This is a genomic window from Sphingobacterium sp. (genome assembly GCF_032065005.1).
In the GTDB taxonomy this organism is placed as follows: Bacteria; Bacteroidota; Bacteroidia; order Sphingobacteriales; family Sphingobacteriaceae; genus Sphingobacterium.
In genome coordinates, this window is sequence record NZ_DAMBMM010000004.1 from 230,686 (window position 1) to 288,356 (window position 57,671).

At 41.0% G+C, this 57,671-nt stretch carries 45 protein-coding genes and 1 tRNA gene (1 of these 46 running past the window's edge); 27 read left to right on the plus strand and 19 right to left on the minus strand.

From position 1 onward, the window contains the following. Positions 1 to 28: 28 nt before the first annotated feature. The 5 genes from RT138_RS08400 to RT138_RS08420 all read right to left on the minus strand — a co-directional run bounded on the left by RT138_RS08400 (position 29) and on the right by RT138_RS08420 (position 9,767). A complete protein-coding gene (locus RT138_RS08400) occupies positions 29 to 649 on the minus strand; it encodes a hypothetical protein (protein WP_313190315.1) in 621 nt (206 codons plus the stop codon). A gap of 914 nt (positions 650 to 1,563) precedes the next feature. After that, positions 1,564 to 1,637: transfer RNA gene (locus tag RT138_RS08405), tRNA-Pro, on the minus strand. A 142-nt stretch (positions 1,638 to 1,779) separates the two neighbouring features. Beyond that, the gene (locus tag RT138_RS08410; RefSeq protein WP_313190316.1) at positions 1,780 to 4,818 is read right to left on the minus strand and encodes a beta-L-arabinofuranosidase domain-containing protein; all 3,039 of its coding nucleotides are present in this window, start codon (positions 4,816 to 4,818) and stop codon (positions 1,780 to 1,782) included. Positions 4,819 to 5,029: 211 nt separating this feature from the next. Further along, complete coding sequence (locus tag RT138_RS08415; RefSeq protein WP_313190317.1) at positions 5,030 to 6,514, minus strand: SusD/RagB family nutrient-binding outer membrane lipoprotein; 1,485 nt, start codon at positions 6,512 to 6,514, stop codon at positions 5,030 to 5,032. Positions 6,515 to 6,527: 13 nt separating this feature from the next. Next, positions 6,528 to 9,767 (minus strand): SusC/RagA family TonB-linked outer membrane protein, encoded by a 3,240-nt coding sequence (locus RT138_RS08420; RefSeq protein ID WP_313190318.1) that lies wholly within the window; start codon positions 9,765 to 9,767, stop codon positions 6,528 to 6,530. Between the two features lie 387 nt (positions 9,768 to 10,154). On the opposite strand from RT138_RS08420, the gene rplS reads away from it, so the two are divergent. After that, a complete protein-coding gene (gene rplS, locus RT138_RS08425; protein WP_093098782.1) occupies positions 10,155 to 10,499 on the plus strand; it encodes a 50S ribosomal protein L19 in 345 nt (114 codons plus the stop codon). Positions 10,500 to 10,577: 78 nt separating this feature from the next. Here the strand turns inward: rplS and RT138_RS08430 are convergent, their stop codons facing one another. After that, a complete protein-coding gene (locus RT138_RS08430) occupies positions 10,578 to 11,567 on the minus strand; it encodes an aldo/keto reductase (RefSeq protein ID WP_313190319.1) in 990 nt (329 codons plus the stop codon). Between the two features lie 240 nt (positions 11,568 to 11,807). On the opposite strand from RT138_RS08430, the gene RT138_RS08435 reads away from it, so the two are divergent. Next, positions 11,808 to 13,418 carry a CTP synthase gene (locus RT138_RS08435; protein ID WP_313190320.1) on the plus strand — a complete coding sequence of 537 codons (1,611 nt, stop codon included), beginning with the start codon at positions 11,808 to 11,810 and terminating at the stop codon, positions 13,416 to 13,418. Positions 13,419 to 13,456: 38 nt separating this feature from the next. After that, positions 13,457 to 15,292: a membrane protein insertase YidC gene (gene yidC / locus RT138_RS08440; RefSeq protein WP_313190321.1), complete on the plus strand. Its 1,836-nt coding sequence runs from the start codon at positions 13,457 to 13,459 to the stop codon at positions 15,290 to 15,292. Between the two features lie 180 nt (positions 15,293 to 15,472). Here the strand turns inward: yidC and RT138_RS08445 are convergent, their stop codons facing one another. Further along, a complete protein-coding gene (locus RT138_RS08445; RefSeq protein ID WP_313190322.1) occupies positions 15,473 to 16,822 on the minus strand; it encodes an acyl-CoA dehydrogenase family protein in 1,350 nt (449 codons plus the stop codon). Positions 16,823 to 17,058: 236 nt separating this feature from the next. Here RT138_RS08445 and RT138_RS08450 point away from each other — a divergent pair, with 236 nt between their 5' ends. The 10 genes from RT138_RS08450 (at position 17,059) to RT138_RS08495 (ending at position 25,872) form a co-directional block, all read left to right on the plus strand. Then, positions 17,059 to 17,277, plus strand: a complete 219-nt coding sequence (locus RT138_RS08450; RefSeq protein WP_185210662.1) for a hypothetical protein — start codon at positions 17,059 to 17,061, stop codon at positions 17,275 to 17,277. A 235-nt stretch (positions 17,278 to 17,512) separates the two neighbouring features. Then, the gene (purB, locus tag RT138_RS08455) at positions 17,513 to 18,862 is read left to right on the plus strand and encodes an adenylosuccinate lyase (RefSeq protein WP_313190323.1); all 1,350 of its coding nucleotides are present in this window, start codon (positions 17,513 to 17,515) and stop codon (positions 18,860 to 18,862) included. 74 nt (positions 18,863 to 18,936) lie between these two features. Then, a complete protein-coding gene (locus tag RT138_RS08460) occupies positions 18,937 to 19,491 on the plus strand; it encodes a NifU family protein (RefSeq protein WP_093098771.1) in 555 nt (184 codons plus the stop codon). A 491-nt stretch (positions 19,492 to 19,982) separates the two neighbouring features. Further along, positions 19,983 to 20,831, plus strand: coding sequence for a transketolase (locus RT138_RS08465; RefSeq protein ID WP_185210666.1), 849 nt, complete (start codon positions 19,983 to 19,985; stop codon positions 20,829 to 20,831). 24 nt (positions 20,832 to 20,855) lie between these two features. Continuing rightward, entirely contained in the window at positions 20,856 to 21,809 is a 954-nt protein-coding gene (locus RT138_RS08470) for a transketolase family protein (protein ID WP_185210668.1), read from the plus strand. 6 nt (positions 21,810 to 21,815) lie between these two features. Next, positions 21,816 to 22,361 carry an RNA polymerase sigma factor gene (locus RT138_RS08475; RefSeq protein WP_185210669.1) on the plus strand — a complete coding sequence of 182 codons (546 nt, stop codon included), beginning with the start codon at positions 21,816 to 21,818 and terminating at the stop codon, positions 22,359 to 22,361. A gap of 34 nt (positions 22,362 to 22,395) precedes the next feature. Then, on the plus strand, positions 22,396 to 23,331 hold the full coding sequence (locus RT138_RS08480; RefSeq protein WP_185216091.1) for a hypothetical protein: 936 nt from the start codon (positions 22,396 to 22,398) through the stop codon (positions 23,329 to 23,331). Further along, the gene (locus tag RT138_RS08485; protein WP_313190324.1) at positions 23,331 to 23,762 is read left to right on the plus strand and encodes a hypothetical protein; all 432 of its coding nucleotides are present in this window, start codon (positions 23,331 to 23,333) and stop codon (positions 23,760 to 23,762) included. The genes RT138_RS08480 and RT138_RS08485 overlap by 1 nt, the downstream gene beginning before the upstream one ends. Before the next feature lie 121 nt (positions 23,763 to 23,883). Then, a complete protein-coding gene (locus RT138_RS08490; RefSeq protein ID WP_313190325.1) occupies positions 23,884 to 25,071 on the plus strand; it encodes an aspartate aminotransferase family protein in 1,188 nt (395 codons plus the stop codon). Between the two features lie 45 nt (positions 25,072 to 25,116). Continuing rightward, entirely contained in the window at positions 25,117 to 25,872 is a 756-nt protein-coding gene (locus tag RT138_RS08495) for an SGNH/GDSL hydrolase family protein (RefSeq protein WP_313190326.1), read from the plus strand. 118 nt (positions 25,873 to 25,990) lie between these two features. Here the strand turns inward: RT138_RS08495 and RT138_RS08500 are convergent, their stop codons facing one another. Beyond that, a complete protein-coding gene (locus tag RT138_RS08500; protein ID WP_313190327.1) occupies positions 25,991 to 27,175 on the minus strand; it encodes a class I SAM-dependent rRNA methyltransferase in 1,185 nt (394 codons plus the stop codon). Between the two features lie 172 nt (positions 27,176 to 27,347). Here RT138_RS08500 and RT138_RS08505 point away from each other — a divergent pair, with 172 nt between their 5' ends. Then, positions 27,348 to 28,493: a TlpA disulfide reductase family protein gene (locus RT138_RS08505; RefSeq protein WP_313190328.1), complete on the plus strand. Its 1,146-nt coding sequence runs from the start codon at positions 27,348 to 27,350 to the stop codon at positions 28,491 to 28,493. A gap of 74 nt (positions 28,494 to 28,567) precedes the next feature. Here RT138_RS08505 and thrC read toward each other — a convergent pair whose 3' ends face one another. The 3 genes from thrC to thrA are packed head-to-tail and all read right to left on the minus strand — an operon-like array spanning position 28,568 to position 33,351. Continuing rightward, on the minus strand, positions 28,568 to 29,875 hold the full coding sequence (gene thrC, locus RT138_RS08510; RefSeq protein ID WP_313190329.1) for a threonine synthase: 1,308 nt from the start codon (positions 29,873 to 29,875) through the stop codon (positions 28,568 to 28,570). Between the two features lie 16 nt (positions 29,876 to 29,891). Next, complete coding sequence (locus RT138_RS08515) at positions 29,892 to 30,884, minus strand: homoserine kinase (RefSeq protein ID WP_313190330.1); 993 nt, start codon at positions 30,882 to 30,884, stop codon at positions 29,892 to 29,894. Positions 30,885 to 30,903: 19 nt separating this feature from the next. Continuing rightward, positions 30,904 to 33,351: a bifunctional aspartate kinase/homoserine dehydrogenase I gene (gene thrA, locus RT138_RS08520; protein ID WP_313190331.1), complete on the minus strand. Its 2,448-nt coding sequence runs from the start codon at positions 33,349 to 33,351 to the stop codon at positions 30,904 to 30,906. Positions 33,352 to 33,831: 480 nt separating this feature from the next. Here thrA and RT138_RS08525 point away from each other — a divergent pair, with 480 nt between their 5' ends. Both RT138_RS08525 and RT138_RS08530 read left to right on the plus strand, forming a co-directional pair. Beyond that, positions 33,832 to 34,407: a C40 family peptidase gene (locus tag RT138_RS08525; RefSeq protein ID WP_185210684.1), complete on the plus strand. Its 576-nt coding sequence runs from the start codon at positions 33,832 to 33,834 to the stop codon at positions 34,405 to 34,407. A gap of 103 nt (positions 34,408 to 34,510) precedes the next feature. Further along, the gene (locus RT138_RS08530) at positions 34,511 to 35,026 is read left to right on the plus strand and encodes a phosphoribosyltransferase family protein (RefSeq protein WP_185210686.1); all 516 of its coding nucleotides are present in this window, start codon (positions 34,511 to 34,513) and stop codon (positions 35,024 to 35,026) included. 45 nt (positions 35,027 to 35,071) lie between these two features. Here RT138_RS08530 and RT138_RS08535 read toward each other — a convergent pair whose 3' ends face one another. The 5 genes from RT138_RS08535 to RT138_RS08555 all read right to left on the minus strand — a co-directional run bounded on the left by RT138_RS08535 (position 35,072) and on the right by RT138_RS08555 (position 40,818). After that, positions 35,072 to 36,523 (minus strand): LysM peptidoglycan-binding domain-containing protein, encoded by a 1,452-nt coding sequence (locus tag RT138_RS08535; RefSeq protein ID WP_313190332.1) that lies wholly within the window; start codon positions 36,521 to 36,523, stop codon positions 35,072 to 35,074. Between the two features lie 150 nt (positions 36,524 to 36,673). Continuing rightward, complete coding sequence (locus tag RT138_RS08540) at positions 36,674 to 36,889, minus strand: twin-arginine translocase TatA/TatE family subunit (protein ID WP_093098747.1); 216 nt, start codon at positions 36,887 to 36,889, stop codon at positions 36,674 to 36,676. A 75-nt stretch (positions 36,890 to 36,964) separates the two neighbouring features. After that, on the minus strand, positions 36,965 to 38,242 hold the full coding sequence (locus RT138_RS08545; protein ID WP_185216081.1) for a murein hydrolase activator EnvC family protein: 1,278 nt from the start codon (positions 38,240 to 38,242) through the stop codon (positions 36,965 to 36,967). A gap of 109 nt (positions 38,243 to 38,351) precedes the next feature. Continuing rightward, a complete protein-coding gene (locus tag RT138_RS08550) occupies positions 38,352 to 39,134 on the minus strand; it encodes a DUF4292 domain-containing protein (RefSeq protein WP_313190333.1) in 783 nt (260 codons plus the stop codon). Further along, positions 39,112 to 40,818: a tetratricopeptide repeat protein gene (locus tag RT138_RS08555; protein ID WP_313190334.1), complete on the minus strand. Its 1,707-nt coding sequence runs from the start codon at positions 40,816 to 40,818 to the stop codon at positions 39,112 to 39,114. The genes RT138_RS08550 and RT138_RS08555 overlap by 23 nt, the downstream gene beginning before the upstream one ends. 1,543 nt (positions 40,819 to 42,361) lie before the next feature. On the opposite strand from RT138_RS08555, the gene rplM reads away from it, so the two are divergent. The 11 genes from rplM to RT138_RS08610 all read left to right on the plus strand — a co-directional run bounded on the left by rplM (position 42,362) and on the right by RT138_RS08610 (position 52,134). Beyond that, positions 42,362 to 42,805: a 50S ribosomal protein L13 gene (gene rplM, locus RT138_RS08560; RefSeq protein WP_094255220.1), complete on the plus strand. Its 444-nt coding sequence runs from the start codon at positions 42,362 to 42,364 to the stop codon at positions 42,803 to 42,805. Between the two features lie 11 nt (positions 42,806 to 42,816). After that, entirely contained in the window at positions 42,817 to 43,203 is a 387-nt protein-coding gene (gene rpsI, locus RT138_RS08565) for a 30S ribosomal protein S9 (protein WP_094255221.1), read from the plus strand. Positions 43,204 to 43,221: 18 nt separating this feature from the next. Continuing rightward, positions 43,222 to 44,028, plus strand: coding sequence for a 30S ribosomal protein S2 (gene rpsB, locus RT138_RS08570; protein WP_093098738.1), 807 nt, complete (start codon positions 43,222 to 43,224; stop codon positions 44,026 to 44,028). A gap of 191 nt (positions 44,029 to 44,219) precedes the next feature. Next, entirely contained in the window at positions 44,220 to 45,056 is an 837-nt protein-coding gene (tsf, locus tag RT138_RS08575; protein WP_093098737.1) for a translation elongation factor Ts, read from the plus strand. A 344-nt stretch (positions 45,057 to 45,400) separates the two neighbouring features. Continuing rightward, positions 45,401 to 46,465: an AI-2E family transporter gene (locus RT138_RS08580; protein WP_313190335.1), complete on the plus strand. Its 1,065-nt coding sequence runs from the start codon at positions 45,401 to 45,403 to the stop codon at positions 46,463 to 46,465. A gap of 170 nt (positions 46,466 to 46,635) precedes the next feature. Continuing rightward, entirely contained in the window at positions 46,636 to 47,379 is a 744-nt protein-coding gene (locus RT138_RS08585) for a glucose 1-dehydrogenase (protein WP_313190336.1), read from the plus strand. Positions 47,380 to 47,634: 255 nt separating this feature from the next. After that, positions 47,635 to 48,501, plus strand: coding sequence for a methylated-DNA--[protein]-cysteine S-methyltransferase (locus RT138_RS08590; protein ID WP_313190337.1), 867 nt, complete (start codon positions 47,635 to 47,637; stop codon positions 48,499 to 48,501). Next, positions 48,488 to 49,090, plus strand: coding sequence for an alpha-ketoglutarate-dependent dioxygenase AlkB (locus tag RT138_RS08595; RefSeq protein WP_313190338.1), 603 nt, complete (start codon positions 48,488 to 48,490; stop codon positions 49,088 to 49,090). The genes RT138_RS08590 and RT138_RS08595 overlap by 14 nt, the downstream gene beginning before the upstream one ends. Positions 49,091 to 49,197: 107 nt before the next feature. Further along, entirely contained in the window at positions 49,198 to 50,835 is a 1,638-nt protein-coding gene (locus RT138_RS08600; RefSeq protein ID WP_313190339.1) for an ABC-F family ATP-binding cassette domain-containing protein, read from the plus strand. A gap of 14 nt (positions 50,836 to 50,849) precedes the next feature. Beyond that, positions 50,850 to 51,389, plus strand: coding sequence for a dihydrofolate reductase family protein (locus tag RT138_RS08605; protein ID WP_313190340.1), 540 nt, complete (start codon positions 50,850 to 50,852; stop codon positions 51,387 to 51,389). Between the two features lie 220 nt (positions 51,390 to 51,609). After that, positions 51,610 to 52,134 (plus strand): hypothetical protein, encoded by a 525-nt coding sequence (locus tag RT138_RS08610; RefSeq protein WP_313190341.1) that lies wholly within the window; start codon positions 51,610 to 51,612, stop codon positions 52,132 to 52,134. A gap of 72 nt (positions 52,135 to 52,206) precedes the next feature. On the opposite strand, the gene RT138_RS08615 is transcribed toward RT138_RS08610, so the two are convergent. The 3 genes from RT138_RS08615 to RT138_RS08625 form a co-directional block, all read right to left on the minus strand. Beyond that, positions 52,207 to 55,371 (minus strand): carboxypeptidase regulatory-like domain-containing protein, encoded by a 3,165-nt coding sequence (locus RT138_RS08615; protein ID WP_313190342.1) that lies wholly within the window; start codon positions 55,369 to 55,371, stop codon positions 52,207 to 52,209. Between the two features lie 469 nt (positions 55,372 to 55,840). Further along, on the minus strand, positions 55,841 to 57,304 hold the full coding sequence (locus RT138_RS08620) for an LptF/LptG family permease (RefSeq protein WP_313190343.1): 1,464 nt from the start codon (positions 57,302 to 57,304) through the stop codon (positions 55,841 to 55,843). 207 nt (positions 57,305 to 57,511) lie between these two features. Continuing rightward, positions 57,512 to 57,671, minus strand: the end of a protein-coding gene (locus RT138_RS08625) for an START-like domain-containing protein (RefSeq protein ID WP_093098723.1). Its footprint extends 218 nt past the window's final position; the window shows 160 of its 378 coding nt (coding positions 219-378); its start codon lies beyond the right edge, outside the window; the stop codon is at positions 57,512 to 57,514.

The window sequence follows — 57,671 nt, forward strand, 5'->3', positions numbered from 1 at the left end:
CGAAAAAAGAGATATTTTAACACAACCCTCATCGGATCGCCTGAATACTTTTGATATTTACACCATTGAAGCAACCATCTTGACAATTACCATCAACATAACCCGCAGTAGATATCATACCGTTATTTTTAGTTTCAAAATATACCTTAGCATTTTCACGCTTGATTATCCAATCCGTTTCTGCTAATCTATAAATTTCATCTAGGGTCCTGATTTGGGATGCATACCCTACCTTAGCACTCAATTTCCCAAGATTATTTTCGTCTTCGGTCCACCGTAGGAATTCAAGAAGTGTAATTCCATCCTTTTTTAATTGTTCTTCAAATTCTTTCCCTTTTTTCTTTAAGATCTCATCAAGTTCTTTTGATGTCCAGCCATTTTTCGGCAATTGCACAGATTCAAACGCAGTAAAATAAAATTCACGTTTTACAACCTTTCCAGACTCGACCGTTAACTTAGTTTCCCAAGAATATCCAAAAAATGAAGTCCCCGTAACAATGTAAAAGTAGCTGTTGTTGCTGCTCGCCTTAAACTTCTGAAAAACATCATAACTGTCCTTAAATTGAGATTCATATTTAAGATCAGACTTCTCACAGGATAAAAATAAAAAAGGAATCAGCAAGGAAATAATAATTGATTTAATTCGCATGGCTTTAAACTTTTAGGTGAATAAATAATAGTTTTAAACTAGAACGAAAGACAGGCCGATTTTGCCACAGGGGATCATAAATACTGTTCAATGTTATGGTGATTTGATTTCTGGATTTTTATTAGGAGGAGAATTGTGGTGAATCACATTACATCGGCATGAAGGAAAATTACTGCATTTCATTTTGACCTTAATTAAGACACTTTCGGAATTTTCGCAAGATGTATAAAGGGTTGGTTGAGGAGTTTTCAGATGATCCTCGAAAAATGATTGGATTTTGGCGAGAGAAGTGCTGGAATAATATGGGAAAATATCGAAAGGATTTCGGGGCATTTCCCGAATATGTCTCGAATGAGACTCGAATGAAAGTAATGTGATCGGGTTAGATTTTTAGAAAGAGATTAGGGTATGATTGGATGGAAGATGTGAAAGATATTTTTACGTTTTTTTAAAGGCCAATGCTTTCTAATTTGCTTTAAATATCTGAATACTTTTTTTAAAGTTCCTAGTCATTGATGGATTCGGAAGGATTAGAAATTGACGATCTTATGAATAAAAATATTTGCGCTTAAGTAAATCTATTTCTATGGCGACCCCAGCCTAGACGGCAGAAAGAATCTAAATACTAAATACTTGATACTAAATACTACGAAACCACGGTTCGAATCTGCCACACCCCGACACAAAAAAAGCTCGACCTAAGTCGAGCGTAAACTCCATCATTATCCTTTGGTAATACAGCAGAAAGTGTCTAAATACTAAATACTTGATACTAAATACTATTCACCGGTGGCAGGATTGCTTCAGCCCACAAACCCCAAACACTCCCCTGAAGCTCCTTCGGATCGAACCACGGTTCGAATCTGCCACACCCGGACACAAAAAAAGCTCGACCTAAGTCGAGCTTTTTTTAGTCGGGGTGGCAGGATTCGAACCTACGACCTCCACATCCCAAATGTGGCGCGATACCGGGCTACGCTACACCCCGAAAAGGTATCACCTTTGATTTTGTGTGGCACAAATATAAGGGGATATTTTTTAAATCCAATACCTTAAATAATTTTTCTGTGTAACCCACTGACTATTTGATGGATATTTTTAAAATACAGCATAAAAACCTGTCAAAATGGCTATTTCAAGGTCACATCCAAGTACACCGAATGACGGCCATAAGTATCATAGAACGGTTTATAAACCACGCCGTCAATCTGGAACTCCAACTTCTCAGGATTGCCACTGATGGATTTACCTAAATCCTTTGCGTTTAAGGTTACCTTCCTCCAGTCCTTTAGAGGTTCGATTTCTTGTGCCGCCAAAAGAATTGGACCATAGAATAAACTTGCAATATTGGGTTGATCCATAACCGGATCTAGATGGAAGTCAAATGGCATAGTCAATTCTATGTTATCTCCATTTTTCCAGTCTCTTTCAATGGCTAAATAGCTTCCAGGTTTAGCATCAACTTTTTGATCTTGGCCGTTAATCTTCACAAAGAAACCTTTTGTTGCCCAGTTAGGTACACGCACATTTACTGCAAACTTGCCATTTCCCTTGATGTCCAAGCGGGTATTGTTTTGCTTTGGATAGCTGGTAGTCTGCGTCAAAGTGATGCCTTTTTCCTTCCAATCTAGTGTAGATGGGATAAACAGGTTCACATAAAGTGCATTATTATCCTTACTTCTAAAATAGATCGTATTCTGCAATTTGGTGCTGCTTTCTATTGCTGTCCCATTACAGCAAGTAAATCCTTTCATATCCGGATTGCCGAATTGCTTGTTTGCTCCCGGTCTTAAGGATACGTGATAGGTATTTGCAGGACTATTTTCAGCTACTGAAGCCAAGATGTGGTTATAGAGACCTCTTTCATAATAATCCATGAGTTCTGCGCGCTGATCAAAGCGGAAAAGGTCACTGGTTAATTTCAACATGTTGTAGGTTGCACAAGTTTCATTCTGCCCTCCGGCTGAAAAACCGTTCTCATAAAGGGTCGCTGGCTGGCTGATGAAGCACTCTGCATTTGCTGGATTACGTGCGCCTGCCACTCCACCTATGCTGTACATATAGTCGTTGACTGCCTTGTACCAAAAGTTATCCGCTATCTTGAAATAATTTGGATCATTTGAAGCCTTGTACATTTCGATACTCCCTACAATCTGCGGAATATGCTGGTTGGCATGCAATCCACGGAAGGTATCTACGTTCTTTGCTAGGCCATGTGAATGTTCAGGATCACCATAGAACATTTTGATATTATCAAACAATTGAGCTGTAGCAAGGAAATGCGGATTCTTCGTGATCTCATATAACCTCGCCATGGATTCATTCATCCCTCCGAACTCACCTGCGATATAGGTATTCCACATTTTGATCAGGTTGTCCTTCGGAATTTTATTCAAGCGTTTATATACCCACTCGCCCATTCCTTCCGCTACCTGAAGTGCTTTTTTATTTCCCGAAACCTGATAGATATCAATAAGTCCAGCCAATATCTTGTGCAGTGTATAATAGGGAGCCCAAACCTGGGTAACCTTGGTGCCATAAGTAGCACCATTCTCCAGCATGATGAATTGATCTGGTGGATAGGCACTGATAAATCCTTCGCCCCAGTTCCAATAATCGGTACGGATACCTGCTTCGGTCAGATCAGAATCAAAAGCGGATTTTCCAGGACCAACGGGAATAGCAATGGGATCTGACACATGTTCGCCTCCATTTTCTTTTGCTTTTCCAGACAACTGAGCTAAATCATACAGGGTATTCACCATGTAGTCCATTTTATTGGCAAAGTTATCCTGTAGATTCTTATCATAGCCGGTACTCGCATACGCCTGAGCAATAGCAGTCAAATAATGACCTGTGGCATGTCCGCGGAGTTTGGTATCCTGACTGTCCCACACCCCTAAAGGAATGGCTCCAGCAGGCTGTTTCTGACCAAAGGCATGGCGAAACATGTACAAGAAAGAGTTTGGATCTGTCTTGGCTAAAGTATTGACGAACTTATCACGGTTCTCTATAAATTTAGTTTTTTCATTATGGCTATCCGCATTCAAGGATACTTGGCTCAGTTCAAAAGGCAATAGTTTCTCGGATGGGGTCTTGCTGTCAGCAAATCCCTTCACCGTTACAAAAGCTTTCGGTTGTAAGTCTGTTCCCGGAATTCGTCCGGTTACCACATATTCCCCAGCTTTCAATACCGCATCGTTATCGATATCTGCTGGCCATAGAACACGAACCTTCGGCCCTTGAAAACCTTCTTTATACTCAGCTTCCACGAAAGAAGGCAATCGCGGAAGCTCACCCAAGGCAGTCTCCAGCTTGACGTCCGAAACTTTAAGCAAATATTGATTATAAAGTTGAGCTTTTGTCAATTCATAGGTAGGAAGATCATCTTCTGCCTTACCCATTGTTTTCTTATCCTCACGAACGGCATTCTGACCGTTGAAATAGATTCCCGAAACCTGTTTTTTAGTCAGTGCAACTCTATAAATTCGAAAATCATGAACTAGAGCGTTTAAAGTAGCCCCCTCATCTAACAAGGATTTTCCAATATTAAACTTCCCTGAGGGATCAAACAACTTAGCAATCTCTTGCGGGATTTTATTGCCTTCAGCGACCTGTTTTCCATCCACATAGGAAACAATATTTTTCGAAAACACATCGACAACTATAGCAACATGGATCCATTTATTCAATGGGAGCACTTGAGCAATTGCTCCGCCTTTATTATCTCCTTGATCGGTGATCAAAGCCTGAAAACCCTTTTGGGCGGAAGTCCCAAAAGGTGCAGCAAAGAAATGTTGGTTATTATCCTTACCAAAATCAAAGATATACTGTCCTGTTCCGTCCGATTTCAAGGAAAGCCATACCGAAATACTTAATGACTCCAAGCCGTTCAAGGTCCCTGCAGGCAAGGTAAGATAATCATCCTTTCCTCCAGAAAGTGAAAGCACATTGCCGAACTTTTCATCTTTAATGAATTTGGGTTCATTGTTTCTGGAATTGGCATGCAATCCATTCCTCGACCAGTCCTTGAGGTTACCGTCAAATACATAACGCGCAATCATACCCGTTTCACCGATCCCATCCAATATCTGATCCCCTGACTCTTGAGCCAGCAAGAGATTAACTCCGCTAATCCAAAATATCAACAACCCAATTACCTTTGCCATTTTATTAGTAAGACCCATAAAAATTATCGAATGCTTTATAAAATAATGTTTTTCCTATTCTAGATTCTCTGATCATAAAGGTCAAAAAAATCTTTTTACATCTTCAATCCCTTTTTAGCCAGTAATTACAGGATTTTAACTTCCATAAAAAAATAAAAGAGCCATCGTAATGATGGCTCTTTCCAGGTCAAGGTTTTTATTTAACAAATAATTAAAATTTCCCAGTTCTTTTATCCCACCACATCTGTTCACCCCAAACAAAATCTTTCAACTTGGCCGCTTCGATATTTACATTTTCAGCATTGTACAAGTATTCATTGTTTGGATATGGCAATCGAAATGGTTGATCATTATGTGCCTTACCATAAATAGAATTCAAGGAAGGGTAATTGGTAGAAGGAATGCCCGTACGGCGATAAAGTGTCCAAGCTTCGAAATTATTCTTGAACAAGGCTACCCACATATCCCAATAGATACGTTCTTTCGTATTGTTCCATTTTCCTTTACCTGCCAAGTATTTCACGACATCGGCTTCTGCAATCTGGTTGTCTTCCATAGAAATCCTGACTGCTTTTTCATAAGCCTGTTGAGCGGTCATTTTCACATTATAACCAAGCATCGCAGCTTCAGCAAGGATGTAAAAAGTCTCAGAAGATTTATAGAATGGCGTAAATCCAACAGGATCATTCATGTATTTATCGCCGATGAATGAAATGGAAGTTAAGGGAGTAGGTCCGCTTTTTGCTCCATTTTGATAGCCACGATAAACTCCATCGGAAGTTTTGTTTGCTACTTTGGCAATCCTTGGATCTTCTGTTTCCAATAAATGATCGATAAAAATATCAGCCATCCCAAAATTGTCTATACGCTTGCCTACGATACCGTTGTTGTACCAAGGTTCGTAATATGGAGCTGCTCCAGGATATTTCAGGTAACAATTCTCGGCATTGGTTTCCAAAACAGGATATTTGGTGGAATTGCCTGCAATCTCTTCAATGGTCGATTTGGCTAATGCTGGAGACACCCCCGAAATACGCATGGCAAGGCGAAGGCGAAGGGAATTACAGAACTTCTGCCATTTTTCCATATCACCCTCGTAGATAAAATCGCCGGCACCCAGCTCATCTGTCCCTAATCCTGCCGCCATTTCATCAGCAATGGTTTTTAAGTCCTGCAAAATCTTAGGATAAATATCCTCTTGCTTATCATAAGCTGCCTTTAGGATATTGCCTTTATCTTCCGCCCCCTTCAAGGCCTCTGAATAGGGAACATTTCGCCACCCGTCGGTCAAATAGGACCACATATAATTTTGCCAAATACGGGACACAAAACGGATGTTTTTAAAACCATCTGGACTTGCATCGGTTAATTTCATCAGTTCCTGCAACTGCGTGTTGTTATAATAACATGCAGCCCATCTATTCCCGAAGGTATTATTGGTAGGGACCAATCCCCCCATGTAATCCATGTATTGGATCTTCACGATATAGCCTGCAAAAGTACCATAGCCATCCACATCACCCCCAAAAGATTCACCGGTATTGCGCAAAACATTGGCTAAGATATTGGTTGGTGGCACTTCAGTCAGCGCATCAGGATCAGTGTTGACTTCTTCAAAAGATTTGGTACAACTTGATGTTGCCAGCCCTATCATCAAAAAGCAGGCAATTGAATATCTATTAAATTTAATTCTCATGATTTCTGTTTTCTTAAAATGTAACCCCCAACTTAAGACCGATACTGCGGGATGAAGGCACTGAAGCTTGTTCAAAACCTACCCCACGGCTATCACTCGATACACCTCCTGTTTCAGGATCTATCCGCATTGTATTGGATTTATGTGTCCAAAGCAATGCTAGATTGGATCCGATCAAAGAAAGGTTGACCCGTTTGATGCCTTTCATGTTCTGCAAGTATCTTGAAGGCACGTTGTAGGATAGATATGCTTCCCTCAATTTCAGGAATGAACCATCAAATACATAAGTCTGGGAAATACCGCCGCTTTCATACCAAGTCTGTGCATCCGTCTCGATGGTATTTTCAACCCAATTGCCATTGGCATCTTGCATAACGAATTTCTCATCGGTCATCACATCTCTACCTGCTACGATAGCCTTTTCACGAATTCCGTTTTCGGCAGTGATGGCTGCTACCCCCGCTGTATAGGCGTGGCTCATGGTTTGTGACCAGATATCTCCTCCAACGCGTAGGTCAAACATAAAGCCCATCGAGAAGTCCTTGTACCTGAAATCATTTCGCCAACTGGCTAAGAACTTAGGAGTAGTATTTCCAATGATCTGGGCATTCTTATTGACTACCAAACCTCGGTTATTGACTTTGATCGCTCCTTTCATCGGTCCGTCTTCAACACGGTCATATCCGCCACCAATCAACGAGCCCCAACGTTCGCCTTTGCGGGCAACATTGGCAATACCCCAAGTCCATCCAATCTGATAAACATTCAAGTCAAGCTCTGGATAGAGTTCGATAACCTTACTGTTATCTTTGGCATAATTGATATAGGTCGTCCAATTAAATCCATCTTCTTTTCTGATCACATCCCCTCTTAATTGCACCTCAATACCTTTATTCTCAATTTCTCCAGCGTTTAACAGCATGGAACTAAATCCAACAACATTGGAAGTGGTTACCGCCAAGATCTGATCTTTGGTTGATTTATAGTAGTATACGACATCGGCATGGATTCTATCATCCAAGAAACCGATCTCGGTACCGATCTCCCAAGTCCTGATTTGCTCTGGTCTAAGATTTTCATTCGGGAAAACCATCGAGCGGAACATCTGTGCTACCCCGCCAAATGCGTTGTTCTGCGGATAATAATATGCCCTATTCTGGTATGCTGTAGTACCCGCACCAATCTCTGCCCATCCTCCTCGGATTTTCCAAAAGTTCAATACACTACTTTTCAGACTCGGGAAACTACTCGTAGGCAACCAGCTCATACTGATGGAAGGATAAAAGAAATCATCCTTGATAGTCGAACTCCAATCATTTCTGGCACTCAAATCCATATAGATCTGGTCTTTCCAGCCTAGATTGGCAGTCGCAAAAACAGAATTCGAACGGACATGGCTATGGTCCATTGTGGTAACTGCATCACCGACCCTATTTGCAATGGTATATACTCCCAGAACCGTCAAAGCATCCGCTCCCATTACGTTGTTTTCCCACATCAGGTTCCTGTAATTCGCTCCAGCAGATGCCAAAACGTTGAAATCACCGAATTGCTTGTTGAAGGTTGCAATGAAATCGAGGTTTAATTCTGTATTGTCTGTCTTGCGGTCACGGAATCCACCATAAGGAAAGGCACTGTTATAATAATTTTGCTCAAAGGCCTTTAAATTGTAATAATCCAAACCTGCCCGTCCTTCGAATTTCAAGAATTCAAATGGCTGGTAATACAAGGAACTCTTTCCGAAAAAACGATCCCTTTTGTAAGAGTTCGTATTCTCATAGATGTTGAAGTAAGGGTTCACATGGTAATTGGTATTCCAGTTGTAATAGGTATAGTTTCCTTGTTCATCCCTTTGGTCCCAATTGTCTTTTAGGCTTTGCATATTGATCTGTCTACCAGACCAAATAAATCCGTTCATTGGGTTGTTTCCATCGTAACCTTGATTCAGGATGTTATCACTCTCTGTACGGGTATAGTTTGTACTTACATCAAAGGAAACCTTTTCTGAGATGCTGGTATTGTTGTTCAACTGTAGACTATATCTTTTTTGGTCCGTATTTGGAACTGTACCATTTTGGTCCCTAAATGATAAAGAAGCACGGGTGCTCGATTTGTCGCTTTGAGCTAAAATGGAAAGGTTATGGTTCATCGAGAATCCAGGTTGGAAGAAGTCTCGGATATTGTCTTTTTGGGAAACCCAAGGTGTAGGAGTCCGAACCCCATTGTTCACCGGACTATCAAATTGCGGTAGTTTCAGGCCAACATCTAAACGCGGTCCCCAGGACTCATCGAATCCATCCCATACCCCTGTTTGCCCTGTTCCATCCACATAGGCGAAACCTTTAGTCTGCGCATAATCTTGATAAGAGATTTTGCCATTTGCTGCTTGAAAGTCATTATAGTGTTTTTCATCACCATTATATCCTTGACCGTATAGGTTTTGAACCTTAGGCAAGTAGGCAGCTTGGTCCACAGAGAAGTTACCATCATAGGATAACTGTATCCCCTTGTCACCTCGCTTACCTGATTTGGTCGTAATCAAGATTACACCATTACCAGCACGCATACCATATAAGGCTGCTGAACCTCCTTTTAGGACGGTGATGGTTTCGATATCCTCAGGATTGATATCGTTGATTCCCGATCCGTAATCCACACCTGAATACGTATTATCTCCGGAACGCTGGGTATCATTGGAAATAGGCACCCCATCGACTACGATCAAGGGTTGCTGATCAGCCTTTACTGAAGAGTTACCCCTTAAACTGATCCGGGATGACGCTCCTACCGTTCCACCGAATTGATTGACCTGCACCCCTGCTACCTTTCCAGATAACGCACTGGTTACATTCAACTGACCAGCTTGGGTCAGCTCTTTCGCCCCTACTTCCTGCACCGTATAACCCAAGGATTTCTTTTCCCTGGAAATACCTAATGCTGTTACTACGACTTCGTCTAGCCCTTCGGTACTGGGATCCAGTATGATTTCTAGAGTGGTCTGATTTGATAAGTTGATAACTTTCCTGCTGTATCCCAAGGCGGAGACGTTCAATTGTCCGGCTTGATCATAAGAGAGAGTAAATTCACCATTGGCACCAGTTTGAGTCGCAGTACCATTTTTCAATGCTAGTGTAACTCCTGGGATTGGTGCTCCGCTTTCGTCGACTACTCGGCCTTTAAGTTGTGTTTGGGCAAACAAAACGGTCGAGAAGAATAGACTAGCTGCCAAAGAGGTAATAAATCTTTTGTTCATCTAGTTAGTGTTTATTGGTTATTCAATTTCTGACCTCCTAATTTCCAAAGATTTAAGACAGCATAGTGACCGTATTATACCCTATTCCAACCGTATTTTAACCTTAACATTTAGATTTTAACCCTTCGGTAAATATTGGTGTAATCAAGAAAAAGCCCACTTAAAAAGCTCATTTATTGTGCTTTAGTCAGAGTAAAAAATAATAATTAAAAAAAGCGGGGGATATTCCGGAATAAATATGGAATTGGTTTATATTTTTTTTACTTTTGCAGGCATTCTACGAAATGTGGAATATTTTTAAAAAAGAATTTTCAAATATCAAAATAAAGCTGTAATATTGCATTCCGATTTTTACAGGTTAAATATCGTTATTAATTACTCAGAATCATGGATTTAGTAAAATTTGTAGAAGAACAAGCGGTAGTAAAAAATGAAAATCCCGCTTTCAAAGCCGGAGATACCATCAGCGTTCATTATAAAATTCGCGAAGGAAATAAAGAGCGTGTACAGGTGTACCAAGGTGTGGTAATTCAATTAAACAGCGAAGGAGCTAATGCTACTTTTACCGTTCGTAAAATCTCTAACGGTATTGGTGTAGAGCGTATTTTTCCTGTAAACTCTCCTAACATTGAGAAAATAGAAGTTAACAGCATTGGTAAAGTACGTCGCGCTAAATTATTTTATTTACGTGGTCTTACCGGAAAAGCTGCTCGTATCAAATCAAAAAGATAATCGAGAGACTTTAAAAATTATATTTAAGGGCTTCGCATTTGCAAAGCCCTTATTTATTTGTCCTTAAACCAAGCGCGCTTAATTCTGTATGACTACAGGCTTGGTTCCCATAATCTCATCAATCTTTTCTTTCACTTCTGCTGTAATCAGAGGAAGTACATCCAATGCTTTTAGGTTTTCGGTCAACTGACTTTCTTTGGTCGCTCCCAAGATTGCTGTTGTTACATTCGGATTGCTGATGCACCATGCAATGCATAAAGTTGGCAATGAAACACCAAGCTCATTAGCAAATGCTCCGAGAGCCTTTACCCTATTCAACTTATCATTAACGACTGCCTTATCCCGCAACCATTCATAGCCTTCCAGGGACATTCTTGAGCCTTCTGGAATGCCATCATTATATTTACCCGTCAAAAGCCCAGAAGCCAAAGGACTCCAGATGGTAGTGCCCATGCCGACATTTCTAAAGATGGGATCATAATCCACTTCAATCTTTCTTCTGTTGAACAGGTTATATTCAGGCTGTTCTACCGATGGACCTTCCAATCCTAGGTCTTTGGCAATCATATGTGCCTCCATGATTTCCGCCGCAGACCATTCCGAGGTCCCCCAATAGAATATCTTTCCTTGTTGGATCAAGGTATTCATCGTTCTGACCACCTCCTCAATAGGGACATTTTGATCAGGTCGGTGACAATAATAAAGATCCAGATATTCAACCTGCATCCTTTCCAAGGCTTCATGACAGGCTTCCATCAAATGTTTCCTACTCAATCCATGTTGGTTCGGCTTTTTGTCTACGCCTTTCCAGCCAAAGTATGCTTTGCTAGACAGGACATAGGACGACCTATCCCAGTTCAGCTTTTTCAATACCCTGCCCATCATTTCCTCAGAAAGACCTGCAGAGTACACTTCTGCATTGTCAAAGAAATTAACGCCGGCCTCATAAGCCTGTGCCATTAGGCGTTCATTGGTGTTATCATCAGTTTGTCTGGCGAAAGTGACCCATGATCCAAATGACAGCGCACTCAGTTGAAGGCCACTCTTTCCCATTCTTCTGTATTCCATATTATTTGATTTTTACCCTAAAGTTAGCAGAATTCCAATTCCACAACCATCTGTGGAAAGTAAAAAAACGACTAAATCAAGGTCCAACTGATTGAGTTTCGTTTCGTTAACCTCACAATTGGTTTCGAACGATTTTTTTTAGACCTTATTTAATAAAAATTCGTACCTTTGTATCCCGTACATAGAGCAGATGAACGATGCTTTTTATCTAGGCATCTAAGTTAGAAATCCATTATTGTTATGACTAAATATATCTTTGTTACGGGCGGCGTAACTTCGTCGTTAGGGAAAGGAATTATTGCAGCTTCCCTTGCCAAGCTTCTCCAAGCACGTGGTTTAAAAGTAACCATCCAGAAATTTGACCCGTACATCAATATTGATCCAGGAACATTAAACCCTTATGAACATGGCGAATGTTATGTTACAGAGGACGGTGCAGAAACGGACCTTGACTTAGGTCACTACGAGCGTTTCCTGAATGTTCCTACCTCCCAAGCAAACAATGTCACTACCGGCCGAATATACAGCCATGTGATCGAACAAGAACGCGCTGGTGCCTACCTTGGCAAAACCGTTCAGGTGGTTCCTCACATTACAGATGAGATCAAACGTCGCATGTTGCTATTGGGGCAATCTGGAGAATATGATATCGTCATCACTGAATTGGGTGGTACCGTTGGTGATATCGAATCCCTACCTTTCATTGAGGCAGTTCGTCAATTACGTTGGGAGTTGGGCAATAACGACTCTTTGGTAATTCACTTGACCTTGGTCCCTTACCTAGCTGCTGCTGGTGAGCTAAAGACCAAACCTACTCAACACTCCGTAAAAACTTTATTGGAATATGGTGTTCAACCAGACATCTTGGTATGTAGAACTGAACATAAACTAAACAATGATATCCGTAAAAAGCTAGCCTTGTTCTGCAATGTAAACATCAATGCCGTAGTGGAATCTATCGATGCTCCTACGATCTATGATGTGCCATTGAATATGTTGAAAGAGCAATTGGACAAAACTGTTTTGGCGAAATTGAAACTTTCAACCAAGAATGAACCAGATCTAGAAAACTGGAAATCATTCCTAGGTAAATTGAAGAACCCTACCGACGAGGTGAACATCGGTCTTGTGGGTAAATATGTAGAGCTGCCAGACGCCTACAAATCTATCGCTGAAGCCTTTATTCATGCAGGTGCTACCAATGAGACCCGCGTGAAAGTAAAATATATCGCCGCAGAAAGTGTCAACCAGGAAAACGTTGCTGAAAAACTGAAAGGTTTGGACGGCGTATTGGTTGCTCCAGGATTTGGGGAACGTGGACTTGACGGAAAATTAGAAACGATCCGTTACGTTCGTGAAAACAAAATTCCTTTCTTCGGAATCTGTTTAGGCATGCAATGTTCGGTTATTGAATTTGGAAGAAACGTATTGGGCCTAAAAGGTGCAAACAGCTTCGAAATGGACGAAAAAACTCCACATCCAGTAATCAACTTGATGGAAGAACAAAAGAACATCAAAAACATGGGCGGAACCATGCGTTTGGGTGCTTATGATTGCGAAATCAAAAAAGGAACGAAGGCATATGGCGTTTATGGCAAGTCAAAAATTACAGAAAGACACCGCCATCGTTACGAATTTAACAATGCGTATCTAAAAGATTACGAAAAGGCCGGAATGATCGCCTCAGGTATCAATCCAAGCACTGGTTTAGTGGAAATCGTGGAACTAAGGGACCATCCTTTCTTTGTTGCTGGACAATTTCATCCAGAATTAAAGTCAACAGTGGTAAATCCTCACCCACTTTTTGTTAGCTTTGTAGCCGCTGCATTAACACATAAAAAATCAAAGTAGAGTTTAGACCTCTATATATTAATAGTAATTAATAAACAATGGATAGAAATAACATTCTAGGTTTCATCTTCATCTTTGCCATCCTGGCTGGATCCTTCTACTTCCTGAAGCCATCCGATGCCGAGATCAAAAAAGAACAACAACATCAAGATTCAATTAAAAGAGCAAAAGAAGGTTTGGCACCGATCAGCGACTCCTTAAAAGCTGCTAGCACTACCACTCCTGCCGTTGCAGATTCTGTGCTGTTGAGCCAACCTTTTGGTTCTGCTTCCGTAGGTTCGGAGCAAATCGTTACCTTGGAAAACGAACTCCTTAAAGTAAACGTAAGCAACAAAGGTGGTCGTGTAAAATCAGTTGAACTTAAGGGTGAGACCAATTTTGACGGATCTAAACTTATCTTATTCGAAGGCGATGACAACCGATTTGGCCTTGAATTCAATATCCCTGGAAAGGCTGTAAAAACGAATGACCTCTACTTCCAAGCCCAAGGAGCTAGCTTCTCGGTCACTGGACAGGACGCCAAGTCATTGACCATGCGCCTTTCATACGCTGCAGACAAATACATTGATTATATCTATACCCTAAAAGGCAATGATTACAACGTTCAGTTTGATATCAAAACCGTGGGAATCGGAAGCTTGGTTGATGTAAGCTCCAATAAAATGTTATTGAACTGGGAAACCACTTTAATGCAAAAAGAGCGTAACGTAAAGTCTGAACGTGAAAAGTCAGGAATCTTCTATAAAGAAGTAGACGGCTCTGTAGACCATCTTTCAGAAACTAGCGATGATGAAGAGAAATTAGAAAAGAAAGTATCTTGGATTGCTTTCAAACAACACTTCTTCTCTAGCATCCTGACCAGCAAAGAAGGTTTCGTGAATGCAGACCTTAAATCTACCTTGATCACTCAAGACAGTGTGGTTAAGCATTACCGTGCTTCCACTGAACTAGCATTAAACAAACAAAATGAAAGCCTTCATGGCTTCAGTTTCTTCTTCGGTCCTAACCAATACAAAACGTTAAAGGCTGAAGGCAATGGTTTCGACAAAATCATCAATATGGGTTGGGGACCAATGGGCTGGATCAATAAATTCATCACCGTTCCTATCTTCGATTTCTTAGATGGTTTCAACATGAACTATGGTATCGTGATCTTGATCCTTACCTTGTTCTTAAAACTCCTGATGTTCCCATTAACCTACAAATCTTACCAATCCATGGGTAAAATGCGTGTGTTAAAACCTCAGTTGGACGAAATCAAAGCAAAAGTTGGTGATGACAATCCGATGTTATTGCAACAGGAGCAAATGAAGCTTTACAAACAAGCAGGAGTAAATCCACTAGGTGGATGTCTTCCTCTGTTGCTTCAGATGCCTTTCACTTTAGCGTTCTTCTTCTTCTTCCCGAACTTGTTCGAATTACGTGGAGAGAGCTTCCTATGGATCAAAGACCTTTCAACATATGATGCGCCGATTACCTTTGCACCTCTTCCTTTATTAGGTGTAGACCACATCTCATTCATGTGTATCTTGATGACCTTGACAACCTTGTTGACCACTTGGTACAACAACTCCACTTCAGGAGCTGTAAACAACCAAATGAAATACATCGGTTACATCATGCCATTGGTATTCTTCTTTGTACTGAATAGCTTCCCAGCAGGTCTGAACTATTACTACTTCCTATCTGCGGTTCTTACCTTCTTAACCCAAGTGATCATCCGTCAATTCGTAAACGACGACAAGATCCTTGCAGGTATCGAAGCAAACAAAAAGAAACCAGCATCTGAAAAGAAACAATCCTCCTTCCAAAAGAAAATGGAAGAAATGATGAGAGCACAACAAGCCGCTCAACAGAATAAGGACAAAAAATAAAACAACAATCCCCGGTCAGAAAAACCGGGGATTGTTGTTTTATAAGTATTGAGATGTGAGTATTGAGATATGAGATATCAACCGTAATAACTATTTTATTAGTATTGAGATGTGATTACTGAAATTTGTGATTCAACACTTTCTATCTCAAATCTCCTATCTCATATCTCACATCCCCCTTTACACAAAAGCACTAAATCCTGTAATACTTCTTCCGACGATCAAGGAATTGATTTCTTTGGTTCCTTCGTAAGAGTAGATGGCTTCGGCGTCTGCAAGGAAGCGAGCTACGTTATATTCCAATAGGATACCGTTTCCGCCCATTACCTCGCGGGCCTTGGATACGATATCGCGCATGCGAAGGGTACAGAAGACCTTGGCCAAGGAAGCATGTTCATCCCTAAGCTTTTCGTCATCCTGTAATTCCGAAAGACGGAAGACCAGCGTCTGCATGGCGGTCAGATTGGACAACATTTCAACCAGGTGGTTTTGGATCAACTGGAAGGAAGCGATCGGTTTTCCGAATTGTTCTCGCTTGATGGTATAGTCCAATGCATTTTCATAGGCCCCACGAGCACATCCAACAGCCATCCATGCCACCCCTGCCCTCGTCATCTGTAGCACCTTGGCCGTATCTTTGAAGGAATTGGCATAAGGCATACGGTCTGATTCCGGAACAACACAATCTGTCAAGGTGATCAGGCCATTCTGCACAATGCGCAAGGCCATCTTATCCTTGATCTTCTCTACCGCAAAGCCAGGGTTCTCCTTGCGGACAATAAACCCTTTCACCTGCTGGTCATCCAGATCCCTTGCCCATATAATGGTGATATCCGAAAAGGTAGAGTTACCTATCCATTTCTTTTGACCGTTCAATATCCAATTGTCTCCATCACGTTTACATGTCGTGGTCAAGCCACCAGCTGTCGCAGAACCCACCAAAGGTTCCGTCAAGCCGAAAGCACCAATCTTGTGCAGCTGTTGCATGGCCGGCAACCATTCATTTTTCTGCTCATCCGATCCGCACATATAGATAGACCCCATGGCCAAACCGCTCTGTACACCCAGGAAGGTAGCGATGGAAGGATCGACGCGGCCAAATTCAGCAGCTATGATACCATCCATGAGGGAAGTACCGCCTGCACAGCCATAACCATCATAAACATAACCACAGACATTGAGCTCCCTTAACTTGGGAAGGATCTCGAAAGGAAATTCATCATGTAACCAATATTTATTGACGATGGGCTGTATTTCAGTTTCCAAGAAGGTCCTGACTTTCATCTGCAGGGCTCTATCCTCTTCGGAAAGTTTTGCCGATATATCGTAAAAGTCAGCGTTGATAGGAGGTGGATCTTTTTTCTTTTTACTTCCAGTCAACATTTTCATGGCCATTTTGAGCTGATTTTCGTCCATTTTCGAGACTGCGCCCAAAACTTCCGCCAAATCCACTTTCTTCGATATCTTCTCCAATTGCTCCAAATCCACTGATTTCATGAGTTTTAGGATATTCTGTAGTCTTTCTAGCATAGTATTCTTTTAAAAATTTAACAGAAATATAACAATTTTTGTTTTTTCTTGTTGCAAATCAGCAAAACAGTAGTATATTTGCGCTGCCTTAAGGAAAATATTTAAAATCAAACGACTGAAAATCAAAAGGTTCAATAAAAATTTTAAAAAAATATCTTTTCTTGGGTTACCTTTTTAGGTATTGGGTATTAAGAATTAAATAAACAAATTTGTTTCAACTAAATAGAAAATTAAAAATGAAAAATTTATTCAAATTCGGATTCTTAGGTTTAGCATTAACTATCGGTGTTGCTTCTTGTAACAACGCAGAAACTAAAACTGAAGCTACTGCTGACTCTTTGTCAAACGTTGTAGATTCAACTACTGAAAACGTAGCTGATTCATTAGAAAATGTTGCTGATTCAGTTCGTGCAACTGGTGATTCTATCGCTGACTCTTTGAAAAACGTTCAATAATCCGAACAGATTTTAAAAATACATCAAGAGCTCGTTTAAGAAACGAGCTTTTGTTGTTTATGGAAGAGATATGAGTATTGAGATATTAACCTACATCTCTACTGTATCAAATCTCACATCTCAAATCCATCCCCAATAACCTACACCCCCACTGTCTCATATCTCACATCTCAAATCCCATTTCCCATATTTCACATCTATTTCTTATTTTTGCATCCGTACTAAAGAAAATAAAATGACTTTATCCCCATTGACTGCAATCACACCCATTGATGGCAGATATTACAATACCACCAAAGATCTATCGAATTACTTCTCAGAGTTCGCATTAATAAAATACCGTGTCTTAGTTGAAGTAGAATACTTTATCGCGCTCAGTGAATCAGGTATTCCGCAATTGAGCCATTTTGATGGTAGCTTAAATGATAAGTTACGTGATATCTACAAAAACTTCAGTTTGGAAGATGCACAATGGATTAAGGATACGGAAAAGGTAACGAACCATGATGTGAAAGCCGTGGAGTACTTCCTGAAAAATGAATTTGAGAAATTAGGTCTGCATGACTCCCTTGAATTCATCCACTTTGGATTGACATCCCAGGACATCAATAATACCGCAATCCCGCATTCCTGGAAGGATGCCCTGAAAGAGGTTTACCAACCTGCCATCAGCGAATTGCTGGAGGAATTGAAAAAATTGAGTGCAGAATGGGAGAATGTTTCCATGTTGGCCCGTACACACGGACAACCTGCCTCTCCTACCCGTTTAGGAAAAGAAATCAAAGTATTTGTTGAACGTATCGAAAAACAGTTGAACCTGTTGAACCAAGTTCCATTCTCAGCTAAGTTCGGCGGAGCAACGGGGAACTTAAACGCACACCATGTTGCCTACCCGAATCATGATTGGGTTGCCTTCGGCAATAAATTCGTTAACGAAACATTGGGCCTTGACCGTTCGCAAACCACTACCCAAATTGAACACTATGATAACTTCGCTGCCAGCTGCGATGGCTTAAAGCGTATCAACAATATCATTATCGACCTTTGTCGTGATGTATGGACCTATATCTCCTTGGATTACTTCAAACAAAAGATTACTGCAGGACAGATTGGTTCTTCAGCGATGCCACATAAGGTAAACCCTATCGATTTTGAAAATGCTGAAGGAAACCTAGGCTTGGCAAATGCGGTATTGGAGCACCTGGCAGCAAAACTTCCAATCTCCAGATTACAGAGAGACCTGACCGACTCCACCGTTCTCAGAAACATCGGCGTTCCATTCTCCTATACCTTGATCGCAATCAAATCTACTTTGAGAGGATTGAGGAAATTGATCTTGAACGAAGCAGCCTTCCAAGCTGACCTTGAAAACAACTGGGCCGTGGTAGCAGAAGCGATCCAAACCATATTGAGACGCGAAGGCTATCCAAAACCTTACGAGGCATTAAAGGACCTGACACGTACCAATACCCACGTGACCAAGGACACGATTGCGGCATTTGTAGATCAATTGAATGTTACAGAAGAGGTGAAAGAAGAGATCAAAGCCATCTCTCCAAGCAACTACACAGGCGTAAAGCTGTAAGCTTTTACGAAGTAATGACGCTTAGCAATAGGTATTAACAGTATATTTGTGTTTTTATTTTACAATTAGAATTCATGGCAACGATTAACGTATATACAGAAAGCACCCCAAATCCAGCAACAATGAAGTTCTTGGTCAACAAACTGTTGATCAACGGAAGCTTGGATTATCCAGATAGAGAAAAAGCACAGGAATCTGCATTTGCAAAGGAACTGTTCAAGTTCAACTTTGTAAACGGCGTCTTCTTTGCCAGCAATTTCGTTACCATTACCAAGACTGAAGATGCAGAATGGGATGATATCGAAGCCTTATTGAAAGAATTCGTTAAGGGAGCTGTAGAATCTGAATTGGCAGTGAAACCTGTTGAACATTCAGAAGACGTGGTCTTTGAAGGAAATGATGTGGAAATAAAAATCCAACAGGTATTGCACGACTATGTTCGCCCAGCGGTAGAGCAGGACGGTGGTGCTATTGCCTACAAATCCTTTGACAATGGAACGGTTACCGTGGAACTACGCGGATCTTGTTCGGGTTGCCCTTCTTCAACCATTACCTTAAAAGCCGGAATCGAAGGTTTATTGAAGCGTATGGTCCCTGAAGTGGAGGAAGTGGTAGCAAATGCAATGTAATATAGAACAAAAAGTATTTAGTAGTTAGTATTTAGACCTTGTTTGAAGGGATTTAGATTTTAAGTATAAATAAACTGAATCAGAAAATATAAGGAAGAGTTGCCTGAAAGGGCGACTCTTTTTTTGTGTTTTTGGGGTTCAAAATGGACTAAAAATATGGCATGGACTTCGGGAATGCTTTTACCCATATTCGAGACATATTCGGAAAATTCAAAACATGTCTCGAATAAGATCAAATTGAGGCTCGGATCCTTTGGTAGATGACAATCGGAATTTTAGGTTTTAGTTATTCTAAACCATTACAAAAATATGTGTATATTCAGAGCAGGTCAACTGACAGCCTAGACTTTAAATTTTCAGATAAATGTGAATTGTGGACAAAATTCCTTTGGAACCGTTGGTTACGGTCTAAATAATTCAGCTTTTTCAAGGGCACTCCATTAAAAATCACTAACTTTATCGGCAAAATAATCGAAACTTTATACTTTAAAATGAGTGCAGATATAAACAAATTAGAACAGATCGCTTCGCAAGTAAGAAGAGACATTGTTCGTATGGTGCATGCATGCCAATCAGGACACCCAGGGGGATCATTGGGTTGTACTGACTACTTTGTGGCCTTGTACTTTCACGCGATGAAAAATGACCCATCTTTCAACATGGATGGCATTGGTGAAGATATATTCTTCTTGTCTAACGGTCACATCTCTCCAGTTTTCTACAGTACATTGGCTAGGGCTGGTTATTTTCCAGTGAGCGAATTAGCTACCTTCAGAAAAATCAACTCTCGTCTTCAGGGACACCCGACTACACATGAGCACCTTCCAGGAATCCGTATCGCTTCTGGTTCTTTGGGTCAAGGTCTTTCAGTGGCTATCGGTGCAGCACAAGCTAAAAAGTTGAACAAAGACAACAATTTGGTATATGTATTGATGGGCGACGGTGAATTGCAAGAAGGTCAGGTTTGGGAAGCTGCTATGTATGCACCTCACAATAAAGTAGACAATTTGATCGCAGCAGTGGATTACAACCGTGCGCAGATCGATGGTTCAACTGATGATGTATTGTCATTAGGAAACCTACGTGCTAAATGGGAAGCTTTTGGATGGGACGTATTGGAAGTGAACAAAGGTAATGACATGGCATCTGTAATTGCTGGATTGGACGAGGCTAAATCTCGTACTGGAAAAGGCAAACCGGTAATCATCTTATTGCACACTGAAATGGGTTCAGGTGTTGATTTCATGATGGGCTCACACAAATGGCATGGAGTTGCTCCAAACGATGAGCAATTAGAATCTGCTTTAAACCAAATCCCTAGAACCATAGGCGATTATTAATCACTGTTTACGATAGTATTTGTAATGAAAAAATATACATACACAGAATCAAAAGATACACGTTCAGGTTTCGGTGCTGGTTTATTGGAAGCTGGCCAGAAAAATGAAAACGTAGTAGCCTTATGTGCTGACTTGATCGGTTCATTGAAAATGAACGACTTTATAAAAGCTTATCCAGAGCGTTTCTTCCAAATTGGTATTGCGGAAGCGAACATGATGGGTATCGCTGCTGGTCTTACCATTGGTGGTAAGATTCCTTTCACTGGTACTTTTGCCAACTTCTCTACTGGTCGTGTTTATGACCAAATCCGTCAATCCATTGCGTACTCGGGCAAGAACGTAAAGATCTGTGCTTCACACGCGGGTTTGACTTTGGGAGAAGATGGCGCTACTCACCAGATCTTAGAAGATATCGGTCTGATGAAAATGTTACCTGGGATGACGGTGATCAATCCATGTGACTACAACCAAACAAAAGCGGCTACAGTTGCGTTAGTAGACCATGAAGGTCCTGTTTACCTTCGTTTCGGACGTCCAGTAGTTCCTAACTTCACTCCTGCTGACCAAAAATTTGAGATCGGCAAAGCGGTGATGCTGAATGAAGGTACCGATGTTACGATCGTGGCAACAGGTCATTTGGTATGGGAAGCGATCCAAGCGGGTGAAGAATTGGAGAAATTAGGCATCAATGCTGAGATCATCAACATCCACACCATTAAACCATTGGATGAAGAAGCGATCCTAAAATCAGTGACCAAAACAGGATGTGTTGTTACCGCTGAAGAGCATAACCGTCTTGGCGGTCTTGGCGACAGCGTGGCGCAATTATTGGCACAGAAATTACCTACTCCACAGGAGTATGTTGCAGTGAACGATAGCTTCGGCGAGTCGGGAACTCCAGCTCAATTGATGGAAAAATACGGTTTAAATGCTGCAAATATTGTTAATGCAGTACGTAAAGTCATTACAAGAAAATAACAATCTATGGAAGATTCCCTGATAATAGCAAAGTTTGCGGATGAAAAAACTCGTGAAGAGGCATTCCGCTTATTGCTTAAAAAATATCAGCAAAAGATTTATTGGCATGTCAGACGTATGGTCATTGATCACGACGATGCCGATGATGTTGTACAAGATATCTTTATCAAAGTATGGCGCAATCTTGAGAAATTCAGGGAAGATTCGCAATTGTATACTTGGTTATACCGCATTGCTACCAATGAGTGTATCACCTTCTTGAACAAGAAAAAGCAAAAGCAGAGTGTTTCATTGGATGATGATAGCTCTGCTTATCTTGCAGACTCCTTGGCAGACGGTGCATATTTCAATGGTGACAAGGCACAAATGAAATTACAGCAAGCTCTTTTGATCTTGCCGGACAAACAAAGACTGGTCTTTAACATGAAATATTTCGAGGACATGAAGTACGAAGAAATATCCGAGGTGTTAGGAACCAGTGTCGGAGCCTTAAAAGCTTCGTACCACTTAGCAGTTAAAAAAATAGAGAACTTTTTTGCCTCAAACGATTAAACCTTTTGCCGCAAAAACTATCTATTATGGTACTATGAAAGAAAATAACACATATTACGAAAACTTAGGAGGCAACCAACTACCTAACTCGTTGCGTGTCAACCCTTTCATTGTACCTGAAAATTACTTTGAAAAGCTAACCGAAAGAAGTCTGTTCTTCGCTAAACTTGATCAAATTTCAGACACAGGAAAAGTAGGATTGAGCACTCCAAATGGATTCTTTGAACAACAAGAGTCCCAACTGTTAGGTCAGATCAAGATCGACCAGTACAGAGATGCTGAAAACTTCAGTGTGCCTGAGCAGTATTTTGATCAATTGAGTGAGCAGATCCTTGGCCAAGTCCACATAGACGGGGTCAGAGAAATGGAAGAAACAGAAGTTCCTGCTGGTTACTTTGATAACTTGACTGCTCGTATTCTAGACAGAATTGAAGAAGAAGAGTTAACGCTAGAGATAGCAGAACCAGGATTTACCGTTCCTGAAGGTTATTTTGAAGAAGCCGATGATCAGATTATGGCTTCAATCTATACCGAAGAATTGAAATCTAAAGTTCAGGCAGATGGGTTTGAAGTACCTGCGGGTTATTTCGATCAGCTGTCTACCGCTATCCTTGACAAAGTTCAGGACAAGAAGGTCATTCAATTGCCTTCACGTAATGAGTCTGAAACTTCAGTTTCTGGGAAGAAAAGAAAAGTGTATGCTTGGTTGAGCTCAGCCGCTGCAGCTTGTGTAGCCGCAGTGATCGGGGTATCTGTTTACAATGCAGAATACAACCAACCCATGCAAGCGGAAAAGGTGTCGTTGAATGAAATTCCAGAAGATGAAATTATCAACTACCTTTCCAATTACAGTGATGCTTCTGACCTAGAGTACTATGCAGAGTACATCTATCAGCCAGAGGAAGCGCTAAATGTGGGGGAGGGAATCGATAAGGAAGTTTTAGAAGATTACTTAAATTATAATTTATAATGATTCGTTTAAAACATATTATTTCAACGCTCTGTTTGATTTGGATAGCTTGTTTTGTTGCGAATGGACAGTCACGCCAAGAAAGATTTGAAGCAATTGAGAAACAGAAGGCGGCTTATATTACCAAACAACTGAGATTAACTCCAACCGAAGCACAGCAATTCTTTCCACTGTACAATCAGTACTCGAAAGAAATCAGAGGTGTCAAGTCAAAGAAATCGCAAGGTCACAGCAACGGTGGCAATCGCGGCAATTCCTTCAGACCCGGCAATGATGTAATAGAATACGATGCACAGGAAGTGGATATCAAGAAAAAATATCGGACAAAGTTCGCCGATGTCCTCGGGCAATCCCGAGCATCTCAGTTCTTTGCCGTAGAACAGGAATTTATAGAGTTGCTGTACAAAGAACTGAACAGCAGAAGACATTAATAAAAAGAAGCCCTAGGGCTTCTTTTTTTATGCACTATATTATAATAAGGCTGTAAATTCACGACCCTTCCCGTCTTAAAGGTTCATGAAAGTTTTTGTTTATGCCTATCTTTGCCACATCATGATAAGTAATAGAGAACTCTTCCTAAAAAACACTGCCCAAACCTCAGATTCACCAAGATTGTTAGAAATCGACCGTGCTGAAGGTATATATCTATATGGGCCAAACGGAGAGAAATATATGGACCTGGTGTCTGGTTTCAATGTCAGCAACATTGGCCATCGACATCCCCAAGTATTAAAAGCAATCCAGGAACAGCTGGACCGTTTCATGCACGTCACGGTTTATGGCGAGTTTGTCCAAGCCCCACAGGTGCTGTTGGCTACGGAACTATTGGATGTCCTGCCAGATTCCTTCGAATCGGTTTACTTTACCAATTCAGGAGCGGAGGCTGTAGAAGGTTCGATGAAAGTGGCCAAGAAATTCACCGGTCGCAGGGAAATCATCGCTGCCAAACAGGCCTACCATGGCAGTACGCAAGGTGCATTGAGCCTTATCGGCAATGATGAATATCGCGAGGCCTATGCCCCACTTCTTCCTGAGATTTCCTTTATTGAATACAATAACCTGCCTGACCTGGATAAGATCAGCGTCAGGACCGCAGCGGTCATCGTGGAAGCCATTCAAGGGGAAGCCGGTGTTCGAGTGCCTAGCAAAGAATATATGCAGGCCCTGCGCAAGAAATGCACGGAAACAGGAGCACTTTTGATATTCGATGAAATACAGACTGGATTCGGTAGGACTGGAAAATTATTTGCCTTTGAACATTTTGGCATCGTCCCGGACATCCTGATGTTGGCTAAAGGTATTGCTGGCGGAATGCCCTTGGGTGCTTTTGTAGCCCCAAAGGAAATGATGGACGTAATCAAATCAAACCCAATGCTGGGACACATAACCACCTTCGGTGGCCATCCGGTGAGCTGTGCTGCAGCAAGGGCCTCCCTGAAGGTGATACAAGATGAAAAGCTTGTTGAATCGGTAGAGCGTAAGGCCAATCTGTTTAGGACGGAGCTCAATATTCCGCAAATCAAGGAAATCCGCGGCTTGGGACTGATGATGTGCCTGCAACTGGACAACTTTGACCAAGTGTACCAAGTGAGCAACTATTGTGCATCCAAAGGCTTGATCATTGACTGGTACCTGCATTGTGAAACGGCATTGCGCATTGCCCCTCCATTGACGATCAGTGAGGAAGAAATCATCCAATCCTGCAAAATAATTAAGGAAGGGATTGAAAAATTCTGTTAGAATAGCTAAATTGCTGTAACACTATCAACCTATTTAATCATAAAAATGGAGAACAGAAGAGACTTTTTAAAGAAAAGCTTGTTGACATTGGGAGCAGCCGGCTTAGGAACATCACTCGCTAACGCCATAGATTTTTCTACGGGTGCTAAGGCTACACTGAGCATCAACCAAGGGGATGTCATCCTCTTTCAAGGTGACTCGATTACCGATGCAGGCAGAAATAAGGAAAACCTGAACCCTAACGATGGCAATGCTTTTGGAAACGGCTATGCTTTTATGGCAGCAAGTACCCTTCTTAATAAATATGCAGACAAGGATATCAAGGTCTATAATCGCGGAATCAGCGGAAACCGTGTTCCTGATCTAATCAATCGCTGGCAAAAGGATGCATTGGACCTAAAACCCAATATCCTGAGCATTATGATCGGTGTAAACGACTTCTGGAGAACCATGGATAGTGGCGCGAAAAACTCGCCTGAGCAATATAAAGCGCAGTATAAAGAGTTGCTGGACAAAACCAAAGCAGCCCTTCCTGATGTAAAATTGATTATCATCGAACCTTTTGGTGTCAAGAACGTAAAGCATGTTACAGACGCCTGGTTCCCTGAGTTTCCAAAATACCTGAACGCAGCCAAAGAAATCGCTCAAGAATACGGCGCCATCTTTTTGCCTTACCAAAGCATCTTTGACCAAGGCCTAAAAAGAAACAGCAACGGCGGCTACTGGACCACCGACGGTGTACATACCACGATGGCCGGCGCCAACCTGATGGCCGAATCTTGGCTCAAATTGATAAAATAAAAAAAACCTCGCCTCAGATAAACTGAGGCGAGGTTTTTTTATTTTAGATATGAGTATTGAGATATTAAATTTGTCAGCCTTTCTATCTCATATCTCCCATCTCATATCTCCTCTCTACCTAAAGCACCCTAACCAACAATCCCTTCAGGTACTCACTTTCTGGAAAGGAAGCACGAACGGGATGGTCTTCGGGTTGGCAATATTGATAGATAAATTGGATTTCTTTACCGGCGTCTAGAGCGGCCCAAGCGATGACCTGTTTGAAGGTATCGATATCCATGGCTCCAGAGCAAGAAAATGTAGCCAAAAGGCCTCCGCTATTTAGGAGCATAAGTCCGCGTCTGTTCAGGTCTTTGTATGCTCGGGAAGCTTTTTCTAAAGCAGACCTTGTAGGTGCATACTTGGGCGGATCTAAAACGATGACATCAAACTTCTCTCCATGCTCCCCCAATTCCCTCAGGTATTTATTGACATCAGACTGAACAGCGGTATGCTTGCTGCTGTCGAATCCATTGAGCTTGATATTGTTCTTTAAAGTTTCGATAGCCAATCCTGAGCTGTCTACGGAGGTGATGGAGCTCGCACCTTCACGAAAGGCATTTAGGGTAAACCCGCCAGAGTAACTAAAGCAATCCAACACCTTCTTATCCTTGACATAACGTGCCGTTATGGCTCTATTCTCGCGTTGGTCGCAATAGAAACCAGACTTCTGCCCTTCTGCTATATTGACTTGATAATGTATACCATTTTCAACGACATCAACAAATTCAGGAGGTACGGCACCATACAGAAGACCATTGGTATCAGGGAGACCTTCATATTCTCTAGATTTCAGGTCACTACGCTCATAGATTCCTTTGGGTTGTAGTAACTGAACGAGCTGATCGACGATAATATCCTTTACCTTTTCAATTCCTGCGGAATGAATCTGTACGGAAATAAAGTCAGCATATTTATCGGCTATCAATCCTGGTAGGAAGTCGGCCTCGGCGAAGATCAATCGAACGGTATTGTTGCTATCGTGCAATAAGCTCAAACGGTTATTGACCGCTTTGCTTACCCGATTGCGCCACCATTCCTCAGTGATCTCCTGACTAGGGTCCCATTCCAATAAGCGGACTGCAACCCTTGAGTTACCATTGTATATACCGTAGGCAATAAATTCATCTTCTATGTTGTAGACAGAAACGATATCTCCATTTTGTGGTTTGCCCAGAGCAGCTGAGATTGCGCCGGAAAAGACCCATGGATGTAATTGCCAAGCGGCTTTATCCTTTCCTTTGTTCAGGATTATTTTATTCATGAATGCAAAAATAAATAGAATTGAAAGAAATTAATTCATCATGTACTAAAAAACTTTGAATTACAGCCTCCTTTTCTTGATTTTTATCCTTTGCTTTTCTTACGGTTGGAACCTTTATTCTCTTTCAACATTTATTTTCATTATATTCATGACAACCACTAATAAACAACTTATGAGAATTATCAGCACTATCTTTCTATTTATTTTCATTTTCTTTCAATCCTTATTTGCCCAAGAGGTAACCATCAAAGGGACCATCAACAACTTTGGCGACAGTATTAAGTATATTCACTTATCCAGTTTTAATGGTTTTCAAGTCCATAAATTGGACAACAATACTTTTGAATTTAAGATTCCTGGAGACTTGCCTAAGGAACAGGTAAACCATTCATTCATGGTATTGAGCAAAAATGAATATCCAACTTACGAAGAGTTACATGATGAATTGTTAAGTAGAAAGGAAATCACCTATGAAAGAGATGCATTGCCTATAATCGTGGATGATAAAAACATGGTAATAACCTTGGACGCAAAAGAGAAAAAAGCATATGTAGAGGATAGTGAATTGAATAAACAACTTGCTGAAATGAATGCCCTCCAAAAACAACAAAGGGAGAAATACAAGGAAAAGACGTCCTCACTAGAAGAGATTACAGAATGGGGATTTAGTGAAAAGATCAAGGCACTAAATAAATACCCGAATTCCTTATTGACAGTTGAATATTTGGGTAATTTTTTAACGAATCCGTTTATGTCTACAGGCTTCCAAGAATTATCGCCTGCGCACTTAGATCGGATTGAGCAAGTAATAGCCAAAGTTAAGGAACAGGACCTCTCTCAGAACAAAATCAATGAGTTGCAGAATCAATATGATATGGCAGATTATAAGAATAAATCGATGACTGACCTATCTTTCCCAGCGTTAAAGTTAAGTAACCTAAAGAATGAAAAACTCAATATCAAAGATTTATACAAGGAAGCAGACTATATCGTTATTGATGTTTGGGCAACATGGTGTGTTCCTTGCCTTCAACAACATCCGGAGTATGAAAGGATTGCAGGCACAAGTAAAAAGAACATCAAATTTATTGGGCTCTCCATTGATCAAAAAGAAGATGTTTGGAAAAACCACCTAGCCAAAGAACCAAAGAAATATGATAATTTTTGGTTGGAAAAGTCGGAAGTAAAGGTTCTGGAAGATTCTTTGTCTGTACAAAGCTACCCTACCTATATGATCATCAATACAAAGACTGGGAAATTGGCGAAAATCAGGTTCCCTTTGGATAAGCTAGAAGAACTATTGGCAACTCTGGAATAACTTGCTTTATTAGAATAAAAAAAGGATCAATCCGATATTCTTGGATTGATCCTTTTTTGCATGTATAGAAGTTATTAATTGTTCTCTATCAAGTAAGCCTTGAAGGCGTCGTAATCTACTTTCAACTCCTCTGCCAGCTTTGGTTTGCCTTGCAGCTTCTCTGCACCCTCTGGTAGTTTCACTTCTTTATAGACCTCTTCCGAAATAGCTTCTGGAAACTTACAAGGATGTGCCGTGGATAGGAACACCGAAGCATATTCGCCAGGATGATCCTTTCGGTAGGCTTTGGACGCTAGATATGCAATTGCTGTATGCGGACAGGCTACATATTTAAATTGCTCATACAGCTCATCCATTCCTTTTTTGGTTTCCTCATTATTGTAGGTGTATGAACTGATCATTCCCTGCAGTTCCGATAGGTTATTATGGAATAGGTCTTGGATACGGACCCAGTTACTTGGGTTTCCAACATCCATGGCATTTGCTAAGGTTTGTACAGATGCTTTCGGCTCGTACTGTCCAGATTGCAAGAAACGTGGCACCGTATCATTGACATTCGTCCCTGCCACAAAATGCGAAACCGGTAATCCCATCTTATAAGCCAATAAGCCGGCACCAATATTACCAAAGTTACCACTGGGAACAGTGAACACTACCTCTTGCATACCCTGAGCCTTCAATTGAGCATAGGCCCAGAAATAATAAAAGGTCTGCGGAATCAATCTGGCAATATTGATAGAATTCGCGGAAGTAAGCCTTAGATTTTGGTTCAGCTCAGGATCATTGAAAGCCTGCTTAACCAAGGCTTGGCAATCATCAAAGGTGCCTTCCACTTCCAATGCCCTGATGTTTTGGCCATTGGTCGTTAATTGTTCTTCCTGTACCTTAGAGACCTTGCCCTTAGGGTATAGTATGGTCACTCGGGTACCTTCGACGCCAAGGAAGCCTAAGGCCACTGCACCACCGGTATCACCTGAGGTTGCAACCAGGACGTCCAGTAACTGTTCTCCTTGATTCGAGAAGTAACCCATTACACGGCTCATAAATCGCGCACCAAAGTCCTTAAAGGCATAGGATGGTCCATGGAAAAGCTCCAATACCGCAGTATCAGCGCTAAGGAAACGCAATGGTGCATCAAAATTGATGGCATCATTGATGATGGCCTTCAAGTCCTTCTCAGGGATGTCATTCCCGATAATCGCATTGGCTATCTGAAAGGCAATCTCCTGAAAGGAGTATTGCTGTATATTTTTAATGAAATAAGGATCTAGGCTTGGGATATTCTCCGGCATATAAAGTCCCTTATCTTGAGGAAGCGAATTAAAAACTGCCTCTTGAAAGGATACGCGCAGATCTTTATTGTTAGTACTATAAAATTGCATTGTAGTAAGTTTAGGTTTAAGAAAGAATTTTTGGGCCTTCCGCATTTACTGCAGAAACAAACTGTAAGCTATCGATACCATTGGCGGTCAAATGCTCTTGAATACGGTCTACCGCCAATTGTGCAGCCTCAGCACCTTTGCTGATAGCAACCACGGAAGGTCCGGAACCCGAGATCCCAAAGCTTAGCACGCCAGCATCCATCGCTATGCGTTTCATTTCATAGAATTCAGGTATCAAGATCGCTCGTGTAGGTTCGATCAGTACATCGTGCATACTTCTGCCGATCAAGTCATAATCGCTTCGGTATAATCCCGCTACAAGGCCTGCTATATTGCCCCATTGATTAACCGCATCTTTTAAGGATACTTTTTCCTTGATCAATTGCCTTGCATCCCTTGTCGGAACATCCACTTGTGGAAACACAATACCAGCAACTAAATCTTCGGGTACAGGTAGATTGATGATATCCAGGGGTTCATAACCTCTGATCAAGGTAATACCACCCATCAATGCTGGTGCAACATTATCGGCATGGCCATGACCACAGGCCAATCTTTCGCCCTCTACACAGAAAGGCATCAGCTCATTTTTGGTCAAAGGGTTCCCCAAAAGGGCATTTATGGCAAACAAACCTGCCACTGTACTCGCCGAACTAGAACCTAGTCCACTACCAATAGGCATGTGCTTGATCAAGTCGATTTCTACACCGACTTCGTCTTCAAGCCCTAAATGGCTCAATAACATCTTGACACAGGCGCTCACGGTATTCTTATCAGGGTCTAATGGCAAACGGCCATCGTCTCCTTGGATGGAGCGAATCCTAACTCCAGACTCTTCCACCCGTTGCATATAAACCTCGTCTCCAGGTTTATCTACGGCAAAACCCAATATATCAAAGCCACAGATCATATTTGCTACTGTTGCAGGAGCAAACACCCGTACTTCTTTTAACCATTTATCTGTACTCAATGTATTTTCCTTTTTTACTATTTGTTCAGGATTTGACATGATTTCTATTGTTTTAAAATTAAGCTCCGACGTTTACTAAATCTGCGAACACTCCTCCAGCTGTAACTTCCGCCCCAGCACCTGGACCTTTCACCACCAATGGACGTTCTTTATATCGTTCCGTCGTAAATGAAATAATATTATCGCTTCCTGATAAGGCATAGAATGGATGGCTCTCATCGACCATCTGCAAACTGATTGCAACTTTACCATTCTCTAATGTACCGATATATCGAATTACCTTACCTTGCTTTTCTGCTTCTACTTTCAAATTATTGAAGTAATCATCAGCTTTTAACAGCTCTGCATAGAACTCATCCACCGAGTCGGCCTTCAAACAGCTTTCAGGAAGAATATTACCTAACTGAACATCTGAAGACTCAATCGGATATCCAGCATCCCTACCCAAGATCAACATCTTACGCATAAAATCAATCCCTCCTAGATCATCGCGGGGATCAGGCTCTGTAAATCCTAACTCCTGGGCTTTTTTAACTACATCGTAGAATGAGGCATCTCCCTTGAAATTATTGAAGATATAGGAGATGGTTCCAGATAGGATAGCCTCTATCTTCAACAAGCGGTCGCCGCTCATCATCAAGTCCTTAAGAACCCTAACAATCGGCAGGCCAGCACCAACATTGGTTTCATAGAAGAAATCTACCCCATGCTTTCTTGCCGTCTCATGCAATAGTTTATATTGAGCATAATCACCTGAGTTTGCGATTTTATTACAGGTCACAATCGAGATGTTCGCCTTAAAGATATTTTCATAATAGGTTGCAGGCAATTTGCTCGCCGTATTATCGATAAACACACAGTTAGGTAGATTCATCTCTTGCATCTTTGCGATAAAGGTTGCTAAATCCGCTACCTCACCGTTAGCATCCATTTCTTCCTTCCAATTACCCAGGTCTATTCCATCGGCATTGAAATACATCCTTCTGGAATTAGAAATACCTACTACTTTAACTTCTATATCATTTTGCTCTTCCAAGAAAGCGTGCTGTTTATGCAACTGGCTGAACAAAGTAGAACCAATATTTCCTGTACCTATATTGAACACATGAAGTGTTTTCTTCAACTCAGCGAAGAAGGCATCATGAACAGCGTTCAGCGCCTTAGAAAGGTCATCCTTATTAATGATGACTGAAATATTGAATTCTGAAGAGCCCTGAGCAATTGCACGCACATTGATACCATTACGTCCAAGCGCATGGAATAACTTACCCGACATGCCAGGCGTACGTTTCATGTTCTCGCCTACGATTGCCAAGATGGATAGATCACTCTCTACAACAGGTAGGGATAACTTATTGGCCAAAAGCTCCAGTTCGAATTCATTCTGGATAAGCTCAACGGCCTTTTGCGAATCACTTGGATTAACAGCAAAAGTGATACTGTGCTCTGAAGAAGATTGCGTAATCAAGATCACGTTGATCTGCTCCCTAGCTAACAGGGTAAACAGGCGACCACTGAATCCAGACTTCCCAACCATCCCACTACCCGTAAGGTTAATAACCGAGACATCGGAAATCGAAGAGATACCTTTGATCGGAAAACCTGACTTTCCAGTCTCAAACTGGATTACCGTTCCAGGGAATTTAGGTTGAAAGGTATTGCGGATGACAATCGGAATCTTCTTCATAAAAGCCGGAACCATCGTTGGAGGATAGATGACTTTCGCTCCAAAATAAGAAAGCTCCATAGCTTCAGTATAAGAAAGCACAGGCAAAGAAAAAGCTTTCTTAACAATTCTAGGGTCTGCGGTCAACATACCGTTCACATCTGTCCAGATCTCAATGGCTGAAGCATTGAGCACCGAACCGAAGATGGCAGCGGTATAATCCGAGCCACCACGCCCCAGGGTCGTAATCCTGCCTTTATCATTAGAACCGATGAATCCAGTTACAAATAGGAGTTTATCGGCATGTGTTTGAGAAAGAGCTTGGATTAATTGTGCGGTAAGCGGTTCGTTGAGGTGGGCATTTCCAAAATTGGAATCTGTTTTAATATAGTGGGAAGCGTTGATGTATTCTGCTTCGGGAACCTCCTGTTCCATGATCTTGGCGACCAAATAATTGCTGCAGCGTTCGCCATAAGAGATGATCAGGTCTTTGCTCTGGTTACTAAGTTCCTTTAAAGCGGTCACCCCTTGCAGCAGGTCTTCCAATTCATTGACCAAGAGTTTCAATCTTGTTAACACGGGATTTTGAAACTTCACGGCGATTAATTTCTTGACCACTTCAAAGTGTTTCTCTTCCAGAAGTTTCAGATCCTCGGCAAAAGGTTTGCCTTCAGCTGCATCTTCAGCCATTTTTGTCAACAGGTTGGTGATACCTGACATCGCTGACAACACGACCAACGGCTTTTCTCCAGCTTCGTAGGATTCCTTTACGATGGCTAATACTGCTTTGATACTTTCTACGGAACCTACGGATGTCCCGCCAAATTTTAGAATTTTCATGCTTTCTTGCTCTGTTTATTTACTGTTTGTTTTATCGGAAATAAAAAAGCCTTCCTCAAAAGAGGAAGGCTTCTAATATCTGTACTAATTACTATACAATAGAATCACTTCCTCCTGGTATTGCCCCCGGTGGTAATGATAATTGTAATAATAATAGATGCGTTTAACATTAATTTTGTTTTTGAATGTCCAAATATATTATTAAATTTTATATAACAATGTAGTTTTATTAAAAAAATTAAAAAAAATTATAAAAAGTAGCCCTATATCAGATTAAGCCAATATTTAAATGTAAATCGACAAATGAAAGGTTAAACAGGTAAAAAATCCAAATGTTAAAAGTGTTAAAACTTTGTTAAATTTCTTTAAGAATGTTTTGAATTCTATACAGTATGTATTAGATTTGCTTCAGCTCGTTTGAAAAATTACAAAAAAATGAAGGTTTTCAGGGAGCTTATGGTTGTATAAATTAGCGATTTAATGAAAACAAAGAAACTAGTGGCAGTGATGCTATTCATAGGCTTATGTCTATTCTCGCAGGCTCAAACCAGCCAAAAATCCTCAGACCCTGATAACCTAGCAAAAGAATACTTCTCTCAAATCATGGGCGTTGCATCAAACGCTACTACCAACACAAAACTTTATCAGTTTGTTTACGAATGGTTAGGAACTCCTTATCGCCTTGGAGGTGATTCTAAAAGAGGGATCGACTGTTCTAAATTCTCGTTGGCAGTCTATGAGAATGTGTTCAACACCACGATCGGTTATAATAGCCGCAATCAATATTCCAATGTAACCCCTATTCGTAAGAATGATTTACAACCTGGAGACTTGGTGTTCTTTAAGATCAGAAGCAGAAGCATTACCCACGTAGGTGTTTATTTAGGAGATGATAAATTTGCACATGCATCGTCTAGTAAAGGTGTCATGGTAAGCAACCTAAATGAAGCTTACTGGAAGAGATACTACTACAACGGTGGCCGTCCTAAATTGGAAGATGGCGAGCGTATCATGACTGCTGATGCCAACCCAAATCAGAAAAGCAATCTTCACTAGATCAAACTAGAATTATAAAATATTAAAATAAAGTCCGAAAGTCATGCTTTCGGACTTTATTTTTTAAATTTTTGCTAAATTTACCCCTATCAAAAAAGCAACAATGTCATCTAAGAAAACACTTATCCTCAATAAAGAGCAGATCCTTCAAAAGTCCAAACGTATTGCCTATCAAATCGTGGAAGATAACTTTGACGAGTCTACAATTGTTCTTGTTGGTCTTGCTGACCGCGGTTATGTATTTGCCGAACGCTTACAGAAGATACTTATGGAAATAGCACCTGACAAAACCTTTGAATTGATCAAGGTGACTGTGCAAAAGACCAAGCGTAAACTGGAAGCGACAACAGATGTTCCGATTGAAACAGCAAAGGATAAAGTAATCATCTTGATAGACGACGTTTTAAACAGCGGTAGGACCTTAGCTTATGGTCTGGGTGTGTTTCTTAACGTTCCATTAAAACGCATGCGCACAGCCGTTCTAATCGACCGTAGCCACCATCAGTTCCCGGTGTTCAGTGATTACTATGGATTAAAGCTTTCAACCATCCTCAAAGAACACGTTGAGGTGGTCCTGGAAGAATTCGATAAAAAAGAAGATGCGGCATATTTATCATAGCCGCATCTTCCTTTTAAAATTCTATTTGTTTAGGTAATCCCTCTATTAACTCTTACCCTTATAAATCTTCAGCTTCTGACCAATGCGAAGGTTAGACCCACGAAGGTTATTATCTGATTTTATCTTGTTTACGGTAGCTCCACGGTGCTTTCCAGCGATCTCTGACATGGTATCCCCTTTACGCACCACATAGGTTACATAAGTAGGGTTACTTTTCACGGCGGTCTTTGCACGGGTTGCTGCCAGCACATTCTTGGACAGTTCCTCATCAATGGCTCTTGAAACCACCAAGGTCCTTCCTGTTATCGAACTTCTTGAAGTCAGGTTGTTCCAAGCCATTAAGTTTTGGACGCTGACGCCATATTTTCTAGAAATAGTCTGCAGGGTCTCCCCTTTTGCCACTTTATGGTCCTTATCTTCCTTTACATCCACTGCTGCAATGGCTTTTTGAATAGCCTCATCTTGCGGATTATGCAGTGCAGCATAGATCAACGAATCGCTCATCGATTCATTAATTGGAATCACCAAACGTCTTTGTTTCTCAGGACTGGCAACCACCACTTCACGCTTATAACCTGGGTTCAATTGCTTCAACAATTCAGGAGAACAGGTCAAGGCAGATGCAAGTTGTTTGATATTGACCGATTTATCCAGCATAAGGACCTTATGGTCTGTCTGCAGATCATTCACTTCCGAATCCAAGCCATACAGCTCTGCATGATTCAGCACATAGGTCATCGCAATGAATTTCGGAATATAGTTTTGGGTTTCTTTAGGAAGGAAAGGTGACAGTTCCCAGTAGTTCGGGCTGTTCAATCCAGAACGGATAATAGCGCGACGCACGCAGCCTCTACCACAGTTATACGAAGCCAGGGCCAACAACCAATCATTGAATTCATCATAAGCCTCCTTTAGATAACTGGAAACCGCATAGGTTGTTGAATATACATCCTTGCGCTCATCAAAATTAGAATCCATGGTCAGGTTATAGACCTTCGCGGTTCCATAGATAAACTGCCATGGGCCAACGGCTCCAGAAGTGGAAACGGTATGCGGGTTTAGGGAAGATTCAATAACGGACAGATACTTTACCTCATCGGGCACACCTTGTTCGGCAAAGATCTGGTCATAGATCGGGAAATAATATTCGCTCAAGCCTAGCAGCTTTTCCATATAAGGCTTGTAATTCCTGGAAATATATTTATCCAGATAGGCCTTGACGCGGACATTATACTCCAAAGGAACCGTTTTCTGAATCCGTTGGATCCGTTGGGCGATATTGACGTCCTCTTCACTGAAGACTACTCCGCCACCTGCCAATTGCTTGACAGAATCCAACATCAGGAATGTCTTTTCCTTATCTTTCTCTAATTGGTCAATAATATTGGCCTGAAAGGTTTCCCCAAAGACTGTTGGGTCCGCCTGCTGTTCCTGTGCGTATCCAAACTTCAGGACACACAAGCCTATTGTAACTAGGAAACTAATTTTTTTGTTCATAAGTAATCGCTACTGTAAAAACTATCTGTGTTAGTTCTTCGCTTATCGTTGGCAATTTGTGCCAATTCTTTTTGGTTAGCTATAAAAAAAAGTTTCACCAGACACATGACGTATCCAGTGAAACTTTATAAAATCTTTTAATGAAAATAATTAACCTTGTTTGTTAACTGTATCATTATTAGCTGTTGTATTTGTGTTGCCTTCAGCATTTGGATCATCTTTTTGGCCTTCTTTGAATTCTTTCACGCCACGTCCTAACCCACGCATCAATTCAGGAATTTTCTTTCCCCCAAATAACAATAACGCCAATACCACGATAATGATAATCTCATTGGTACCGATAAATAATAATCCTGATGTATACATATTCTACTAATTTACTGATTCTTTTCTTTTAGTGTATCTAACAAATATATAGATAAATAATTTAAATCCCTGTAACTATCTTGCTATCCATATTGATGGATTCATCGAAGTTGTACCGCGATAAACGCTCAAGTCAATGTAGGAATATCCTACCTCTGGATCGGAGTCTGCAGCCCCGATTACGGTACCTGTAGAGATCTTCTGACCTTTGCTCACATTCACCGATTTCAGGTTAGAATAAGCCGTCAGATACTCACCATGTTGAACCACCACGGCATACGATCCGATATTGATAACCTGCAATACAGTACCTTCAAATACCGTTTTTACCGGTGCTCCATCCGATGTACGGATACGGATATAATCATAGAAGTCACGAACCCCACGCTCTACCGTAACACTACCGTAGTTACGTACAATATTACCCTGTCCTACAGGCCATGGCAGACGTCCTCTGTTGGATGAGAAACCAGCCGACAGTTTGGTTGCTTCCGGCGAGTTGTTCAATACAGCCGAACCTGTTTTCTTTTCAATTTTTTTCTCGGCTTCTGTAACAGTGGTACCCGTTTTCTTAGCCTCGGCTTCCGCCAATCTTCTTCTGCGTTCTTCCTCAGCTCTACGTGCTGCTTCTACCTCACGAGCAATGGCAGTCTTGATCGCTGCATCCAGACGTTTCTTCTCCTGTTGTTTTTTCGTCAACTGACCGCGGAACGTACGCTCCTCACGAGCCAACTGGTTCAACTCCTGTGAGTGGGCCGCCTTATCCTTAGCTATGGTATTGCGCTCAGCTTCCTGTTCTTTCAACAGGGACTGTTGCGTCTTTTTATCTCTTTCCAATTGCGCAATCTTCAGCTCGATCTGTTTCTTGGTCCCCTCGATCTCTGCAACCTTGACCTTTCGGGCATCAGTAAATTGCTGTAGGTATTTTACCCGTTTAAAGGCTTGGTTAAAGTCCTTCGAAGCGAAGATAAACATCATCTTATTGTAGGAGTTCTTGTTTCTAAATGCAAATAGGATCATCTTTTCATAATCCTGTCTCATTTTTTCCAATTCCGCCTTAAGTTTATCTACGATGGCATTATTTGATGAAATGTTTTTGTTGATAATGCGCAACTCCGAATTGATGGTACTGATTTTATTCTCCCTCAGGTCCAACTGCTTGCTCAGCGCAGCAACTTCCTGTTGGGATAGGATCTTCTCCTGGGTCTTGGCACTTAATATTTTTTGGAGCTCAGCAATTTCTCTATCTATTCTTTCCCTTTGTTTCTTTAATTCCAAACTACTTTGTCCATAGCTCAAGCCAACAAATAGCAATAAGGAAAATATACTGAGTACAATCTTTTTAAAATCCATGAAATGTTAAATTCTTTCGTCTCTATTTTACAGAACTTCCAAAAATAAGGATATACTTAATACGAAAATAATAAAAACACAATTTCTTTACATTCAATCAGCCTAGCAATTAATTGATTGCCTTATATCTGGACGGAATACTGAAGTTAAGTTCCACGCCTTTATTGAATTCCGACTTGTTGTAAAGCATGTCTGAAGACACTTTCGCACCACTACCTTCAATGTTTAACGTGAATCTCTGTGGAAAATTATGTCCGTCAATCACAGCAAACTCACTGTACTGAGCTTCCAATTTATTGGATTTGCCCAGCTCCATCAAATTGAACAGTGTCGGTCTGTTACTTTTGTTCACACCGTAATGAAAGGTCAATCCATCCTTTACCCCGATAACCTGCACATCATCTTCACTGGTCGCGATCTGCAATTGATCGGTACGCAACATCTCTGTTGAGATATTGCCCACCAGGATATCCTGCAACATCCTAAAGGAAATACCAGGATTGGTATACCTATATATATAGGAAAAAGGTTTTGCGATATACTCGCTCTGCAATCTATTGATGATCTTTACACTGTCTGGGGTAATCAAGACCCGGGCAGCTTCAATCCCCAAGAGGGCAGTTACCGAAATCCAAATGGCCTTATCCCGTTCCATACGCACATTCAAGGTTACATTCTGGGTCTCTTCACCGAACTGAACCCTTGCCTTTGCCCGACCTGAGAAGGTGATAAAGTTCAAATTGTTCAATTCATAGGTGCTCAAGAGGTCCTTGCCCTTTGCTGTAGCAGCGGCATCCTCCTTCTTAACGGAAGCCTTTTTACTGGCACAGGCTGATGCAAGCATCAATACCGCCAAGACCAGACTGATTTTACTCAATATATTTCTTCTCACTGATTTTCTGTTTTAACTTTTCCTTATCCAATGTACTTCCTTCCGAATAGGTCATCGCCTTCTCCCATTGCTTCAATGCTTCCTTGGTCTTTCCTAATTTGATCAGGATATCACCATAATGATCATACAACACGCCCGATGGTTCCGAATTTTTGATCGCTTTCTCGATCCATACCAAGGCTTCCTGATATTTCCCTTGTTGGAACAGCACCCATGCATAGGTATCTTGGAAGGTTCCAGAATTTGGTTCTAATTCATTTGCCTTCTTGGCGTATGCAGCAGCTTTATCCAGATCTTTCTTCTGTAGGGAAAGATAATAGGCCGCATTGTTCATCACCGTTACATTGTTGCTATCCAACTTGATTGCTTCCTCGTACGCCACTTCAGAGGCCGACTCCATCTTGATCTCATGGTAAAGGTCACCCAAACCGCCGTAAATCATGGATTTCACGAAGTCATTCTCATTGCCGCTCTGATCCAGGGCACGCTCTAGGAACAACCTGGCATTCTCGGTATCTTTTTTCATCATATAGGCTACCCCAACAAAATAAGTGATGATCACATTATTGGGATTATGGCTCAATGCCTCTTTTCCATCCACGATGGCTTCATCTAATTTGTTCTGCGCCAATTCCACATTGATCAACTTACGCCATGCATCCACATGCTGCGGATTCATGCTCACCGTTGTCAAGTAAAGTGACTTAGCCTGGTCAAGGTCACCACGCATCCAAAGGATATCTCCTTTAAACATATGGCTGTCTGGCATCCTTGGGTGCTTCAATACCAAGCTGTTCGCCAAGTCCTGCAATTGGTCTTTCGTAAAATCCTTATTGTTGTTCACCAGGTTCATCATGACCCGATGCTTGTCGATAAAGGTTACCGCGTCTGATTGAAAGGCCTTTTTGATATTCTCAAAAGCCTGCGAACCTTTTTTCAGCGCCATATTGGCATCCGCCATATCCAGGTACAGCAGATCATCTTTGGTCGTAGCCAGGCCCTCATCCAAAACGGTCAGGGCTTCCTTCGGTTTCTTTTCGTCCAGCAGGATATAGCTGAGGCTACTGTATACCTGGCGTATCGGAGATTTTTTCTTTCTCCACTGCTGAAGAACCTCATTGGCTTCACGTGGACGGTCCATATCCATCAGGATTTCAGCCTTCAGGACATCTAGGGTATCCGTTTCACCGAACTTAGCCTTGGTTTCTTCATAAGTCTTCAATGCATCTTCCGATTTTTTACCGGCATGCTGCATCATGATCTTTTCGCGATATACCTGCGGATTGTTGGGTTGCTTCTCGATGAACTCATCCAATAACTCGACAGCAGAGGCGAAATCACCTTTGCTCTTGTACAGTTCCAGAAGATGGTTGTTGTATATGATATTCTCAGGGGCGATCTTCACGGCTTCCTCAGCAGCAGGCAAGGCAACATCAAAGTTTCTAGCTTGAGCGTATAACAAGGATTTCGCATAGTAGACCTCTGCTCCATTCGGGTATTTCTCTAGGGTCTCTTCAATACTTTGCAGTGCATTTGCTAAATCCCCACTTTTCAGCTTGGACTCAATTGATGCCAATTGCTCCTTATAACCCTTATCATCCTTCAATTCTTGCGCAAACAACACTTGTCCCGCCATCAACATTACTCCCAGAACCAGGGGTTTGCACCATTGTAATCTTCTCATCTAAATCTCTTTAATTATTCACCTTTTATCTTGCTTAGCGCACGGTCTAAGGCAATTCAAGGTAATAAATTAATTTTAAAGAGTACAAAAATGCAGAAAAGTTTAAATGAATATCTTTAAGAAATGTTAAATCACGACAAAATCACCCTTCATAATGTTTAATCAAGCGTAATATTTCTGTGATAAGCTTATAATTCTAAAAGTTCAAGGCATAAATAATTTGCAGGTAGAATTTTGCTAAGCGGATCCTTGGTTTGTATGGATACTTTTATTTCATTAGGCTGAAATTAATTGGTCTTTTAATCTTAGATATATTTAGGTCATTGCCTTCCCATTTGACCCAAAGAAAATCGGCTATAACTATACAGCCAAAACGGGGGTTTTATTCGAGGCATATTCGAGACACATTCGGAAAAGCTTCGAAAGAAAAATCTGATTGCAAGGAGGCATTTTGCGAAAATCCCGAATGAGTCTCGAATAAGGTTAATATTAGCATTGCAAAACCTGTAAAAACAAACTTCAACTTGGCATCCAATAATGGTTAAAGAGCATTTGAATATCAAAAGATTTTCTATATTACTTTTTGAGCCCAAAAGTAACCAAGACGCTTCGACTCATTTAAGGATTATCGATCTCATTGTTACTTTTGAAGCGTAAAAGTAACCAAACCGACGAAGGAGCTCAAGGATACCAAAAACAACTCGAATCCGTAAACGCTTCGGCTCATTTAAGATGGCTTTTCGCACCGTCATCCACACATGAAAAGAATGCCTTGTTGTCGGGGATATCTTCCTTCAAAATTCTCCCTTTTGATGGAGAATTTTTTGAAAGCATCCCAAGGCCAATCCCATCGCACGGGGCATCGGCATTCTTTCCATTTTTCCGCCATTGGAAATGAGCCGGGGGCTAAAGGGCTTCCTTCGGAAGGATGGAGTCTGTTTTGAAAACCCCCAGAGGGGGTGGAATCTTTGTAGAAAAATGTACCGTTTACCGGATAACCCCTGGAAGGGGTGAAATATTTTTCTATAAAACCCCTTTACCGGCATAAAACAATAAAAAATAGGTTCCTCATCTTACGATTTCGGAAGGACCAAAATTCTTAAAAAAAATAAAAAAACAGATTCTTCGCTGTGCTCTGAATCCCTCTCAGGAATATCCAAGTCTGAACGATGTGTGAAGAATCTGTACGTAAATATTTCATAACCTGCTGTTTTCCTACACCTGCGGTGTAGGACCTGTTCACCAATACAATTATGATTGAATTGTTCCGAGACCCTTCGGAGAACCTTCAGTGTGACACCGAAAAAAAACTTATTTTGCGATACCCAGCCCCATGGGGGCTGCATAATTTTAGAGGAATGGTTTCAAATAAAATAGGGCATGGCCTGGCTTTTCGACGATGTTGCTAAAGCCATGAAAAACAGCAGCAAACAAAAAGTAAAATTGGCTTTGAGAATTAAATATAATTATTGTACCTTTGCAGACCTAATTGTAGTGATTACAATAGGATTTAAAACATTATTAATTAATTAAATAAAAGCAAGTGAATACGTTAAGTTACAAAACTGTCTCTGCTAACAAGAACACCGTTAACAAAGAATGGATCGTTGTTGACGCTGAAGGCGAGATTTTGGGGCGCTTGGCAAGCGAGATTGCGAAAGTGATCCGTGGAAAGCACAAGCCTTCATTCACCCCACACGTAGACTGTGGAGATAACGTGATTGTTATCAATGCAGACAAGATTAGATTGACTGGAAACAAGTTGGGCGACAAGGTATATGTTCGCTACACAGGCTACCCAGGTGGTCAGCGTTTCGTTTCTCCAAAAGAGTTAATGGCAAAGCACCCAGAGCGCATCATTGAGAAAGCAGTTCGCGGGATGTTGCCTAAGAACCGTTTAGGACGTCAGTTATTTAAGAACCTATATGTTTATGCTGGAACAGAGCACAAGCATGAGGCTCAGAATCCAAAACCAGTTAAATTTTAAGGAGAACGATTATGTCAACAACTAACACTTCAGGAAGAAGAAAAACTGCTGTTGCCCGCATCTACTTAACAGCTGGCAATGGAAACATTACCGTAAACGGTAAAGATTACAAGGAATATTTTCCTACATTACCTTTGCAATACATCGTTACTCAATCGTTATTGGTAGCAGATTCTCTTGCAAATTTTGACATCAATGTTAACGTTCAAGGTGGTGGGGTAAAAGGCCAAGCAGAAGCAGTTCGTTTAGCGATTGCAAAAGCTTTGGTAGAGCTTAACCCAGAAGTAAAACCTGCTTTACGTTCTAAAGGTTTGATGACACGTGATGACCGTATGGTTGAGCGTAAGAAACCAGGACGTCGTAAGGCACGTAGAAGATTCCAATTCAGTAAACGTTAATATAAGGAGGATCAAAAAATGGCAAGAACAACATATCAAGAATTATTGGATGCAGGTGTTCACTTTGGTCACCTTACTCGTAAGTGGGATCCGAAAATGGCTAAGTACATTTTCATGGAACGCAATGGTATCCACATCATCGACTTGAACAAGACTCTTACAAAATTAGAAGAGGCAGCATCAGCGATCAAACAGATCGTAAAATCAGGTCGTAAAGTTTTATTCGTAGCTACAAAGAAACAAGCGAAAGAAATCGTGGCAGAACAAGCGAAAGCAGTAAACATGCCTTTCGTGACAGAACGTTGGTTAGGTGGTATGCTTACTAACTTTGCAACAGTTCGCAAATCAATCAAGAAAATGTCAAACATCGATAAAATGCAGAAAGATGGCACTTACGATGTATTGTCTAAGAAAGAAAAATTGATGATCCAACGTGAGCGCATCAAGTTAGAGAACCTTTTAGGAGGTATCGCAGACTTGAACCGTTTACCTGCTGCATTATTCATTATCGACGTTAAGAAAGAGCATATTGCGGTTGCAGAAGCGATGAAATTAAACATCCCTACTTTTGCAATGGTTGATACAAACTCTGACCCTACAAACATCGACTTCCCTATTCCAGCGAACGATGACGCGACTAAATCAATCAGCTTAATTGCAAGCGTAATTGGTAAAGCTATCATCGAAGGATTGGAAGAGCGCAAGCGCGATAAAGAAGAGGACGCGGAAAAAGAAGCTGCTGCTGCTAAAGCTGCAGTTGACAATGGTGAAGCTACTGAAGCGACTCCAGGAAAACGCACTCGTAAAGCGAAAGACGTAGAATAATCTTATTCTATAATATAAGCCGGATAGACAAGTGTTGGTTTCTGGAAGATCTGCTTCCTTTTACCGCCCCTGTCTTTCCGGTTTTTTTGCTGAAAGGCAAGAACCTATTGAACATTAAAAGTTAACATTCTGTTGATTTTAATTCAAGGAATGCTTAACACATCAATTGTAATTTTAACAAAAAATATACTATGTCAGTACAAATTTCTGCATCAGATGTAAACAAATTGCGTCAACAAACTGGCGCTGGTATGATGGACTGTAAAAAAGCATTAGTGGAAGCTAATGGTGATTTCGAAGCTGCTGTTGACTACCTACGTAAAAAAGGTGCTAAAGTTGCTGCTAGCCGTCAAGACCGCGACTCAAACGAAGGAGTAATTATTGCTAAAGCTGCGGCTGATGGCAAATCAGGTATCGTAGTTGAGGTAAACTGTGAGACTGACTTCGTAGCGAAGAACGCTGATTTCGTTGCATTTGCTGAATCAGTAGCTGACGCTGCATTAGCGAACAGCCCTGCTACTCTAGAAGACCTAAAAGCATTGGAAATCGGTGGAACTAAAATCGCTGACTTATTGATCGAACAGACTGGTAAGATCGGTGAGAAAATCGACGTTTCTAAATTCGAAACTGTTGCTGCTGATAAAGTTGTTGCTTATATCCACGGTAACTACCGTCTAGGTGTATTGGTAGGTCTTTCTGCTGATGCTGCTGGTGTTGAAGAAGCTGGTAAAGACGTAGCTATGCAAATCGCTGCGATGAACCCAGTGGCTATCGATAAAGATGGTGTTGATACGAAAACTATCGAACGCGAACTTGAAATCGCTAAAGAACAAATCCGCGCTGAAGGTAAACCAGAAGAAATGGTAGAAAAAATCGCTCAAGGTAAATTGAACAAATTCTACAAAGAAAACACTTTATTGAACCAAGAGTTCGTTAAAGATTCTTCTAAATCTATCGCTCAGTTCTTGGATTCAGTTGCTAAAGGATTGACTGTTACTGCTTTCAAACGTGTACAATTAGGCGCGTAAGCATTATAAAATAAGGAAAGCCCATCCCCAAAAAGGATGGGCTTTCCTTATTTTATAGATTCGAGATGTGAGATATGAGTATGGAGAAATTAACCTTTCCAAAATAGATTTGAGATGTGAGATATGAGTATTGGGATAGTAAACTTTATAACTTTTTTGAAAATTTGGTTTTAATTTTTCTCCAATCTGAAAACCACATCAACCGAACTACAGTTTAGTAGATTATAGATATGAGGGAAGGAAATGAAGTCAGAGATACTTTGGGATGTTTTAGCGTTATGCTATCTCAAATCTCACATCTCCTATCCCATAATTCGCATCTATTCCTTAAATTGCTACTGAATATGAGAACGAAGCAGATTAACAATAATTCCATCAACCAGATCATGTTGATTATCATCATTATCTTGGTATGTATCCTAATTTTCAAGAACCTTTACTATTATTTGCCGGGCTTCCTAGGTGCCATTACTTTATATGTGCTGTTCCGCAACAGCTACTTTAAGTTGACGGAAAGAAGAAGATGGAACAAGATCCTGACCAGCCTCCTGTTTATTCTCATATCCATTGTCTTTATTGTCCTGCCTATCTGGGCATTGGTGGATTATCTGGTTCCCCAGATCACCAGTTTCTTGAACAATACAGACAAGATCGTCTCTCAGTTCAATCTCTTGAAGGAATATATGGCCGACAAGCCCTTCCTGAAGGATATTGATATGTCGGATGAGGCTTTGCTCAATATGCTGCAGCGATTTACCAAATATGTACCAAGCATATTGAATTCCGTGGCCGAGGTCATGATCAATATCATAGTGGCATTGTTTGTTCTCTATTTTATGTTGGTCTATGGTAGGCAAATGGAAAGTTATATTTCCAGTGGTGTGCCCTTCTCACCAAAAAGCAAACAAGAACTTTGGAAAGAGTTTGATTCCATGGTCCGTTCCAATGCCATCGGTATCCCAATCTTGGGATTCTTCCAAGGTTTGGTAGCCATGTTGGGCTATTGGATCTTCGGAGTGGATAATTTTATCCTGATGGGCATGCTGACCGGTATTGCTTCCATAGTTCCCGTATTAGGAACCATGACCATCTATGTTCCACTGGGCATCATTACCTTAGCCGGAGGCGAAACGGCCAATGGAATCGGTATTCTCCTTTATGGCTTCCTATTGATCGGTAGCATCGATAATATCTTACGCTTTACCATTTTGAAAACGTTGGGGAATGTCCCACCGCTGATCACGGTATTTGGGGTATTGTTGGGCCTAAAATTATTCGGCATGTTGGGATTGATCTTCGGTCCTTTGATCCTATCTTCTGTAGGAGTTTTGATCAAGGTATATTCCAATGAATATGGCAAGGGAGATTCAATTATCCTGAGTACAGATAACCCAGAGAAACCCGAATAAGGTAAAATAATATTCATATTAGGTAATACCTAAAATTGGGATTATCAAAAGATTGTAAGCTTTGACTTGCACTTTCCTATTAAAGTCATAATCAGCTTTTTGGATGACAAAAGTCACATAACTGCACTTGTATTCTTTGTATCTTATTGTCAAAATAATAAGCGAACAATATGAAACAACTAAATGACAAAGTGGCTATTGTAACCGGAGGAGTTTCCGGTATCGGTAAGGCAATCGTTGAACTTTTCGTAAAAGAAGGTGCTAAAGTTGTTATAGCGGATCTGAACGAAAAGTTAGGTGAAGAATTGATCAATAATCTTGGTGAGGGGAATGTCATCTTTATTAAAGCAGATGCCTCTTCGGCCGAAGACAATAAAAAAATTGTGGAGGCCGCCATTGAGAATTTCGGCGCCCTACATATCGCAGTGAACAATGCAGGAATAGGTGGAGAATCCAACAACGTTGGGGACCTATCTATTGAAAACTGGAAGAAAGTCATTGACATCAACCTCAATGGGGTATTCTATGGAATGCACTATCAGTTACCAGAGATTGAGAAAGTGGGCGGAAGCATCATCAATATGGCATCCATCCTTGGGGCAGTAGGATTTGCGAAATCATCGGCATATGTTGCAGCCAAACATGGCGTGGTGGGACTGACCCAGACTGCAGGATGGGAATATGCGACCAAAGGTGTTCGCATCAATGCAATCGGTCCTGGATTTATCGCAACCCCATTGGTTGAAGCCAACCTGGATGCAGACTCCCTGAAATATCTAGAAACACAACATGCTTTTCAAAGATTGGGTAAGCCGGAAGAAGTAGCAGAGCTGGCTTTATGGCTAGCATCCGATAAAGCTTCATTCGTAACGGCATCCTATTACCCAGTGGATGGCGGCTATTTGGCGAAATAAAAAAACGGAAGGCAATTGAAAAAATTGCCTTCCGTTTTTTTAATGAGTGGGGAATGTAGAAAGCGGGCGAATTCAATTCGCCCCTACGAAAATTGGACAGCTTTCCAGCGAAGTATTGATCTTGGACCATCCACCCATCCCGAACCCTGAGCTCAGCCGAATGGCATGCTGGTTTAACCCTCATATTGTTCTAGGTTCTTTGTAAATTAGCAAGATTCGGATTTTTATTGTCCCGATCAGTACGGAAATTTGAATATGGAAAAGACGCAACAAGAGTTAAACTATGACCGGATCGCCAAGGCGATTCAGTTTATCCAGGATCACTTTCAGGAGAAACCTAGCCTGGAGGAGATAGCAGAGCATGTTCATTTAAGCCCTTTTCATTTTCAACGTTTGTTTTCGGATTGGGTCGGAACCAGTCCAAAGAAATTCCTGCAATATACACAGGTCAACTACGCCAAGAAATTGTTGAAGGAAGAAAAACGTACCCTTTTTGACACGCATATCTTGACGGGTGTTGGCAGTACCAGTAGATTGCACGACATGTTTGTTCAGATCGAGGGGATGACTCCGGCAGAATTCAAACAAGGGGCAGAGGGTCTGTCCATTGCCTATAGTTTTCAGGGCAGTCCTTTTGGAAAATGCCTGATTGCTTCCACCGAGAAAGGAATCTGTTATCTTGCTTTCGTCGATGATTATTCTGCAGGATTGGAGGAGTTAAAACATTCCTTTGAGAACGCGACGTTTATCGCCGAGGAGCAAGCCATCCATCGGGAAGCCCTATCAATATTCAACCTGGAAGATTCTTCCTTAAAACGCATCAAACTGCATCTAAAAGGCACGGCTTTTCAACTGAAGGTTTGGCAGGCCTTACTGTCTATCCCTTTGGGGGAATTAAACTCCTATAAGGAGATTGCAGAAAAAGTTGGCCAACCTACCGCATCGAGAGCGGTTGGAACTGCAATCGGAAGCAATCCCATTGCATACTTGATACCATGTCACCGTGTTATACAGACTTCTGGACATACGGGAGGATATCGATGGAAACCACTTCGAAAAACACTGATGTTAGGTTGGGAATTTGCAAAGACCGATAAAGAAAATCAACATGAAACTATTTAATACGGCCAATCCAAGTAAAAACCTGTTGCCCTATGACGGGACCGTACATTATTACGGAAGAATCTGTGATCCCGATAAAGGCTATTATGAAAAATTATTGCATGGCATTGCCTGGAAAAATGATCAGGCGGTCATCTTTGGCAGGCATATAGAAACCAAGCGCAAGGTAGCATGGTACGGTGATAAAAGATTTGAATACAGCTATTCCAACATACAGAAAATTGCTGAACCATGGACAGCGGAGCTGCTTGAACTCAAGGAAATGGTAGAAAGAGAGTCTGGGGAGACATTCAATTCCTGTCTGCTCAATCTATACCACGATGGCTCAGAAGGGATGGCCTGGCACAGTGATGGCGAGAAGGACCTGAAAAAGCATGGTGCCATCGCTTCCCTGACTTTTGGTGCTGAACGTAAGTTTTCTTTCAAACATAAAACCTCCAAGGAGAAGATCGACCTTTACTTGGAAGATGGAAGTCTGTTGATCATGAAAGACCAAACCCAAGACCATTGGTTACATCGGCTGCCTCCAACCAAAACGGTACATGGGGCGCGAATAAACCTCACTTTTAGAACGATAGAGAATGCATAGGTCAGGAAAACTATGCATTAAAAATAAAAATCCTATATTTGCAGTACCAATAATCAAAACAGGATATATGTAATACCCAATTTCTTTCCGAAAACAATTAACAAAGCATGTGCATGCTTTTGTATGGTTTTATCTTCAAAGCGAAAGGAATTATGGTCATTATACAGAACGCAACATATATTCACCTCAATAAAGACATTTTATTTCAAGGCCTCCACCTGGCAATCAATAAGCATGAAAAAATTGCTTTGATCGGTAATAATGGTGTAGGCAAATCCACTTTACTCAAAGCCATCGCTGCTGAGCTAAAGCTTACTGCTGGATCGATCTATTGTGAAAGCACGCCCTATTACATTCCACAATTACTGGACAGGTACGATGGCATGAGCATAGGCCAAGCTTTGGCCATCGATGGGAAGTTAAAGGCATTACAGGCTATACTCGATGGTCAGCTGGACGAGAACAATTTCGAAGTCCTAAATGACGATTGGGCTTTGGAAGATCGGGTGCAGCAAGCATTAAGCCGATGGAATCTTGCAGGATTGCGATTGGATGAGCCGTTCAAAAACTTAAGTGGGGGTCAGAAGACCAAAGTCTTTCTTGCAGGCATCGACATCCATGAACCAGAATTGATCTTGATGGATGAACCCAGCAACCACCTTGACATGGAATCACGAGAGCAGCTATACCAGTTTATTGAAAACTGCAATAAAACGCTTTTCATCGTGAGTCATGATCGTGCTTTACTGCGGTTAATTCCAGAAATGGCCGAAATGAGCAAGACAGGAATTTCACGATATGGAGGAAATTACGATTTTTTCGCCGAGCAAAAGGAAATAGCCCTCAACGCTTTGGATCAGGATGTCAAATCGAAGGAAAAAGAATTGCGAAAGGCTAAAGAAAAAGAGCGAGAAGCCTCAGAAAGGCAGAATAAACTGAATGCCCGCGGGAAGAAAAAACAGGAAAAGGCCGGTATTCCCAAGATCCTGATGGGCGGGTTGAAAAATAAGGCTGAAGGAAGCAGTGCAAAACTAAAAGGAGTACACCAGGAAAAGATTTCCGGGATCCAGCAAAACCTGAGCAGCCTCCGGGCTAATTTACCGGACATCGACCAAATGAAATTTGGATTTGAGGAATCAGGCCTTCCTATTGGGAAAAACTTAGTTGAGCTGAAAAATGTCAACTTAATAATCAATGGGAAAGCACTCTGGAAACAGAACTTAAACTTTCAGCTCCAATATGGCGATAGAGTGGCCATAAAAGGCAATAATGGTTCCGGGAAAACCACTTTGATCCGGTTAATTCTTGGGGAGGTGCCCAACTATGAGGGCGAATTGAAAAAAGCGGACTTCAGCTTTGTGTATGTAGACCAGAGCTATTCTATGGTCAGGTCTTCCAATTCTATTTATGACATGGCCCAGTCCTTCAACCAATCCAGTTTATTGGAACATGAGGTCAAGATCAGATTGAACCGTTTCCTTTTTCCTAAAGAAAGTTGGGAAAAGAGCTGTTTGGTCCTCAGTGGAGGAGAGCGCATGCGTCTTTTATTATGTTGCCTAAATATCAGCAGCAAAGCGCCAGATATCATTATACTAGATGAGCCAACAAACAATATCGATATACAGAATATGGAGATATTAACCGCAGCAATACGCTCCTACCAAGGCACCTTAATCGTTGTCTCTCACGATCAATATTTTTTGGAAGAAGTAGGCATTCAGAAACACATTACACTACACTACTAGCAGAAAGGAAAAACATGAAAAAAATTATTTATTATGTGGCTTCGTCCATAGATGGATTTATTTCCGGAGAAAATGATGATGTGAGTGGATTTTCCTATGATGGAGAGGCCATAAAAAAGTATTTGGAAGAGCTACAAGCATTCAATCATGTCTTGATGGGTAGGAAGACCTACGAATTTGGCTATCAATTTGGTGTAAAACCCGGTGAGCCCTCTCCTACCTATGCTCATATGAGCCAGTATATCCTTTCCAATAACCTGGAGTTTGAAGATAAACATGAACAGGTCAAGGTTATCCCTTTGGATGTTGAACAGGTACAGCGTCTAAAACAAGAAGCAGAAACCGATATCTATTTATGTGGAGGAGGGCAATTGGCAGGCTGGTTGCTTAGCAATGAATTATTGGACGAGGTCAAGATCAAGCTCAATCCGGTCATTATTGGTTCAGGAACAAAATTATTCGAAGGAATTAAAAAGAATTATGGATTAACCTTATTAGGCGATGAAAAATATGAGGATGGAATGAAAATCCTACATTATTCCATTGTTTATTAAGATCGCGAAATTTAATTTCCAAAATATTTTATTTCTTAAAAGAAAATGTACATTTTTGTGCCGGGCATGGTCAATGTATTTTGGGAATTTAACACCTAATAAGTCAAACAAAAAATAAGACATAAGTGTTTGATTGTAAAACACTTTAGCTTAAATTTGATTTAATCAAATATTCATTAACCAGCTTACCAGTAACAATAACCAAATTTGGGATATTAACATGAAAGGAAGATTTCTACTCTTTATTATTATTGCCATCCTTGTAGGATGTAAAGAGGAAGATATGTCCCCTCTTGAAGGTGAGTTCGACAAGACCCTATTGGAAAAGTACATTTGGAAAAATGACATCCTGATCGATGAGGTTTTTACGGACAACAGTAAGCCAGAACATTATAACCGAGTAACCACATTAAGCTTTACCGCTACGCAATACAGCCATAGCGTTCAGGACTCGGTCAAGGAGTCAACCCTGTTCAGGGGTAAGATGGATCATGAAAGGACAGCTAGCAGGATCTCGGAATATTGGGGTGATTATACTTTCAATGGACAAGATTCAACCTTGGTCTTTTCATATCGCGTCAATGAAAAGCTGTTCAATAGATTAAATCTTTCCAGTGATTCGTTGATCATTTATAATACCTATAAAATCATCAATCTATCCGAGGATGAGCTGACATTAAAATTGATCAATGATTCGGTCATGCACGGATACAATCCTGTAATGACTTATAAACCGATAAAATAATCGGTATCTGAATAGCAAAAGGAGCTAGCGATCAGTCGCTAGCTCCTTTTTGTTGTTGTATAATGCTTTCAATTAGAATGCATATCGCAAACCTAATTGGATTTGATACGGGCTTCCGTTCAAGTTAGATACCCCTACATTGGAAGACATGTTGTAAACATACTCTTGTTTTGTAGCATCAAAACTTTTGATACTATACAGGTTTTGTTTTCCAAGGTTGTTCCCAACTCCCCATTCTTTGTTCAGAAGGTTAGCAACGTTGAATATATCGATGGATGCTTCAATTCCATGTGTTTTGTAGAATTTGAATTCTTTGGCCAAATGAAGATCGAATACACCGTAGAAACCATTGATACCGCCATTTCGCTCTGCTATTTTACCTACATTGTTTTGGATATAATCTTTGATACTTTGTTCAGCATCCGGGTTGTTTAAGATAGCATTGATTCCGGCACGGATATTATCAGGAGTGTTATTGCTATTCGGATCGAAAACATAGGCTAGATCATTCGAATTCACGAAATCCCCGTTGACATTTCCTTGCACCGCCATGGAATATCTCGTTCCTGCGATACCACTATAGCGCAATCCCATGGAAACACCCCACATGGACGGCAATGTTCCATAAAACACCACTTTATGACGGTATTGGTTATCGGAATAAGTCATGGTACTTAAATCACGTGGATCATCTTTTACCATTAAGGATAGGGTCGCTGAATTGGCCACATTACCATTGTAGGAGGTATTATCTTTTGAATCATTCCAAGTATATGACATGGTCACTTGGCCATCCTTAAAATAACGATAAGTACCATCTACAACTACGGTATAGGTATTGTTTTTACCTTCGCTGTTCATTTCCAGCACACGGCCCACTTCCGTTGTTTTTCTGCTGTTAACCCAGTTTGCTGCTCCGTTCTTAGGGTTAATGCTGCTAGCTGGAACATATACACCCCTGTCACCTTCATTTTTTAGGCGGAACATCGGCTCATCAACCATATTGCGGTCCACATACATGTAATTGTTTCTCCCCCAGGTACCAAAAGCAGACACACCCACCCTTAATGAAGGAGTGAAAAAGTGGTTCAGGGAGATATTGGCCTTATAGATCGTTGGTACTTTAACATCCTTACTGTTGGTGTTGATGGTTACCAATTTTTCTACGCCCGGTTGATTTAATAGATCTTTTCCAGGAGCCGAATTTGGATCTTTTCTGTAGTCTTCAAAATTAGGCCTTGGCATCAATCTCGGGTCTGTGATATCAACTCCGGCAATGCGTGTTCCATCAAACAACATATTGTTCAGCATGGAATAAGGATTTAAGGCCGAACCGAATACACCTCCACCAAAACGGATGATATTCTTTCTTTCTTCATTGACATCCCAAGTAAACTGCACCCTTGGTTGGATTTGGAAAGTATTGATTCCATTGTCCGTCGAAATTCCTAATTCATCATAAACCACCTGATTGAAGTTAGCTTTTCGTAGATATTGGGTATTATCCAAACGAAGGCCTGCAACCACATCTAAACCTCTTGCGATCTTGGCTTCCATCTGTCCATAGATACCTACAGCTAAATTATTGACCTTGGTGGTTTCCTCATCTGTAATATATACATCACGTGCATAACGGTAAGGAGTAAGGTTTTTAAAGTTATCCATTCCGGTGAAATAGAACCTACCATTCATTTCACTTCCGTAGCGGAAGTCCATATTGGTGTACATGATATCGGCACCAAAGGTGTATTTGATCTTTTCCGTATTGAAATAAAGATTATTTACAGCTTGGATCATGTTTCCATGGAACCATTCAGGAGAAAAACGTTGTCCTCCGATCTGAATGCTGTTGAAGTATTCTTTCTCGCCATCTTTAGATTGCACATTTTCAACAATAGCACGCGGGATACTTTGATCTTGACCTATGCCATTGACATTATGGAAGACATCAGAGCTTTCGTAGAAATGTTGAACCTTGAAATCATTGGTCAATCGAGGACTGATTGACGTTCTCAAGGAAGCCATTAAGCTATTGTTAATGTACTTACGATTCATGTACGATTCGTAAGCGTTGATACCTGAATTATCCCCTTCTTGGTTATTGTCTTGGTCATAAACAAAGTTATTACGGATCGTCAACAGGTTTTTATCATTGATCTGCCAGTCAATCCTTGCGAAGGCAGCATCCGTTTTCTTCTTTTTATCGAAGGCACCGAATAATCTGCTTGCATCGGCACCATATTGGTTTTGAGCGATCTGTCTGAAGGCATCCAAGGTTTCTTGGGTTACTTTATAACGGCCGATATCCGCTGCATTCTGGATATCTGCTATATATAGAGGTCTTGAATCCGTTTGATGATCCCAAGCCACAAAGAAATGTGCTTTATCTTTAATGATTGGTCCACCTAATGAAAATCCATATTGATAAGTTGAGAACTCTTGGGTTCTTGGTGTTCCGTTCAGGTTATACTTACTGGATAACCAACCCGTTCTTGCAAATGTAAATGCACTACCGGTCAAGGTATTGGTACCTGATTTGGTAACCGTAGTTACACTACCTCCCCCGCTTCTTCCATAAGTTACATCATAATCATTGGTTACCACCTTAAACTCACGGATGGCTTCCATGGAAATGGAGTATGCTCCACCACTGTTACCACCTGCAACGGTACTTCTGGAGTTCATCCCATCTACGGTAAAATTGGTTGAGGATGCACGTTGGCCGGCCAAGTTGGTTCCGGTACTCATTGGAGAAAGGTCAATCAATGAAGAGAAGTTACGGCCATTTACCGGCATCTTTTTAAGTTCATTTGCAGTGATTGCCGTAGAAGCTCCTAAAGCTCTGATCTTATTTTGTAGACTTTGGCCCTGAACCACAATCTCATCGATGGTATTGGATTCATTGGTCAGCTGAAAGTTTACATTTAATTCATCGCCATAATTCAATCGGAAATCAGTTTGTTTCTGTTCCTGAAAACCAAGATGGTTTGCTGTTACGGTGTAAGGAGCACCCAATGGCAATTGTTGAAAGGTATAGTTACCGTTTTGATTGGTTACCGTTTTTTGGGTAAAACCGGTGGATTCGTTCCGAATAGTGATTGTAGTGCCACTTAAAGGTTCAGTACCATCGGTGATCTTTCCTACGATGGTTGCTTCGGTACTTTGCGAGAAAGCATGGTAAGGAACTGAAAAGATGAGGAGTAAAAAGAGCCAAGGCCCAAAGATGTTTTTAAGCATAATAATTTTTTCGTTTAGTTTGATTGTTAACTTCATACACGTTAACTGGACAATTAAATTGGTCACGAAAATATTGGGAGGATGTTTTCAAATGATTAAGGCTTGATTAAGAAATATTTAATTCTCCTTATTTTTCATTCATTTAGTATCCTTAATTGGAAAAGATGGTTTCAAAATCCTTTAATTTATAGCGCTTTAGATAGTTAATAAATACTTAACCTGCTGATTTTAGAATGTTTTCTTGGGGGATGATTATTCATGTAGCGGGGTTGATTGATTGTAACGGTGAATGAACCATTGTGCACTTCGGTAGAGCTCTTGATGGGAGGTTGGACCAAGAACATCTTTTCAATTGCTCGCTGGAAAGTCCCCAATACTGTAGGATCGTATCGATTACCCCCGCTTGGACTTAAAAAGAAAAAGGAGTTGTCTGGGTAGACAACTCCTTCTGATTTACTCGTAATTATTATTAAGAAGTAGTACTTTTTGTTTCTTTCTTTTTTTGGAAAAAGCCTAAGATCTTATTCCAAATAGCTTGGACTTTCATCTTATACTGATCAGCGTCAAACAAGGCTGAGTCTGAGGTCGATTTATAGGTCAAAAAGATGGCTAATGGTGTCAATACTATTATGGCCATCCACATCCCCCACATTGGGGTCAGACTTGCATCTTTCGCAGCTTTCTCTGCTAAGGTCGCAATAACATGGTAGATCAGGAAAAATATAATGGCCATAACGACGGGAAGTCCCAGCCCCCCTTTTCGAATAATCGCACCTAAAGGTGCTCCAATTCCAAAGAGTAAGAGACAAGAAACGGCCAAGGTGAATTTCCTGTGCCATTCAATATCGTAGCGGATATCCTTTTCAGCATAAGGGGTAAATTCAGCGTCTCGATTGACAGCCATATCCTTGATCTGCCGGGCTTGGCTCAGACCATTGTTAATAGCCATCCTCAATTGCCCGTTCTTATCCAGATCCGGCAAAGAAACCTTCGCTGTAGTCCTTCCAGGACTGTTTTCCCTAAAATATGGGGAGTAATAATTGACATAGCGTTTGGCTTCGCCAGCATTGACCAACTCCAAGCTATCGATATAGACTCGATTGGAATCAGAATAGAGCCGCAATTGCTTAAGATTCAACATTTGATGGTGGGATTTGAACAGATCTTGGTCAGTCCTATTCATCTGAAAACTACCCATATCAAACTTAGTAGTGGTTTCTTTGAACCTGAAACGTGTAAATTGTTGCCTAGGGTCATAACGTTTGGCGTTTTCAACCCGTGCATCCTCATATCGCACACCGTCCTTTAATTCGAGGACCATGTAATTATTATCGGCTGAATTTTGGATAAAGCCTTCTTTGGCAAATGTAACATTGCTCGCTGTTCCTCCAGAAGGGTGCTCATAGATCATCAGATCTTTCAAGGTGGTTCCATCTTCACTTTTACCCTTTGCGCGGATACTATATCCGGGAATGGTATTGTTAAAAACCCCAGGTTTGATAAAGAAATCCGCTTTTTTCTTACGGACATCATATAACAGGGAACCCATTTTCAGGTTTACCACCGGAAGGATATAATCCGAGAAGAAAAAAGATCCTGCACTGAAAAGTCCTACCACAACGAATAAGGGGGTCATGGCTTTACGAAGGGAAACACCGGCAGCCTTAATGGCCACGAGTTCATAACTCTCCCCTAAGTTACCAAAGGTCATGATGGACGAAAGAAGCATGGAAAGTGGGAGTGCCATGGAAAGCTGTACGGCACATTGGTAAGCCAAAAGCTCTAAAATTACATACCATTGAAAACCCTTTCCGATAAGGTCATCGATGTACTTGAACAAAAACAGCATCAACAGTACAAACATGACAATAAAGAAAGTCACCAAAAAGGGCTTAATAAATGCTTGTAATATGAGTAAGTTTACTTTTTTCATGTAATTTCAATAGGACCATTTGACAAAACTCTTTGGAAAGAGATGGTCTTGCTGCAAAGATACACTTTTTGTGAACTCAAAAATGTTAGAAAAAAGTTAATGTGGTCGTAAAACAGTTGTGTGCTATCCTTTTCAAAAGACAAGTATGGTCAGGATAAAAAGAGGCCCCCAAAGAATATTTAGAGGCCTGCGTTTATTAAGTATTTTTTATGCTCCGATCACCCTTTGCAGGTAACCGATAGAGTTATTCCAAATTAGTTTTCTATCGTCCAAATTATCTTCTTTTACATAATCTGTAACACTCAATGCTACATCATTGGTCAATTCATCTTGGATGATTTCAATTTCGAAGAAATAAGGTTCATCA

Bases quoted from the DNA above. Each gene is read 5' to 3' on its own strand.
- rplS (WP_093098782.1), top strand. From the start codon at position 10,155: ATGGATTTAGTAAAATTTGTAGAAGAACAAGCGGTAGTAAAAAATGAA.
- RT138_RS08480 (WP_185216091.1), top strand. From the start codon at position 22,396: ATGAAAGAAAATAACACATATTACGAAAACTTAGGAGGCAACCAACTA.
- RT138_RS08435 (WP_313190320.1), top strand. From the start codon at position 11,808: ATGACTAAATATATCTTTGTTACGGGCGGCGTAACTTCGTCGTTAGGG.
- RT138_RS08620 (WP_313190343.1), bottom strand. From the start codon at position 57,304: ATGAAAAAAGTAAACTTACTCATATTACAAGCATTTATTAAGCCCTTT.
- RT138_RS08445 (WP_313190322.1), bottom strand. From the start codon at position 16,822: ATGCTAGAAAGACTACAGAATATCCTAAAACTCATGAAATCAGTGGAT.
- RT138_RS08530 (WP_185210686.1), top strand. From the start codon at position 34,511: ATGTCATCTAAGAAAACACTTATCCTCAATAAAGAGCAGATCCTTCAA.
- RT138_RS08535 (WP_313190332.1), bottom strand. From the start codon at position 36,523: ATGAACAAAAAAATTAGTTTCCTAGTTACAATAGGCTTGTGTGTCCTG.
- RT138_RS08590 (WP_313190337.1), top strand. From the start codon at position 47,635: ATGGAAAAGACGCAACAAGAGTTAAACTATGACCGGATCGCCAAGGCG.
- RT138_RS08470 (WP_185210668.1), top strand. From the start codon at position 20,856: ATGAAAAAATATACATACACAGAATCAAAAGATACACGTTCAGGTTTC.
- tsf (WP_093098737.1), top strand. From the start codon at position 44,220: ATGTCAGTACAAATTTCTGCATCAGATGTAAACAAATTGCGTCAACAA.
- RT138_RS08490 (WP_313190325.1), top strand. From the start codon at position 23,884: ATGATAAGTAATAGAGAACTCTTCCTAAAAAACACTGCCCAAACCTCA.
- RT138_RS08485 (WP_313190324.1), top strand. From the start codon at position 23,331: ATGATTCGTTTAAAACATATTATTTCAACGCTCTGTTTGATTTGGATA.
- RT138_RS08495 (WP_313190326.1), top strand. From the start codon at position 25,117: ATGGAGAACAGAAGAGACTTTTTAAAGAAAAGCTTGTTGACATTGGGA.
- RT138_RS08450 (WP_185210662.1), top strand. From the start codon at position 17,059: ATGAAAAATTTATTCAAATTCGGATTCTTAGGTTTAGCATTAACTATC.
- RT138_RS08410 (WP_313190316.1), bottom strand. From the start codon at position 4,818: ATGGCAAAGGTAATTGGGTTGTTGATATTTTGGATTAGCGGAGTTAAT.
- thrC (WP_313190329.1), bottom strand. From the start codon at position 29,875: ATGCAATTTTATAGTACTAACAATAAAGATCTGCGCGTATCCTTTCAA.
- RT138_RS08555 (WP_313190334.1), bottom strand. From the start codon at position 40,818: ATGAGAAGATTACAATGGTGCAAACCCCTGGTTCTGGGAGTAATGTTG.
- RT138_RS08595 (WP_313190338.1), top strand. From the start codon at position 48,488: ATGAAACTATTTAATACGGCCAATCCAAGTAAAAACCTGTTGCCCTAT.
- RT138_RS08465 (WP_185210666.1), top strand. From the start codon at position 19,983: ATGAGTGCAGATATAAACAAATTAGAACAGATCGCTTCGCAAGTAAGA.
- yidC (WP_313190321.1), top strand. From the start codon at position 13,457: ATGGATAGAAATAACATTCTAGGTTTCATCTTCATCTTTGCCATCCTG.
- RT138_RS08585 (WP_313190336.1), top strand. From the start codon at position 46,636: ATGAAACAACTAAATGACAAAGTGGCTATTGTAACCGGAGGAGTTTCC.
- RT138_RS08545 (WP_185216081.1), bottom strand. From the start codon at position 38,242: ATGGATTTTAAAAAGATTGTACTCAGTATATTTTCCTTATTGCTATTT.
- RT138_RS08600 (WP_313190339.1), top strand. From the start codon at position 49,198: ATGTGCATGCTTTTGTATGGTTTTATCTTCAAAGCGAAAGGAATTATG.
- RT138_RS08475 (WP_185210669.1), top strand. From the start codon at position 21,816: ATGGAAGATTCCCTGATAATAGCAAAGTTTGCGGATGAAAAAACTCGT.
- RT138_RS08605 (WP_313190340.1), top strand. From the start codon at position 50,850: ATGAAAAAAATTATTTATTATGTGGCTTCGTCCATAGATGGATTTATT.
- rpsI (WP_094255221.1), top strand. From the start codon at position 42,817: ATGTCAACAACTAACACTTCAGGAAGAAGAAAAACTGCTGTTGCCCGC.
- thrA (WP_313190331.1), bottom strand. From the start codon at position 33,351: ATGAAAATTCTAAAATTTGGCGGGACATCCGTAGGTTCCGTAGAAAGT.
- RT138_RS08615 (WP_313190342.1), bottom strand. From the start codon at position 55,371: ATGCTTAAAAACATCTTTGGGCCTTGGCTCTTTTTACTCCTCATCTTT.
- RT138_RS08415 (WP_313190317.1), bottom strand. From the start codon at position 6,514: ATGAGAATTAAATTTAATAGATATTCAATTGCCTGCTTTTTGATGATA.
- RT138_RS08540 (WP_093098747.1), bottom strand. From the start codon at position 36,889: ATGTATACATCAGGATTATTATTTATCGGTACCAATGAGATTATCATT.
- RT138_RS08400 (WP_313190315.1), bottom strand. From the start codon at position 649: ATGCGAATTAAATCAATTATTATTTCCTTGCTGATTCCTTTTTTATTT.
- RT138_RS08515 (WP_313190330.1), bottom strand. From the start codon at position 30,884: ATGTCAAATCCTGAACAAATAGTAAAAAAGGAAAATACATTGAGTACA.
- RT138_RS08610 (WP_313190341.1), top strand. From the start codon at position 51,610: ATGAAAGGAAGATTTCTACTCTTTATTATTATTGCCATCCTTGTAGGA.
- purB (WP_313190323.1), top strand. From the start codon at position 17,513: ATGACTTTATCCCCATTGACTGCAATCACACCCATTGATGGCAGATAT.
- RT138_RS08505 (WP_313190328.1), top strand. From the start codon at position 27,348: ATGAGAATTATCAGCACTATCTTTCTATTTATTTTCATTTTCTTTCAA.
- RT138_RS08525 (WP_185210684.1), top strand. From the start codon at position 33,832: ATGAAAACAAAGAAACTAGTGGCAGTGATGCTATTCATAGGCTTATGT.
- RT138_RS08430 (WP_313190319.1), bottom strand. From the start codon at position 11,567: ATGGAATACAGAAGAATGGGAAAGAGTGGCCTTCAACTGAGTGCGCTG.
- RT138_RS08420 (WP_313190318.1), bottom strand. From the start codon at position 9,767: ATGAACAAAAGATTTATTACCTCTTTGGCAGCTAGTCTATTCTTCTCG.
- rpsB (WP_093098738.1), top strand. From the start codon at position 43,222: ATGGCAAGAACAACATATCAAGAATTATTGGATGCAGGTGTTCACTTT.
- RT138_RS08460 (WP_093098771.1), top strand. From the start codon at position 18,937: ATGGCAACGATTAACGTATATACAGAAAGCACCCCAAATCCAGCAACA.
- RT138_RS08500 (WP_313190327.1), bottom strand. From the start codon at position 27,175: ATGAATAAAATAATCCTGAACAAAGGAAAGGATAAAGCCGCTTGGCAA.
- RT138_RS08580 (WP_313190335.1), top strand. From the start codon at position 45,401: ATGAGAACGAAGCAGATTAACAATAATTCCATCAACCAGATCATGTTG.